51 protein-coding genes and 4 pseudogenes are annotated in these 52,744 nt (G+C 65.0%); 15 read left to right on the top strand and 40 right to left on the bottom strand.

The genetic code is table 11. The features are described 5' to 3' along the window. A partial coding sequence (locus NG697_RS21220; RefSeq protein WP_252614964.1) for a recombinase family protein occupies positions 1-295 on the bottom strand: 295 nt, incomplete at its 3' end. On the opposite strand from NG697_RS21220, the gene NG697_RS19215 reads away from it, so the two are divergent. Together NG697_RS19215 and NG697_RS19210 are read left to right on the top strand one after the other, a co-directional pair. Continuing rightward, positions 206-562 carry a heavy metal-responsive transcriptional regulator gene (locus tag NG697_RS19215; protein ID WP_252603934.1) on the top strand — a complete coding sequence of 119 codons (357 nt, stop codon included), beginning with the start codon at positions 206-208 and terminating at the stop codon, positions 560-562. The genes NG697_RS21220 and NG697_RS19215 overlap by 90 nt on opposite strands. Positions 563-823: 261 nt before the next feature. Then, positions 824-1,504, top strand: coding sequence for a haloacid dehalogenase type II (locus NG697_RS19210; RefSeq protein WP_252603931.1), 681 nt, complete (start codon positions 824-826; stop codon positions 1,502-1,504). A 132-nt stretch (positions 1,505-1,636) separates the two neighbouring features. Here the strand turns inward: NG697_RS19210 and NG697_RS19205 are convergent, their stop codons facing one another. Together NG697_RS19205 and NG697_RS21435 are read right to left on the bottom strand one after the other, a co-directional pair. After that, positions 1,637-2,185 (bottom strand): carboxymuconolactone decarboxylase family protein, encoded by a 549-nt coding sequence (locus tag NG697_RS19205; RefSeq protein ID WP_252603929.1) that lies wholly within the window; start codon positions 2,183-2,185, stop codon positions 1,637-1,639. A 75-nt stretch (positions 2,186-2,260) separates the two neighbouring features. Continuing rightward, positions 2,261-2,335, bottom strand: a pseudogene (locus NG697_RS21435) (hypothetical protein); the annotation flags it as partial. Positions 2,336-2,371: 36 nt separating this feature from the next. Here NG697_RS21435 and NG697_RS19200 point away from each other — a divergent pair. Further along, positions 2,372-2,823, top strand: a pseudogene (locus NG697_RS19200) (AMP-binding enzyme); the annotation flags it as partial. 536 nt (positions 2,824-3,359) lie between these two features. Next, positions 3,360-3,851: a universal stress protein gene (locus NG697_RS19195; RefSeq protein ID WP_252614962.1), complete on the top strand. Its 492-nt coding sequence runs from the start codon at positions 3,360-3,362 to the stop codon at positions 3,849-3,851. 187 nt (positions 3,852-4,038) lie between these two features. On the opposite strand, the gene NG697_RS19190 is transcribed toward NG697_RS19195, so the two are convergent. Continuing rightward, positions 4,039-4,419 carry a DUF485 domain-containing protein gene (locus NG697_RS19190; RefSeq protein WP_252603933.1) on the bottom strand — a complete coding sequence of 127 codons (381 nt, stop codon included), beginning with the start codon at positions 4,417-4,419 and terminating at the stop codon, positions 4,039-4,041. Positions 4,420-4,906: 487 nt separating this feature from the next. On the opposite strand from NG697_RS19190, the gene NG697_RS19185 reads away from it, so the two are divergent. Beyond that, positions 4,907-5,197, top strand: coding sequence for a hypothetical protein (locus tag NG697_RS19185; RefSeq protein WP_252603927.1), 291 nt, complete (start codon positions 4,907-4,909; stop codon positions 5,195-5,197). A gap of 575 nt (positions 5,198-5,772) precedes the next feature. On the opposite strand, the pseudogene NG697_RS19180 reads toward NG697_RS19185, so the two are convergent. The 9 genes and pseudogenes from NG697_RS19180 to NG697_RS19140 form a co-directional block, all read right to left on the bottom strand. Further along, positions 5,773-6,030, bottom strand: a pseudogene (locus NG697_RS19180) (recombinase family protein); the annotation flags it as partial. Between the two features lie 61 nt (positions 6,031-6,091). Further along, positions 6,092-6,673 carry a recombinase family protein gene (locus tag NG697_RS19175; protein ID WP_252614961.1) on the bottom strand — a complete coding sequence of 194 codons (582 nt, stop codon included), beginning with the start codon at positions 6,671-6,673 and terminating at the stop codon, positions 6,092-6,094. Positions 6,674-6,949: 276 nt separating this feature from the next. Then, complete coding sequence (locus tag NG697_RS19170; RefSeq protein ID WP_252603903.1) at positions 6,950-7,858, bottom strand: alpha/beta hydrolase family protein; 909 nt, start codon at positions 7,856-7,858, stop codon at positions 6,950-6,952. Positions 7,859-8,233: 375 nt separating this feature from the next. Next, positions 8,234-8,893: an acetate uptake transporter gene (locus NG697_RS19165; RefSeq protein ID WP_252603901.1), complete on the bottom strand. Its 660-nt coding sequence runs from the start codon at positions 8,891-8,893 to the stop codon at positions 8,234-8,236. Beyond that, the gene (gene acs, locus NG697_RS19160) at positions 8,890-10,914 is read right to left on the bottom strand and encodes an acetate--CoA ligase (RefSeq protein WP_252603899.1); all 2,025 of its coding nucleotides are present in this window, start codon (positions 10,912-10,914) and stop codon (positions 8,890-8,892) included. The genes NG697_RS19165 and acs overlap by 4 nt, the downstream gene beginning before the upstream one ends. Before the next feature lie 212 nt (positions 10,915-11,126). Next, the gene (locus tag NG697_RS19155) at positions 11,127-11,699 is read right to left on the bottom strand and encodes an adenylate kinase (RefSeq protein ID WP_252603907.1); all 573 of its coding nucleotides are present in this window, start codon (positions 11,697-11,699) and stop codon (positions 11,127-11,129) included. Between the two features lie 303 nt (positions 11,700-12,002). Next, complete coding sequence (gene aceB, locus NG697_RS19150) at positions 12,003-13,652, bottom strand: malate synthase A (protein ID WP_252614960.1); 1,650 nt, start codon at positions 13,650-13,652, stop codon at positions 12,003-12,005. Positions 13,653-13,795: 143 nt separating this feature from the next. Next, complete coding sequence (gene aceA, locus NG697_RS19145) at positions 13,796-15,112, bottom strand: isocitrate lyase (RefSeq protein WP_252614959.1); 1,317 nt, start codon at positions 15,110-15,112, stop codon at positions 13,796-13,798. Positions 15,113-15,836: 724 nt separating this feature from the next. Then, positions 15,837-18,773 carry a Tn3 family transposase gene (locus NG697_RS19140; protein WP_252614958.1) on the bottom strand — a complete coding sequence of 979 codons (2,937 nt, stop codon included), beginning with the start codon at positions 18,771-18,773 and terminating at the stop codon, positions 15,837-15,839. A 201-nt stretch (positions 18,774-18,974) separates the two neighbouring features. On the opposite strand from NG697_RS19140, the gene NG697_RS19135 reads away from it, so the two are divergent. Next, the gene (locus tag NG697_RS19135) at positions 18,975-20,075 is read left to right on the top strand and encodes a D-TA family PLP-dependent enzyme (protein ID WP_252614957.1); all 1,101 of its coding nucleotides are present in this window, start codon (positions 18,975-18,977) and stop codon (positions 20,073-20,075) included. A 67-nt stretch (positions 20,076-20,142) separates the two neighbouring features. On the opposite strand, the gene NG697_RS19130 is transcribed toward NG697_RS19135, so the two are convergent. The 14 genes and pseudogenes from NG697_RS19130 to NG697_RS19065 form a co-directional block, all read right to left on the bottom strand. Further along, entirely contained in the window at positions 20,143-21,201 is a 1,059-nt protein-coding gene (locus NG697_RS19130; protein WP_252614956.1) for a DMT family transporter, read from the bottom strand. 179 nt (positions 21,202-21,380) lie between these two features. Then, on the bottom strand, positions 21,381-21,848 hold the full coding sequence (bcp, locus tag NG697_RS19125; RefSeq protein WP_252603553.1) for a thioredoxin-dependent thiol peroxidase: 468 nt from the start codon (positions 21,846-21,848) through the stop codon (positions 21,381-21,383). 68 nt (positions 21,849-21,916) lie between these two features. Further along, positions 21,917-22,642: a winged helix-turn-helix domain-containing protein gene (locus NG697_RS19120; protein ID WP_252603550.1), complete on the bottom strand. Its 726-nt coding sequence runs from the start codon at positions 22,640-22,642 to the stop codon at positions 21,917-21,919. A gap of 11 nt (positions 22,643-22,653) precedes the next feature. Beyond that, positions 22,654-24,015 carry an allantoinase AllB gene (gene allB / locus NG697_RS19115; RefSeq protein WP_252603548.1) on the bottom strand — a complete coding sequence of 454 codons (1,362 nt, stop codon included), beginning with the start codon at positions 24,013-24,015 and terminating at the stop codon, positions 22,654-22,656. Further along, a complete protein-coding gene (locus NG697_RS19110) occupies positions 24,008-25,195 on the bottom strand; it encodes a glycerate kinase (RefSeq protein WP_252614955.1) in 1,188 nt (395 codons plus the stop codon). The genes allB and NG697_RS19110 overlap by 8 nt, the downstream gene beginning before the upstream one ends. 25 nt (positions 25,196-25,220) lie before the next feature. Further along, complete coding sequence (gcl, locus tag NG697_RS19105) at positions 25,221-26,999, bottom strand: glyoxylate carboligase (protein WP_252614954.1); 1,779 nt, start codon at positions 26,997-26,999, stop codon at positions 25,221-25,223. Between the two features lie 163 nt (positions 27,000-27,162). Continuing rightward, on the bottom strand, positions 27,163-28,215 hold the full coding sequence (locus tag NG697_RS19100) for a 2-hydroxy-3-oxopropionate reductase (protein WP_256473090.1): 1,053 nt from the start codon (positions 28,213-28,215) through the stop codon (positions 27,163-27,165). Further along, positions 28,104-28,904 (bottom strand): hydroxypyruvate isomerase family protein, encoded by an 801-nt coding sequence (locus NG697_RS19095; RefSeq protein WP_252614953.1) that lies wholly within the window; start codon positions 28,902-28,904, stop codon positions 28,104-28,106. The genes NG697_RS19100 and NG697_RS19095 overlap by 112 nt, the downstream gene beginning before the upstream one ends. 224 nt (positions 28,905-29,128) lie before the next feature. Further along, positions 29,129-29,305 (bottom strand): CsbD family protein, encoded by a 177-nt coding sequence (locus NG697_RS19090; protein WP_056340807.1) that lies wholly within the window; start codon positions 29,303-29,305, stop codon positions 29,129-29,131. Positions 29,306-29,471: 166 nt separating this feature from the next. Continuing rightward, positions 29,472-30,101: a hypothetical protein gene (locus NG697_RS19085; RefSeq protein WP_252612050.1), complete on the bottom strand. Its 630-nt coding sequence runs from the start codon at positions 30,099-30,101 to the stop codon at positions 29,472-29,474. Positions 30,102-30,277: 176 nt separating this feature from the next. Beyond that, entirely contained in the window at positions 30,278-30,919 is a 642-nt protein-coding gene (locus NG697_RS19080; protein WP_252603538.1) for an NADPH-dependent F420 reductase, read from the bottom strand. 105 nt (positions 30,920-31,024) lie between these two features. After that, positions 31,025-31,165: pseudogene (locus NG697_RS19075) on the bottom strand (recombinase family protein); the annotation flags it as partial. Between the two features lie 499 nt (positions 31,166-31,664). Then, positions 31,665-33,368 (bottom strand): dihydroxy-acid dehydratase, encoded by a 1,704-nt coding sequence (gene ilvD, locus NG697_RS19070; protein WP_252614952.1) that lies wholly within the window; start codon positions 33,366-33,368, stop codon positions 31,665-31,667. Between the two features lie 82 nt (positions 33,369-33,450). Then, positions 33,451-34,326 carry a DUF6671 family protein gene (locus tag NG697_RS19065; protein ID WP_252614951.1) on the bottom strand — a complete coding sequence of 292 codons (876 nt, stop codon included), beginning with the start codon at positions 34,324-34,326 and terminating at the stop codon, positions 33,451-33,453. 277 nt (positions 34,327-34,603) lie between these two features. Here NG697_RS19065 and NG697_RS19060 point away from each other — a divergent pair, with 277 nt between their 5' ends. Both NG697_RS19060 and NG697_RS19055 read left to right on the top strand, forming a co-directional pair. After that, entirely contained in the window at positions 34,604-35,548 is a 945-nt protein-coding gene (locus NG697_RS19060) for a sodium-dependent bicarbonate transport family permease (protein WP_252603449.1), read from the top strand. A gap of 5 nt (positions 35,549-35,553) precedes the next feature. Continuing rightward, entirely contained in the window at positions 35,554-35,856 is a 303-nt protein-coding gene (locus NG697_RS19055; protein ID WP_252603452.1) for a P-II family nitrogen regulator, read from the top strand. A 59-nt stretch (positions 35,857-35,915) separates the two neighbouring features. Here the strand turns inward: NG697_RS19055 and NG697_RS19050 are convergent, their stop codons facing one another. The 3 genes from NG697_RS19050 to NG697_RS19040 all read right to left on the bottom strand — a co-directional run bounded on the left by NG697_RS19050 (position 35,916) and on the right by NG697_RS19040 (position 37,325). Next, positions 35,916-36,392 carry a universal stress protein gene (locus tag NG697_RS19050; protein ID WP_252603455.1) on the bottom strand — a complete coding sequence of 159 codons (477 nt, stop codon included), beginning with the start codon at positions 36,390-36,392 and terminating at the stop codon, positions 35,916-35,918. Continuing rightward, entirely contained in the window at positions 36,389-36,856 is a 468-nt protein-coding gene (locus NG697_RS19045; RefSeq protein WP_252612163.1) for a hypothetical protein, read from the bottom strand. Before NG697_RS19045 ends, NG697_RS19050 begins: the two co-directional genes overlap by 4 nt. A gap of 121 nt (positions 36,857-36,977) precedes the next feature. Further along, positions 36,978-37,325: a helix-turn-helix transcriptional regulator gene (locus tag NG697_RS19040; RefSeq protein ID WP_252603460.1), complete on the bottom strand. Its 348-nt coding sequence runs from the start codon at positions 37,323-37,325 to the stop codon at positions 36,978-36,980. Between the two features lie 102 nt (positions 37,326-37,427). On the opposite strand from NG697_RS19040, the gene NG697_RS19035 reads away from it, so the two are divergent. Beyond that, complete coding sequence (locus NG697_RS19035; protein WP_252603462.1) at positions 37,428-38,432, top strand: TerC/Alx family metal homeostasis membrane protein; 1,005 nt, start codon at positions 37,428-37,430, stop codon at positions 38,430-38,432. Positions 38,433-38,607: 175 nt separating this feature from the next. On the opposite strand, the gene NG697_RS19030 is transcribed toward NG697_RS19035, so the two are convergent. Continuing rightward, a complete protein-coding gene (locus NG697_RS19030; RefSeq protein WP_445260453.1) occupies positions 38,608-39,084 on the bottom strand; it encodes a recombinase family protein in 477 nt (158 codons plus the stop codon). Positions 39,085-39,129: 45 nt separating this feature from the next. Continuing rightward, complete coding sequence (locus NG697_RS21500; protein WP_445260445.1) at positions 39,130-39,288, bottom strand: recombinase family protein; 159 nt, start codon at positions 39,286-39,288, stop codon at positions 39,130-39,132. A gap of 45 nt (positions 39,289-39,333) precedes the next feature. On the opposite strand from NG697_RS21500, the gene NG697_RS19025 reads away from it, so the two are divergent. Then, positions 39,334-39,660: a hypothetical protein gene (locus tag NG697_RS19025; protein WP_252603464.1), complete on the top strand. Its 327-nt coding sequence runs from the start codon at positions 39,334-39,336 to the stop codon at positions 39,658-39,660. A 407-nt stretch (positions 39,661-40,067) separates the two neighbouring features. After that, positions 40,068-41,000 (top strand): threonine/serine dehydratase, encoded by a 933-nt coding sequence (locus tag NG697_RS19020; protein ID WP_252603467.1) that lies wholly within the window; start codon positions 40,068-40,070, stop codon positions 40,998-41,000. Between the two features lie 4 nt (positions 41,001-41,004). Here the strand turns inward: NG697_RS19020 and NG697_RS19015 are convergent, their stop codons facing one another. Together NG697_RS19015 and NG697_RS19010 are read right to left on the bottom strand one after the other, a co-directional pair. Then, positions 41,005-41,814: a carbonic anhydrase gene (locus NG697_RS19015; protein WP_252603469.1), complete on the bottom strand. Its 810-nt coding sequence runs from the start codon at positions 41,812-41,814 to the stop codon at positions 41,005-41,007. 132 nt (positions 41,815-41,946) lie between these two features. Further along, positions 41,947-42,852 (bottom strand): helix-turn-helix transcriptional regulator, encoded by a 906-nt coding sequence (locus NG697_RS19010; protein ID WP_252614949.1) that lies wholly within the window; start codon positions 42,850-42,852, stop codon positions 41,947-41,949. A gap of 182 nt (positions 42,853-43,034) precedes the next feature. Between NG697_RS19010 and NG697_RS19005 the strand changes: the two genes are divergently transcribed. Continuing rightward, positions 43,035-43,880 (top strand): aldo/keto reductase, encoded by an 846-nt coding sequence (locus tag NG697_RS19005; RefSeq protein ID WP_252603492.1) that lies wholly within the window; start codon positions 43,035-43,037, stop codon positions 43,878-43,880. A gap of 57 nt (positions 43,881-43,937) precedes the next feature. After that, positions 43,938-44,147, top strand: a complete 210-nt coding sequence (locus NG697_RS19000; RefSeq protein WP_252603474.1) for a hypothetical protein — start codon at positions 43,938-43,940, stop codon at positions 44,145-44,147. A gap of 34 nt (positions 44,148-44,181) precedes the next feature. Here the strand turns inward: NG697_RS19000 and hutG are convergent, their stop codons facing one another. The 6 genes from hutG to NG697_RS18970 form a co-directional block, all read right to left on the bottom strand. After that, positions 44,182-45,132, bottom strand: coding sequence for a formimidoylglutamase (hutG, locus tag NG697_RS18995; protein ID WP_252603477.1), 951 nt, complete (start codon positions 45,130-45,132; stop codon positions 44,182-44,184). Beyond that, the gene (locus tag NG697_RS18990; RefSeq protein ID WP_252603479.1) at positions 45,129-45,884 is read right to left on the bottom strand and encodes an IclR family transcriptional regulator; all 756 of its coding nucleotides are present in this window, start codon (positions 45,882-45,884) and stop codon (positions 45,129-45,131) included. The genes hutG and NG697_RS18990 overlap by 4 nt, the downstream gene beginning before the upstream one ends. A 200-nt stretch (positions 45,885-46,084) precedes the next feature. Then, positions 46,085-46,897 (bottom strand): bifunctional allantoicase/(S)-ureidoglycine aminohydrolase, encoded by an 813-nt coding sequence (locus NG697_RS18985; RefSeq protein WP_252603495.1) that lies wholly within the window; start codon positions 46,895-46,897, stop codon positions 46,085-46,087. Between the two features lie 10 nt (positions 46,898-46,907). Next, positions 46,908-48,185 carry a DUF6986 family protein gene (locus tag NG697_RS18980; protein ID WP_252603484.1) on the bottom strand — a complete coding sequence of 426 codons (1,278 nt, stop codon included), beginning with the start codon at positions 48,183-48,185 and terminating at the stop codon, positions 46,908-46,910. Positions 48,186-48,188: 3 nt separating this feature from the next. Then, complete coding sequence (gene aceB / locus NG697_RS18975; RefSeq protein ID WP_252614948.1) at positions 48,189-49,787, bottom strand: malate synthase A; 1,599 nt, start codon at positions 49,785-49,787, stop codon at positions 48,189-48,191. 16 nt (positions 49,788-49,803) lie between these two features. Beyond that, complete coding sequence (locus NG697_RS18970; RefSeq protein WP_252603489.1) at positions 49,804-51,198, bottom strand: NAD-dependent malic enzyme; 1,395 nt, start codon at positions 51,196-51,198, stop codon at positions 49,804-49,806. Positions 51,199-51,418: 220 nt separating this feature from the next. Between NG697_RS18970 and NG697_RS18965 the strand changes: the two genes are divergently transcribed. Both NG697_RS18965 and NG697_RS18960 read left to right on the top strand, forming a co-directional pair. Then, complete coding sequence (locus tag NG697_RS18965; RefSeq protein ID WP_056340756.1) at positions 51,419-52,174, top strand: IclR family transcriptional regulator; 756 nt, start codon at positions 51,419-51,421, stop codon at positions 52,172-52,174. Between the two features lie 327 nt (positions 52,175-52,501). Then, positions 52,502-52,744, top strand: a 243-nt coding sequence (locus NG697_RS18960; protein WP_252614947.1) for a helix-turn-helix domain-containing protein, incomplete at its 3' end; no start/stop codon positions are given.

The raw sequence follows: 52,744 nt of genomic DNA, 5'->3' as shown, positions 1-52,744 counted from the left end.
CTCCGCGGGCGTCGAGGGTGGTCACGATGTCGATGAGGTCGCGCAGGTTTCGCCCGAGCCTGTCGATTTTCCAGATCACCAGGGTGTCTCCCGGGCGCAGATTGTCAAGGCACAGGATCCACTGGGGGCGGTCGGCCCTGGTCCCGGTCGCGGTGTCCTTGTAGATTCTCAGGCAGCCTTCGGCGTTCAGTGCGTCGCCGCCGGCATGACGGCCAAGACGCTGCGGTTCTACGAGGGTCGGGGCCTGCTGCCGGCCGCCGACAGGACACCGAACGGATACCGCGACTACCCCCACGCGACGGTCAGCCGGCTGGACTTCATCCGCCGCGGCCGCACCGCCGGACTGACCCTGGCCCAGATCGGAGACATCCTCTCCGTCCGGGACATCGGCCAGGCCCCCTGCGTACATGTGAAGGATCTGCTGGCCAAACAACTCCGCGACCTCGACGCCCAGATCGCAGACCTCACCGCGCTGCGTGCAACCGTCGCCGAATTCCATGACGCCGCGGCCGCAGGGGATCCCGCATCCTGCGACCCCGAACGCATCTGCAGCTACCTCTAACGAGAGCCAAGGCCAATGCCAGTTCGCCGCTACTGAATTCCCCAGTGCCCTCTACCTCTTCGACGACGGCGAAAACAGAGCGCCCGGGATCGGTGAGCGGTAAGAGCACTTTTCCAGACGGAATTTGCATAATACCTGCGCTTACACCTTCCGGGAACACCGGGCCCCGATACGCCCGGTTGGCGCCGCCAGTGGTTCACTCTTATCCGGTAAGGCGGCAGACTTGCACTGGAGACGTACACGCGACCACGAGGAGAATCCATGACCACCGCCATCTCAGTCGTTGTCTTTGATGTCAACGAAACCCTGTCAGATATGTCGCCCATGGGGGAACGCTTCAGGGAGGTCGGGGCGCCGGCTGAACTGGCTAATCTCTGGTTCGCCACGCTGCTTCGTGACGGCTTCGCGCTGACGGCCAGCGGAGAGAACGGATCGTTCGCCGCCATCGGGGCCGACGCACTCCGGGGACTTCTGACCGGAGCGGAGCTTAACCGGCCTCTCGACGCGGCGGTCGACCATGTCATGGGCGGCATGAACGGCCTCAGGGTACATCCGGATGTCCCCGAGGGGATCAGGGCCCTCGCCGCTGCAGGGTTCCGGCTGATTACGCTCAGCAATGGCTCGGCCCAGATCGCTGGGAAGCTGTTCAGCGAGGCCGGGATCCGGGAGGCATTTGAGTCGCTGCTTTCGGTCGAAGACGCGCCCGCCTGGAAGCCGGCCCGGGCCTCCTATGAATATGCCGCCGCCGCTTCCGGGGCCGACCCGGCCGGCATGTTGCTGGTGGCCGTGCATCCCTGGGACATCCACGGCGCCGCCCGTGCCGGGCTGCGTACAGCGTGGCTGAACAGGACCGGGCGTAGCTACCCGGGCCACTTTGAGGCTCCTGAATTCATCATCACAGCCCTGACCGAACTTCCCGCGGCCCTGGCAACAGCGCACTGACGAGGACAGTACCCCCCGCCCGGCGGGGCCCGGCTGCGGGTGACCGCCGCGCCCTGCCGGCCTGCTGGTTTGGAGGTGAAACCGCAGACCGGGTGGAAGGGGGCCGATGCTCCCTTCCACCTGCTCGGGGTCTCAGGCGGTCAGTTCCGGGACGGCGGGAAGGTCCAGTTCTGTTCCGGCGTAGTGGTTGAAGTAGTTGGTGAACAGGTTTGCCGCGATGTGGGCGAACGCCTCGGAGAGCTCCTCGGCGCTCCAGCCGGCGTCAAGGGCAGCCTGCCAGGTCGCGTCGGAGACGTTCCCGGTCCGGGCCGCGGCTTCACGGGCGACGCCGGTGATCGTTGCGAGTTTGTCGTCGAAGTCCACTTCGCCGGCGCGGATCGCGAGGATCTGCTCGTCGTCCAGCCCTGCCCGGCGTGCCGAGAGGGTGTGTGCGGCCTGGCAGTAGTCACAGCCGTTCTGGTTTCCGACGGCCAGGGCGACCGCTTCGCGGGTGCGGGCTTCGAAGCTGCCGTGCGCGGCGATGGCGGCGGAGATCCCCTCGTAGGAGGCGATCACGGCCGGGGAGTGTGCCATGCCGGCGTGGATGTTGAGTAGCTTGCCCATTTTCTGCTCCAGTTTCCGGGCGATCCCTTGGGAGGCTTCGGGTGCTGCGGCAACGGTGTGGGCGGGAATGCGTGGCATGCGGGTACTCTCTTATCTTTGGATTGACAGGACAAAACTGTGGGGGCAGAAGGCAGCCGGCGCGTATGTGGACGGTCAGGGACGGTCGTCGGTGACGATGACGCCCCCGCCGGGTGCGAAGGCAACGTGGCCTTTGATCATCCGGGCTTGGGGCGTCGGCCGCGGGTAGGACCAGGCGGCGTTCGGTTCGCCGGCGACGGCGCCAAGAAAGACGAGGACGGGGACATCTGGCTCCTGGGCCGCGTGGACGACGTCATGAACACCCTCGGCACCGGCTCTCCACCACCGAGATCAAATCAGCCCTGGTCTCCCACCCCGCCGTCGCCGAAGCCGCCGTCGTCGGCGCCGCGGACGAGACCACCGGCCAGGCCGTCGTCGCGTTCGTGATCCTCCGCGGCGACGTCGTGGACACCGGCGACGCGATCGTTCAGGAACTCCGCAACCACGTGGCCAAGGAAATCGGCCCGATCGCCAAACCCAAAACCATCCTCGTGGTCCCGGAACTGCCCAAGACCCGCTCCGGCAAAATCATGCGCCGCCTCCTCAAAGACGTCGCCGAAGGCCGCGAAGTAGGAGACGCCACCACCCTGGCCGACAACACCGTCATGACACAGATCGCACAGTCACTGAAAAAATAGCCCCACCCAACCCGACCGGCCCCGCCGTCCCGCAGCCATCCGGCCCGGGCACGGACGGACTGCTCACCCATGCACAACGCCAGCAGGAATTGAACCCGGCACTACTTACGACGTACAGAATGACTAACAGACACGTGGCAGTCCCAGGGATGCGCCGCACGGACGAGTGGGAATCCCCAGCCGGAATGGTGGTGGACGTTCATCTCGACAATGACCTTCACCGACGGGGCATGGTCGAAGATGGCATGCCAGACTCATCCGGTCTCTGGATCGCAGCTCAAGGCTCTTGGTCCCGCGAATTTGTCGATAAGGCGAGCGGATACACGGTGTGGACGGACCCGTGGACACTGCAGGAGCCCATACGGCTACATCGGTGGTGGGATCTAGATAGCATCAGATTCCGGGACAGTCCCGAGAAACATCCGTAGGCGGTTCCGTTAGCCCTGCGGGTGCACATATGCTCGGCACACAGCTAACTCTAATGGGAGCTGCAAACGAGGAACAACCACGGGATTCACCTTCGAAGGAGAATGATCATGGAAGCGGAAGAGAAGGTTCTTGTCGGCGTGGACGGTTCGGAAGCGTCCATCCAGGCGCTCCGTCTGGGGGCGCAACTGGCGCCGGCCCTGGACGCCACTATTGTCGCTATTGCCTGCTGGGATTTTCCAGAGATTTACGCCGGATACGTTCCACCGGATTTCGCCCGGTTTGAAGAGGCTGCATCGAAGACTCTTGCAGTCGCCTTGGAAAAGGCGTTCGGTGACGAGACTCCGGAAAGGCTGACCTCGCAACTGATCCGCGGGCCGGCTGCGGCGAAGCTCGTGGAAGCGGCGGCCGGCGCTTCATTGCTGGTAGTTGGACGCCGGGGCCATGGGGGATTCCTGGGCATGCACCTCGGCTCCGTGAGCTCTGCGTGTGTTGCCCATGCGGATTGCCCCGTCCTGGTGCTGCATGCCCCAGGCAGCCACCAATCCCGTCGGCTATGGAAGGGCTCCAAGGCCAAGGGCCAGAACCCGGAAAAGCCCTAGTCCCGCTTTCGGATCCCGTGAGGCAAACGCATCTGATACGCGCTGCCGAGGTGCTTCGCGCACCTCCACAAGCGGCCTGCGGCCCACTCCGAAATCCGAGGGGACCTCCATCGATGCCGAACTCAGGCGATGTTCAGCAGGGCGGTGCCCTTGGGCGCGGCAACATCCACGGCAGTAACAGTCCCGATCATTTGGCTGCTCCGTCCGCGGCTTTGCCGGATTTGTCGAACTCGTGGCCTTCGATTTCGTGGCGGATTTCGGCGGCGATCGGATCTAGTTTCCGGTTGGAGTAGCTCACATACCAACCGGTAATGGCGAACGTGGAAACAAATTGCAGCAGGCCCAGGATGAGGCCGATGTTGATGTTTCCCCAGAGCTTGGTGGACATGAATTCGACGGCGTAGTCAGCCAGCAGGACGTATGCGAAATACCAGAGCAGGAATGCAATGGCCATGGGAAAGACAAAGCTGCGGTGACGTTTGCGAAGTTCCTGGAACCGCTCGGTCGACTGGACTTGCTTGAAGTCCACGGACGCAGCTGCGTCCGGAGTTTGGGCTTCGTTACCCATCATTCCTCCTCATTGAGACTTGCTGCCAACACCGGCCGAACGGCCGTCCGGCCAATGTGGCTGCACTCATTGTGGCGCGTGACAGCGCCCTTCTCATTTTCTCCCACACCAGTGAGCTTTGTCTCGTCTTCTTCCGTCGAACTTTTTGAGTTGACTGCGACAATGAACGTCGTATTCCCGTGCTGAGTCATTGGAAGGCCGTGGCTGTCCTCATGGCGTGCTGAGGATCCTGGTTCGACCGCAGTGGGAAGTGTCGGTTTAACGGTGGATTCGATGCATGCATCAACGCGCACGTGGGCGGGCGCGCGTCAGGATCGTTGTGGAGCGAAGCGGGCCGGACGGGCTGCGCCGGACGAAGTGGCCGAGATTGCCGTGCCACCAGCAGCTGCCTTGATGACCTCGCCTCATGCAACTCGCCTGACGCCAGCCGCAGTGTCGGCCGTTTGCGAGGCGTGGCCAAGCCGTCTACTTCTATCTGGGCGCGTTCATGAAGGCGCTCGACCAGGCGGAGCAGGACCCCAAGGCGATGGCGCTGCGTCACATGCGCGCCGACCGCGGTGAACGTCCGATGCTCAACGGCATTGCCGCGGTCTACCTGTACAAAGGAGATTACTCCGATCCGACACCGGTGTTCGGTAAGATCCGAATCGTCTTCTCCGGCGGGCACGATCCGTCGATGGATTTCCTGCACCTCGACGGCCGCCAAGAGTTCCTGCGGTTCGACCGGGTCGTGGCCATCCTGGAAACCGACCAGTCCGGCGAATACGACGAAACGTGATGGAACTGCCGGTTCGCCATGAACTGGAGTGCTCTAATAGCTCCCATGGCGAATTACTTCGTGGGTCCTAGTACCCCGCAGATGCGGCTAGCGATGTTCCTGATCGGGGCTGCGGCCCTGGCTACTGGGATCTATAGCGCCGTTCACCGTATAGAAGCCAGTGCCGCAACCAATACGGAGTCGTCGACGCATACTGCGGGACCGCCTTCGACCCTGTCCCCGCCCGTAACTTCTTCCCGGAACTCGGTCAGGCATGCAGCCAGGCCGTCGGCGGCTGGCCCCAGTTCGCGATACTTATGTTCGCTGTGGCCGGGATGTTCCTCATTCGTTTTCTCTACATGATGGTCGGCCCCAAAACGTCCACAACCTAGTTTCTCTGTGGCTGTCGGGATGCGGCCGCACACAGACTGAGCATGACCGACAACACCGCACGCCAGCCAAAGGGCATTCCCATTAGCGGCCAGTTCGCCCCCGCCACCCACGCCGAACCGGGGTCTGAGGAGGATCGGTACGGAAATTCACGTTTAGGGGCGTCGGCGCGAATTCCGGCTTCGGATGGCGGAAATCTCTCGGTTCTAGACGGTGGCGTCGCCAGCGCGTTTGATGGCGCGGTAGACGGTTGAGCGCGCTACCGCGAAGAGTTCGGCAATCTCCACCGTTGTGTGTGTCCCCGCCCGGTGAACGGAGACCAGGTGCGCTTCCTGTGTCTTGGAAAGCTTGGGCTGCTTCCTACGGAGGCGGCCCTTCGCCTTGGCGACCGCCATGCCCTCCCGGGTTCGTGCGCGGATCAGGTCGGCTTCGAATTCCGCGACCATGGCAAGGATGCCCAGTACTCCTGAGCGTGTCCCCAGGGGCAATCTACGGGTGGAGTAGGATCCCGTGCAGCCGTTGGCGCTAGGGAAGTTCCGGACTGGTTTTGGTGGTTTGGATGTTGCGGTAGATGGTCATGGGAGTGACACCGCAGGATTGGGCGATTTCGGCCATGGTGAATTGCCGTGCGTCGTACATGCGCTGGGCCTTGCCGATGAGATCGGGGGTCATCTTCGGTTTGCGTCCGCCCTTGCGGCCCCGGGAGCGTGCGGCGGCCAGTCCGGCCCGGGTGCGTTCGCGGATCAACGCGGCTTCGTATTCGGCCATGAGCGCGAACATGCCAAAGACAAGCTTGCCGTGCGCAGTGGTGGTGTCCACGATTCCGTTGGTCAACGACTGCACCCCAACTCCGCGGGCGTCGAGGGTGGTCACGATGTCGATGAGGTCGCGCAGGTTTCGCCCGAGCCTGTCGATTTTCCAGATCACCAGGGTGTCTCCCGGGCGCAGATTTTCAAGGCACAGGATCCACTGGGGGCGGTCGGCCCTGGTCCCGGTCGCGGTGTCCTTGTAGATTCTCAGGCAGCCTTCGGCGTTCAGTGCGTCGAGCTGTAACTGCGGATCCTGGTCGGCGGTGCTTACCCGGACGTACCCGATTTTGTGTCCCATGCAGCGCAGTCTAACAAAACCCATAGCGGGCGAGATGTTTCGTTGGCTTGATTTCGGGGTGGCTTTTGTGATGGAAGGTGGCGGGTCTGGCAGTCACGCAGGGAGACGGCGCCGACTCTACCCCAGACGACCGTTTGCGGTAGACCAGCGCAAGCAGCCATGGCTTGATCCATCAAGGGAGTAGTGGTGTTTGTCGCGTGTGCGGTTCTTTTGCCGTCCTCGCGTGTTCCGTTGATGTCGGTCACTGGTTGGCGTCAGTGCCTTTGTGTTTGCCGTTTACGGCTTGGAATCGGTCGGCCTGGCGGGGTTGGCCCATGGGTTTGCTCCGTGGCGCAGCCATTGGATGGTACCGGGCCAGAAGGTGTGGCGGAAGCTGCTGTGGAAAAGGGCGAAGTGTCCGATTTCTGTTCGGTCGAAGTCTTGGGGTTTCAGCTGCACCGTGAGGGCGGGGCTGTTGGGGTAATAGGCCAGGGTGCGGGCGACGGCGGCCTCTGTGGCGAAAGGATCATCCGTGGCCGCCACTGCAAGGGTGCGAGCAGTCAGTGAGGCCTGATGTGCCCGCAGCTCCTGCCGGATCCGGCCGGTCCGCCCGGTGGTGAAGTCTTTGGGACCCCGTGCCCAGTCCATGGCCACGCCTTTGGGTAGATCCTCGAGCCAGCCCAGTTTCCTGCCGGGGAAGTAGCCGTTCCACCAGGTCAGAACCGGCATCAGGGTGTGCCAGCGCCAGCAGAGCCGGAGGCGGTGTCCCCGCCGGTAGTCCCGCCAGTAGGCGTGCTGGGCGCCCACCGTCAGCAGCCGGTTAATCCATCGTGCGTTGCTCGCCAGTCCGACACCAAAACCTCCGAAGCTGTGGCCCACGACGTTCAGCTCCATTCCGGTGCAGTTGCGCAGAGCCCATCCGAGGACCGCATCCAGGTCTTTCAGTGCCCAGTCATACCAGCTGGCCTGCAGGTTCTTTAGGGTGGAATCCCTGGACTGGCCGATACCGCGGTAGTCAAAGGTGATTACGGTGAAACCGTTCTCTGCCAGAAAGGCGGCGTAGCGGTGATAGTAGGTGGCTTTGACCCCGGTGGCACCGGCGATGAGAACAACCGCACCTGCTCTCTCCTGTTCCGGGGGCTCCCAGAGGTGCCCCCGCAGGACATAGCCGTCATCACAATCAATCGTCAGAGCGATGCCCGCCATCCCAAAACGTCCCTCTCGTTTCCCCGCTACCCGAACTTTCTTTGCGGCACTGGCCACACCGTTTACCGGGAGGGCCGCTGCCCGCTACCGTGTCAGGTTTCAGCGGGATCTCGGCCGCTTCAGGAAATCTATCGAAGAAAGCCCGGGCTGATCCCGGGTTTGGCACGGAGACACCGGTTCATCCCGGCAGCAACCACCTGACTCATGCCCCACTTGTCCCTTGGCGGCCTGCCACCGCTCAGGACGACCGAATACGTGCCACACCAGCGGCTACGCCACCGCAACGCCCGGCGGCCGTCCCCGGAAAATTAGTTCCCGTCTGTCCGGCGGCGCTCACCGTGACTGGCCCGCCGGGGATATGCGTGGGGGTACGGGTCAGCGCGGGTTGATGGGCAGGACGGTGCGTTGGTGGGTGGAGTTGGTTACGACGGCGAAGGACGCGTACCAGGCCAGGAGGGCTGTCAGGAGTCCCAGCCAGCCGCCTATTCTGGTGATGGTGACGGCGCCGGTGTAGGCGCCGATGGCGAGGGCGAAGAACGTGGGAGTCAGGGCGATGAAGACCAGGAAGACGGCCCGGTTTGTCCGGCGTGCGGCGACAGTCATGTAGAGGGTGAAGATCCCCCAGGCCAGGAGGAACACGCCGACTCCTTTGCCGGCGTCCTTTCCTGCAGCGGAGAGGTCGGTGAAGCGGACGAGAAACCAGAACGCCATCCAGAACGCGCCGTAGGAGCAGAAGGCCGTCGCGCCGAAGGTGTTGCCTTTGGCGAATTCCCAGATGCCCGCACTGAATTGGGCGATGCCGCCGTAAAACAGGGCCAGGCCGAGAACGACGGGCTCCACCGTGGCCGGCAACAGACCGGCATTGATCGTGCTGAGGACAAAAGTTGTCAGCGCGAATGCGCCCAGGCCCAGGGCGGCCGGGTCAGCGAAGACCGCGGCCCCGGTAGCGGCCGGTACCGGGTGTGCGGTGGGGTCTGCGGGGGCCAAAGTCCGGTGGGCTGCGGGGCCGGGTTCTGCGGTTGCTGTGTTGTTCATCGTTGAACTCCTTTTTTGAGTGACTCGGTGATGGTCCCCATGATGCCGGCGTCGGCCAGCGTGGATGAGTCGCCGGCTTCGCGGCCTTCGGCAAGGTCCTGCAGTAAGCGGCGCATGATCTTTCCCGAGCGGGTCTTGGGGAGCTCGGGCACCACCAGGATGGTTTTGGGTTTGGCGATGGGGCCGATTTCTTTGCCGACATGCTCGCGCAGGGTCCGCACGATATCGTGATCCTCCGCGGCGGCGCCGCGGAGGATCACGAAAGCGACTATGGACTGTCCGGTGGTTTCGTCCGCGGCGCCGACCACGGCGGCTTCGGCTACGGACGGGTGGGACACCAGGGCTGACTCGATCTCGGTGGTGGAGAGCCGGTGTCCGGAAACGTTCATGACGTCATCGACCCGGCCGAGGAGCCAGATGTCCCCGTCCTCATCTTTTTTGGCCCCGTCGCCGGCGAAATACATGTCCTTAAACCGGGACCAGTAGGTGTCTTTATACCGGTCCGGATCGCCCCAGATACCGCGCAGCATCGAGGGCCACGGTTCGCGGATGACCAGGTAGCCGCCGTGGCCGTTGGGCACGGATTCCCCCGCTTCATCGACCACGTCCGCGACGATGCCCGGCAGCGGGGTCTGCGCGGAACCGGGTTTGGTGGCGGTGACCCCGGGGAGCGGGGCGATCATGATGGCCCCGGTCTCGGTCTGCCACCAGGTATCGACGATGGGTGCCGGGTGCGTCTTTTTGCCGCCGTTGCCGCCGGTGACCTCCCGGTACCACATCCAGGCTTCGGGGTTGATCGGTTCGCCCACCGAGCCCAGGACCCGCAGCGAGGAAAGGTCATACCTGGCCGGGATGTCCCGGCCCCATTTCATGAAGGTCCGGATCGCCGTCGGTGCGGTGTACAGGATGGAGACCTTGTATTTTTCCACCAGTTCCCACCAGCGGCCCTGGTGCGGGCTGTCCGGCGTTCCTTCATACATGAGCATGCTCGCGCCGTTGACCAGCGGGCCGTAGGTGACGTAGCTGTGCCCGGTCACCCAGCCGATGTCCGCGGTACACCAGTAGACGTCTGTCTCCGGTTTCAGGTCGAACACGGTCCGGTGCGTGTACGCACACTGGGTCAGGTATCCGCCGGTGGTGTGCAGGATGCCCTTGGGCTTGCCCGTGGTCCCGGAGGTATACAGGATGAACAGCGGGTGCTCGGAATCATGGCCGACGGGGGCGTGCTCCGGTGACGCCGTACCGACGGTGTCCTCCCACCAGAGGTCCCGGCCCTCCGTCCAGGCCACCGGTTCCCCGTTGCGCCGGACGACGATGACGTGACCGACCGTGTGCCCTTCGGTCCTCAGTGCCTCATCGACGGCCGGCTTCAGGGCGCTGGGCTTGCCGCGGCGATAGGTGCCGTCAGAGGTGACAACCAGCTTGGCTTGCGCGTCGTCAACCCGGTTGCGCAGGGCATCGGCGGAAAACCCGCCGAATACCACGGAGTGGACCGCCCCGATACGGGCGCAGGCCAGCATCGTGATGACCGCCTCGGGAATCATGGGCAGGTAGACGGCCACCCGGTCGCCCTTGGTCACCCCGAGCGTTTCGAAGGCGTTGGCGGCCTTCTTGACCTCCTCCGTCAGCCGGGCATACGTGTAGGTGCGGGTATCGCCGGGTTCGCCCTCAAAGTAGATGGCCACCCGGTCCCCGAGACCGTTTTTGACGTGCCGGTCCAGTGCGTTGTAGGCGGCGTTGATCTCCCCGCCCACAAACCACTGGGCAAACGGCGGGTTGGTCCAGTCCAGGGTCTGTGTGAAGTCCCGGTCCCAGCTCAGCAGGTCCCGGGCCTGGCGGGCCCAGAAACCGAGCCGGTCCTTCTCCGCTTCCCCATAGAGGCCGGCCCCGGCGACGGCGCCGGAGACGAACTCCTCACTGGGGACGAACCGGCGGTTTTCGTGCAGCAAGTTCTCCAACGCGTCCCCGCGCCCGGATGAATCCGCAAGGACTGCTGGGCCTTCGCCATGGTTATCGGACATGTGTAAACCCCTTCGTTTACGTTCAAGAATTTATGTGCATCCCTGGCACCGGGCCAGGCTTCACGTGCCCTGTCACAGTGATCGGACAACAACGATACGGCAACCACATCCCGGATCTGCGCTGTCGATTCTTCTCAGGCCTCCGGAGAAGACGGGTATGGTCCTGGCCCGCTCCCGGCAGGGGAACGTGCGCCAGTGGGTCTCGTGTGCGGCTAACGCCGCCCGCTGGTGACAGTGATGGCACGCATTACCCGGTCGGTCACCACACCCAGAGCACCGAAGCCGTCAACGCTGACCAGGAGGCCGCGTTCGGCGTAGCGGGCCAGAACGGCCTCGGTCTGCCCGTGATAGAGCGCCAGCCGGTGGCGGATGACTTTTTCGGTGTCATCGCTGCGTCCGGCTTCTTTTGCCCGGCCCAGCAGGCGGCCCACGAGCTCCTCGTCCCCGGCGCTGAGTTGGAGAACCAGGTCCAGTTCCTGCCCTTGGCCGGCAAGAATGTCATCCAGTTCTTCAACCTGGGCGCCGGTACGGGGGTAGCCGTCCAACAGGAAGCCCTCCCGTGCATCTTCTTGCCCCAGACGCGCGCGCACCATGGCGTTGGTGATCTCATCAGGGACAAAATCACCGTTATCCAGATAGGCGGCCGCGTCGATACCCAGCGGCGTCCGGTCCCGGACGTTGGCACGAAAAATATCCCCGGTGGAAATCGGTACCACCCCCAGGCGCGCGGAAATTTTCTCCGCCTGGGTTCCCTTGCCGGAGCCTGGAGGGCCGATAATCAGCATTCTCTTCATTCGTGGAGCCTTTCCTGGTGGAGGGTTCAGGCCGTGTTAATCCTGTGGCTGGTGGTTGTGGCGCCCGGTCCCGTCCGGGGCCGGATGGCGCCCTCTCCGGGACGATCGGCCCGGCGGCCGGCGGCTTGGTCGGCGCCTTGGCCTGCGATGCTGTCCGGCGTGCAGCAGGGTGTCCCGGGCGACCCCGGGACACCCTGCCGGTACCACGTGCGGTCAGGTTCCCCCGCGCCCGGCGGTCGGGCTTCCTGTTGCGGCGGAATGCGGGAGTTCTGACCGCATCGCTGTCCGAGGCCGTCAGCCGGCCACGGGTTCGGTGACGCCCGGGTCGATGGCCTCGTGCAGGAACCGGTCGTAGGCAGGGAGGGTCAGGAAGTCCGGGAACTCCCGGCTCATTGTGACTTCTTCGAAGATGTCGCGGGAGTCGGCGAAGCGGTCCCCGTCGAAGCGTTCCAGTTTCGCGAACTCCTCGTCGAGCATGTCCTCCACCCACTCGCGGGTGACGACGTCACCCTGGTCCGTGATGGCGTGGGAGAAGATCCACTGCCACAGTTGCGAGCGGGAGATCTCCGCGGTGGCGGCGTCCTCCATCAGGTTGTGGATGGCCACGGCGCCGTTCCCGCGCAGCCAGGACTCGATGTAGCGGATGCCCACTTCGATGTTGTTCCGGATGCCCTGTTCGGTGATGGTTCCGGTGGTGGGAGCGATGTCGAGCAAGGCGCGGTCGTCCGGGGTCACATCCTCGCGGAGCCGGTCCAGCTGGTTCGGGCGGCCGCCGAGGACGGAATCGAACACCTCGCGGCATACCGGAACCAGGTCCGGGTGGGCCACCCAGGAGCCGTCAAAACCGTCGCCGGCTTCGCGGGTCTTATCCGCCCGGACCTTTTCAATGGCGATCGCGTTGGCTTCGGCGTCCTTGCGGTTGGGGACGGCGGCGGCCATGCCGCCGATGGCCATCGCGCCGCGTTTGTGGCAGGCGCGGACCAGCTGTTCGGTGTAGGCGCGCATGAAGGGTTGGGTCATGGTCACCTGGGCACGGTCCGGCAGGACGAACCGGGGGCCGCGGGTACGGAAGTTCTTGATCAGGGAGAAGATGTAGTCCCAGCGGCCGGCGTTCAGGCCCGCGGCGTGGTCGCGCAGTTCGTAGAGGATTTCCTCCATTTCGAACGCCGCGGTGATGGTCTCGATCAAGACGGTGGCGCGGATGGTGCCCTGCGGGATGCCCAGCAGGTCCTGGGCGAGCACGAAGATGTCGTTCCAGAGGCGTGCCTCGAGGTGGTTCTCGATCTTGGGCAGGTAGAAGTACGGGCCCTTGCCCTGGGCGATCAGGCGGCGGGCGTTGTGGAAGAAGAACAGGCCGAAGTCCACGATCCCGCCGGCGATCGGCGTGCCGTCAATCAGCATGTGCTTCTCGGGCAGGTGCCAGCCTCGGGGGCGCACCACGATGGTGGGCAGCTCGCCGGCGGCGCGGAGCTTGTACTCCTTGCCCTCCGGGGAGGTGAAATCGATCCGGCGTTCCAGCGCGTCGGTCAGGTTCAGCTGGCCCTTGATGACGTTCCGCCACGACGGCGTGGAGGAGTCCTCCATGTCCGCAAGCCAGACCTTCGCACCGGAGTTCAGCGCGTTGATGGTCATCTTCTTGTCCACCGGTCCGGTGATCTCCACCCGGCGGTCCTCCAGACCCGGGGCCGGCGGAGCGACGCGCCACGACGGGTCGTTGCGGATGTCCTCGGTCTCCGGCAGGAACCGGGGATCCTGGCCGCCGGCGATCTCAGCCCGCCGGGCCCTGCGGGCCTGCAGCAGTTCCTGCCGACGCTCAGCAGTTGCCCGGTGCAGCTTGGCGACAAACTCCAGCGCGTCCGGAGTAAGAACCTCGTCCTGCCGGTGCACCGGCCGGGCCGTCAGCATGACCCCGTTGATCGTGAAGTTGTCAGTGAAGCTGTTCATGGGAGCTGTTCCTTGAAAAAAGTTGGGTATGCCCTCCGGCCAGAGGCCTCGTTCGGGAGGTTACCTTGGCTGGCGGCACAGAGCGGAGGCAGTGGTGCCTTGCGCGGCGATAAAGTTGGCACCGGCATCCTGCCCGTACGGGCTTAGTGGAACTGGCCTTCTTCGGTGGATCCCACCAGTGCCAGGGTTGATGCGTTCGGGTTGAGCGCGGTTGCAATGTCGTCGAAGTAGCCGGTGCCGACTTCGCGCTGGTGCTTGGTCGCGGTGTAGCCGCGGGACTCGGAGGCGAATTCCTTCTCCTGCAGCTCGACGTAGGCGCTCATGCCTTCACGGGCGTAACCGTGGGCGAGATCGAACATCGAGTAGTTCAGGGCGTGGAAGCCGGCCAGGGTGATGAACTGGAACGTGAAGCCCATGGCGCCGAGTTCACGCTGGAACTTCGCGATGGTGGTGTCGTCCAGGTGCTTGCGCCAGTTGAACGACGGCGAGCAGTTGTAGGAGAGCATCTGGTCCGGGAAGTCAGCCTTGACGGCCTCGGCGAACTTGCGTGCCAGCTCCAGGTCCGGGGTGCCCGTCTCCATCCAGATGAGGTCAGAGTACGGGGCGTAGGCCTTGGCGCGGGCGATGCAGGGCTCGATGCCGTTGCGGACCTTGTAGAAGCCTTCCGGGGTGCGTTCGCCGGTGACGAATTCCTTGTCGCGGGGATCGACGTCGGAGGTGATCAGGGTGGCTGCCTCGGCGTCGGTGCGGGCGATGACCACCGACGGGGTACCGGCGACGTCGGCCGCCAGGCGGGCGGCGTTCAAGGTGCGGACGTGTTGCTGGGTGGGGATCAGCACCTTGCCGCCGAGGTGACCGCACTTCTTTTCGGAGGCGAGCTGGTCTTCCCAGTGCACACCTGACGCGCCGGCCTGGATCATGGATTTCATGAGCTCGTAGGCGTTCAGCGGGCCGCCGAAGCCGGCCTCGGCGTCGGCAATGATCGGCACCATCCAGTCCTCAACCGTCTGGACGCCCTCGGAGAATTCGATCTGGTCGGCGCGGAGGAGTGCGTTGTTGATGCGGCGCACCACGGTGGGGACCGAGTTGGCCGGGTACAGCGACTGGTCCGGGTAGGTGTGGCCGGAGTTGTTGGCGTCGGCGGCAACCTGCCAGCCGGAGAGGTAGATGGCGCGCAGGCCGGCCTTGACCTGCTGCACGGCCTGGTTGCCGGTCAGGGCACCCAGGGCGTTGGTGTACCCGCCGGTCTTGTGCTCTTCGGTGAGCTGCTTCCAGAGCTTCTCGGAACCGCGGCGGGCCAGCGTGTGCTCTTCGGAGACGCGGCCGCGGAGCTTGACCACGTCCGAGGCCTTGTAGTCACGGGTCACACCTTCCCAGCGCGGGCTGGAAGCCCACTCGAGCTCCAGGGCGGCGGCCTGCTCTTCGGGCGTCTGCCCGGTGGGCTCAAATGCTGCAGTCATCGTTGTCTCCTTGTTTGCGCTCCGTGTTGTCCTGGCCGGCCGTTCCCTGCGCCTTTGCAGGAAGCGACCGGCTGGACCGGTGCGGTGTAACTTTTCCGTAAGAACAACTCTTCTTCAGATTCAGGCGGCTTTCTAGAGGTAAACCGAGGAAAGAAATGCACTTCTTCACATATTGATAAGAAACGTGTTTGGGCGCTGACGCCTGCCGAACACCATCAGCCGGACGAACCTAAGTCACCCTGCCCAAAGCGGCAGGGTTAACGTCCGGTGGTTTGGGCGCCGTCGTAGGGACGTCCCCGGCCGGGCCGGTAGCACGTCATCGAAATCGGCAAAATCCCAGCCCACAATGCTCCAGCAACTTGCCGCAGCACTGACCGGCAGTATTGATGGCCGCCGGCCGCGGGCCCCCGCCGGGGATAGTGCACCGCTGACCGTGCACCGAAGGCCTTGCCCCCGGCCTTGGTCCGTCACAGTCCCGCCAAGGACGTAAAGTTGACGCGGAAGTTTCCAACGAAGGAGCCTTATGCAGGAACGTATCCGTCACGCCGACATGCACGACCGCAACGATCGTTCGTAAGGCACCGTTTGAAGTCCCCGCCGACCCACGGAATACAAGGGACCGGTGTGAACGGTTGCCGTGTAGGAAACCACTGAACCCGCGGTGCCCCTCAAACCGCCCTTTCGGCTTTGTGCAGGCCCTGCAAAGCACGTTCAGAGCTGAGCGCTACGGAGAGCTGGCCCGTCGTGGCTCCGACGCGTAGGAGCCAAGGTCAAGGCTGGTGTTCATGTCGAGTTTGAAGGTTCCGTAGGGGTTGATGTGGGTCCAGAAGAGTGGGGTGAGGCCGCGGCGGTCTTCGGGTCCAAGCAGCTCGCTGAATTCCTTCTCTTCCAGGATGGTTTGCAACAGCAGGGTGTTGACCAACACCAGAGATGATTGCAGCAGGTGCAGCGCAAGCATGGAGACTTCGGTGGTTTCCCGGTCGGCGCCGGTCAGATCACGGTTCTTGCCGTAGAACACGACGTCATTGCCGCTGTTCCAGTTCTCCACAACCTGCAGGCCCGAGTTGATTTCCCGGCGCAGACTCTCGCTGACAAGGTAATCGGCGGCAAAGATGGTCCGGACAGCGCGGCCGAGTTCCTCGAGGGCCTGGTAGGTGGGGTGCTTTGGCCCGCCGCGGGTAAAGCGGCGCAGGATTGTCTCTGATTCGGCAGTGCCCAGGCGCAATGCCGTGGCGTACTTGACCATCTGGTCGTACTGCTGGGCAATGATGTCCCAGTTGATGGCCCGGCTCAGGACCGGGGTAATCTCCGAATAGATGCTCTCGCTCTCTGCCCGGTAGAGACGGATGGAGCCGATGTTCTTCAACCGGGGCAAGAGCTTGAACCCCAGGAGCTCGGTGAACGCGAATCCCACGATCGAAGCGCCATGGGTATCGACGTAGTTCGCCTCGATCTCGGCCTCGGTATCGTGGCGAAGGACGCCTTCGATCATGGCAGCGACTTCAGAGGAGGAACAGTTCTTCAGCTGCGAGTAGATACACGTCGATTTCTTCTCCACGTGCCAGTAGATCATCACACCGGGCCCGCCGTAGCGGTTATGCCATTCAGTCATGAGATTAGATTCCCAGGAGCCGAACTTCTTCGAGTCCGAGGCGCAGGCGTTTCCCTCGCCCCACCACTGAGGATTTCTGGCCTCAAAGGTCGCGTTGACGACATTCACGATGGCCTGGCGCAGGTTGTCCTTCGTGATGTAGGTTCTGCGCACGTGCCGCAATTCGCGCTCGGTCTCGGAGTGACCACCGGCATCAGCGATTGCCTTGATGCCCATGTTCGTGCCCAGCCCGAACAGGCACAGCAGCAGACGACGGCGCAGCGCGTCCTTGCCAAGGACTTCCCTGGACGCGATCGAGGTGAACCCCGGCGTGAAACCGGCCAGGAAGTCAGCTTCCTTGAGCACTTCGAGAAGGTCCAGGGTTCCCCACCGGGCCAGTACCTCGTCTTTGAGCCGGCCCAGGTTGGCGGGCTCAACGAGTTTTTCCAGCTTGGGTACCTTTATCCAGGCAGCACCCTTTCGCTGGGTAATGCTGACCCCTCCGGCGGCATCCGTCAGGAGAGCACGGTCCAGGGTTTGCAACGACTGGGCCATTCTGGTTTGCAGGTCTGCGATGAAGTGGCCCGGGTCCAAAGGCTTGCGCAGGGATTCATAGTGGAGCTCACGGGAAGCATCGAAGTCCGGGGGCAGATCGTCCTCAGGGTCCCGCCATTTACCGGCACCATCGACGAATACCTCACGCCGGCGCAGCGCGTCCCGTAGAGCAACGAGTACGCACAGCTCGTACGGAATCCGTTCCACCCTGCCCTTCTCGTCCTGGACTGCCGTGACCCAGTTCCTCGGAACTACCCCAGCAATGGGAACACCGTCCTCCGGGCTGAAGTACTGTGCCTTGCTTCCTGCGATCGCGTACTTATTCAAGAGATCGATCGCGTCCATCACCGGCCTAAACGCCGTGTTGTTGCACCGGAACCGCAGTACCGACAGCAACCCCGGCAGCATCCGTCGGTAGTAGTTTGAATACGAACCTCGCAGGACCACCCGGACCTTGCCTTGGAATGCCGTTTCGTTCGCTTTGGCTTCTCTCACAAGCTGCTGGAGTGTCTTCTCGCTCACCACCGGGAAAACCGCGTTCCTGACCGTTTCATCCGGATTCCCCACAGCAGTCTCGGCCAGACGGAAGAGCAGCGCCGTCTTACCGCGGACCATCTGCAAGTCCGCAGTGAGTTCCTTTTCAACCTTCCTCACGGCGCTGGTGTTGATCTTCAGCACCAAGACGAGCAACAGATCAACCAGGCTGTCAGCGATCTCCGCTGTGCGCTGATGACACAACGCAGCCAACAACGTCAGACGCACCGGTCGCGGCGCTTCCCATAAATCTGATGGATACATCCGGGAAGCCCGTGCCCTCCACGCGCTCACGACCTTCTCCGAGATACCGTCAAACAGCGCATCTGGCAGGTCCAAAGCCTGGGTTGCAGCAAGTTTCTCCACTTCAGAAAGGAGCGACTCAAGCCCGGCCGGCCCCGGATCGGACTTCAACGCACCCAGCAGCGAGCCCGGCGAAGCATCGGAAATGAGGGCTTCTAGCCGGGCCGCCCCGCCCGGCCCCAACACTTCAACCACCGTGGAACATAGACGCTGCTCAAACAGTGCCCGAGCAGCGCCAACAATTCGGCCCGTACGACCAGGAGGTTCGATCTTCTCTTGACGGCACCTCGCCAGTAGCGCCTCGGCAATGGCCGGATCCCGTACTTCAGATGGGCACACTCGAAGGGCGAGCCACTGAGAAAAAACAGGCTCATCCGCCCGAGTAAACTCACGGAATCCAAAAAGCGACCGGATCTCGGCGCGGTGATACTTTACCGAGCGGCCGCCCCAGTACGAGGCAAGATCATCAACCGGCACCGAAACCTGCAAGGCAACATAGTCCAAAGCACCTGCAGGAAGCTCAGACGGCCCGGATGGAAACCTCGCATGCTGCTGGAAAAACTTCAGGAGTACAGCGAACCCGGCTCGGGTCACCCCAGACTTTCTCGAGAAAAGGAATGCATCTTCTTCAACCAGCGTCCACGCATCAAGGAGCTCGCTGCTCAGCTCGAAACCCATAAGCCAAACTCAATCACACCTAGATTGCCCCTGGGGACACGCTCAGGAGTACTGGGCCCTAGTCGGGTCCGCAGCGAGTATCTGTTCCCAAATTCCGCGCTCGGCGTCGCCGTTCGTCTTCTGCCAGCCAACGAGCGGTTCGTGGAACTACGTGTTGTATACATAGAGTATGCGATGACTCATTCCACGTAGAGTGTAAAGATGACCATCCCAGCGGAAATCGACACACCCGAGATCATCATCGACCGGCACGTGCTCCAGCGAAATATCGACCGCATGGCAACGGCCGTCCGGGCCAAGGGCCTGCACCTCCGGCCACACGTCAAGACGCACAAAGTGCCCGAAATCGCTGAAATGCAGCTGGCAGCCGGAGCCGTAGGACTGACTGTGGCCACCCTCGGAGAGGCCGAAGTCTTTGCAGAGCACGGGGCCAAAGACATCTTCATCGCGTATCCGCTCTGGATAGGTCCCCGACAGGCTGAACGGCTCCAGCGCCTTGCAGCAAAAGCCAGGATCGCGGTAGGCGTGGACTCACGGGAAGCAGCCGAAACCATGGCCGCGTCGCTCGGCGATGCCGTCGGGGAGATTGAAGTGGTGCTGGAGATCGACAGCGGCCATCACCGCAGCGGGATCGCACCCGACGCCGTCGTCGGCGTCGCCCAGGCCGCAGCGCGGGGTGGGCTGCGCGTCACGGGCATTTTCACGTTCCCAGGGCACAGCTATGCCCCCGGCATGCCGCTGAAGGCTGCGGACGAGGAACGGTTGGCCCTCGGCAAAGCCGCCGATTTGCTCACCGCGGGAGGTTTCCCCATCACCCACCGCAGCGGCGGCTCCACACCCACCGCCACCCTCACCGCCGGCAACTCCGGAGCCACGGAAGTCCGGCCCGGCGTGTACGTTTTCGGGGACGCCCAACAGCTGGAACTGGAACGCTGTGCGGTCGAAGACATCGCACTGACCGTCGCGGCAACAGTCGTCAGCCGCCATGAAGGCACCGACCTCATACCGCGAAGGGTCATCCTGGACTCAGGCAGTAAAATCCTCGGCGGGGACCGGCCTGGCTGGACCACCGGCTTCGGGCGGCTCCTTGACCACCCGGAAGCCCGAATCACCGCACTGTCAGAACACCACGCCACCGTTGTATGGCCAGCGGAGGCAACGCTGCCCGCTCTCGGAGACCGGCTGCGTGTGGTCCCCAATCACGTCTGCATTGCCATGAACCTCGTCGACGACGTCACCGTGATCAGCGGCGGCGAAATCGTGGACCGCTGGCACGTGGCCGCACGCGGACGAAACAAATAAACCCCTGGAAGGCCTCACGGTGGACAGGCCTTGGGCGAGGGCGCAGCAGGGATCTGCCCAAGGATCGCTAGGGCAGGCGGCGCTGACGGGATCGGCGCAGACGGGATCGGCGCAGCCCGGATCCGGGCTGCCAGAACTTCCGCAGTGCTGATCCGGGCAGTGCGGCCACGACGATCGCGGCGAGTGTGAGCAGGGTGCCGAACACGGTTTGCGGATAGATGGCGCTGCCGGCCACTGGCAGCAGCCAGTCCATGAGCAGTGCGCCGATCAGCTGACCGGCGATCATGCTCAGCCCGGTCAGCAGCACGCCGATATGCCGGATCAGCTGGGCGCTCAGGACCAGGTTAATGCAGCCCAGCGCTCCGCCGGTGTAGAGCCAGGGCTCGGCCGGCAGCGTGGGTATCCCCTCGGTAAGGGCGAGTTTCAGCACCCAGATCAGCGCCAGCCCGAGACTGCCGACCACATAGTTAATCAGGGTCCCCGGAATCGGCGACCGAACCTGTGCGGCGATCTTGCCATTTACCGCGTGCTGGAACGTCATCAGGATCCCGGCCAGGACAACCAGTGCGAGCGGGACCAGCATTGCCGCGGGATCCGGCACGCCGGAGAGCCGGGGCGACACCGCCCAGAACACCGCGCCCACCGTGAGCAGCACACCGAGCACCCGCAGCGCCGTAATGGCCCGTTTGCCGCCGGGACCCAGCCCGATGCGGTCCACGGCCAGCCCGCTGACCGTCTGGCCGGTCACCACAGCCACCGTATAAATGGCGATCCCGACGCCTGCGACAAAGCTGGTCTGGGCAAAGATAAAGTACGCGCCGATGACGCCGGCGGCATGGAAGTACCAGGGGATGGTGCCCTCACGGGTGCCGGAGAGGAGTTTCACGAAGGCGGCGCGGCCGCTGGGGAGGACCAGTGTGGCGGCAGCCATGATCAGGGCGGCACCGCCGAAGCTGAACAACCCTGCCAGCAGCGGATCCTGCAGTCGTTGCCCCAGCTCGCCGTTGATCCGGGCCTGCAGTGGCAGGGTCAAGCCTGCGGTGACGGCCAGCGGGATGCCCGCGGCCAGTACGCGTGCTGCCGATCTGAGCTGCGGAACCGCACCGGCACTAACAGCCGAGCGCATCCTAGAAGGCTGCCGGGAAGGCGGTGGCCGGAAGTATCTCGTGTCCGACGCGGTGGCGGGTGTGCAGCATGGTGAAGGTGTTCCCCCGAAGGCAGATGTGATGGATCGTCCGCTACGTCAGGGGGACGCTGAATTTTATCACCGCGGAATCCCGCATGACCTGACTGTCCGGTGAGTCCTTAGAGGCCGAGCTCTGCCTTGAGCGCTGCGACGTGGCCCTGGGCCTTGATCTGGTACTGGGTGAGCGTGACTTTGCCTTCGGCGTCGAGCACCACGGTGGAACGGACCAGGCCGTCAACCACTTCGCCGTTCACGAGTTTTTCGCCCCAGGCGCCGTAGGCCAGCGCCACGGCGTGGTCTTCGTCGGAGAGCAGCGGGAACGTCAGGGCGAAGTCGCCGGTGAAGGCAGCCAGCTTCTCAGGCGCGTCCGGGGAGATACCCAGGACCTCGTAGCCCGAGGACTGCAAGCTGGCGAGGTTGTCGCGGAAGTCGCAGGCCTCGGTGGTGCAGCCGGGGGTGGCGGCTTCCGGGTAGAAGTACACAATGACGTTGCGTCCGCGGTAATCCGAGAGTGAGACCTTATGTCCTTCGGCGTTGAGCAGGGCGAAATCGGGGGCTTGGGTTCCGGCGAGGAGTTTCTGGGTCATGTTTCGATCCTTGACTTGTGGGGCAACCGCCGTGGCCGGCGATCAAATCTATGGGTGCAACGTACTGTCTAGATGCAGTATTCCGCGGGTCCGCGGACCGTGCTGCCCGGTCCGGGCACAAACTGGTAGCCGCCCCCGCGCACCGTGGCGATGGCGTGGCGGGCCGAGCCCAGCTTGCGCCGGACGCGTCCAACATACACGTCGATGGAGCGGAATGCCGCGCCGGGGCAGTCCAGGGATTCCAGGACGCGTTGCAGTTCTTCACGTTGAATCGTCCGCGACTGGTTTTCCACGAGGTACCTCAGGAGGCTGAATTCCATGTGGGTGAAGCTGACCGGTGCGCCGTCCAGAAGGACGGTGTCCGCGGCCAGATCAACTGCCAGGATGCTCCGCCGCCCGGCCAGGGAGACTGGCGGGTCGACGGCGGCGGGGCCGGGTCCGGCGTCGCGCGCCGTTTCTGAAACGGCGGTTCCTGAAACACCAGTGCCGCCGCCGGAAACGTCGGAAACGTCTGAAACCTCGGAAGCGTCCGAATCCTCGACGCCGGACGTTCCGGCCGCGGTCCACAGGTGGACTTCGGCCTCGGGAGCAAGCCGGCGGGCACGTGCCAGGACCGCCTTCGCCGCCTGGGCCCAGACCGCCGGGTCGATGTCCTGGCCTTCACAAGGCTGAAGCCACACCGCCAGGCCGCGCGGCTGAAGCCCTGGCTGGAGGCCCGGCCAGGCGCCGGGATGGGCGCCCGGCCGGGAGCCGGTACGCGGCCGCGGGTACGGGGCGTGGACGTTGACGGCCATCGTGCTGCGCCTCAGACGCCGCCGCGGCGGATCAGCTTGCCGCTGGGCGTGCGGCCGTCGATCTCGTTGCCGCGAAGGAACGTTTTGCGGACGACGCCGGAGAGCGCCTTGCCGTCGTAGGGCGTGATGGGGTTCTTGTGCTTGAGCTTCGTGACGTCCACAACGAACGCGTCGTCCGGCGCGAAGATGGAGAAGTCAGCGTCGTAGCCGAGGGCCAGCTGCCCCTTGTTGTGCAGGCGGGCGAGCTCGGCGGGCTTCTCAGCCATCCAGGAAACCACCTGCTCCAGGGGGATGCCGCGGTGCCGGGCCTCGGTCCAGATCAGCGACAGCCCCAGCTGCAGCGAGGAGACGCCGCCCCAGGCCACGGCGAAGTCGCCGTTCTCCAGGTCCTTCAGATCCAGGGTGGAGGGGGAGTGGTCCGAGACGATGCAGTCGATGGTGCCGTCCTGCAGGCCCTTCCAGAGCAGCTCGCGGTTGGAGGCCTCGCGAATCGGCGGGCAGCACTTGTAGGCGGTGGCGCCGTCGGGGATTTCCTCGGCCATCAGGGTGAGGTAGTGGGGGCACGTCTCCACGGTGAGGTGGACGCCGTCGCGCTTTGCACTCGCGATCATAGGCAACGCGTCCGACGACGAGAGGTGCAGGATGTGGGCGCGGGCGCCGGTCCAGCGGGCGCGCTCGATGACCTCGGCGATTGCCTTGTTCTCGGCGCCGCGCGGGCGGGAGGCCAGGAACGTTTCGTAGTGGTCGCCGCCGGGGTGCGGGGCGCGGTCGATCGCGTGGGAGTCCTCGGCGTGGACGATCATGAGGGAGTCGAAGGACTTGAGCTCGGCCATGTCCTCCTCCATCTCGTCCGCTTCGAGGTGCGGGAACTCGTCCACGCCGGAGTGCAGCAGGAAGCACTTGAATCCGAACACGCCCTCGTCATGCAGGCCGCGGAGGTCCTTCTTGTTGCCCGGTACGGCGCCGCCCCAGAATCCAACGTCCACAAACGCCTGGTCCTCGGCCACCTCGCGCTTGAGCTTGAGGCCTTCCACCGTGGTGGTGGGCGGGATGGAGTTCAGCGGCATGTCGATGATGGTGGTGACACCGCCGGCGGCGGCTGCACGAGTGGCGGAGGCGAAGCCCTCCCACTCGGTACGGCCAGGCTCGTTGACGTGGACGTGCGTGTCCACGAGGCCGGGGATGAGGGTTTCGTCGTCCGCCAGGTCAATGACCTGCGTGCCGGTGAGGCCGTTGCCGAACGGCTCGATGGCGACGATCACGCCGCCGCGGATGCCTACTTCACGGGCGGTGATGCCTGCGGTGGTGAGGATGCGCTGGCCGCGGATGACCAGGTCAAACGCGCCGGCCGCCGGGGTGGTTTCTTCAGACATGGATGTTCTCCTTGGTGTCGGTACGCGCTGCACTCTTAGGCAGGTGCACTCCGATGTGCTTACCTAATTCTTCAAGCAGGGGGCCTGCTTCGGCCATACATTTCTCTACATTGGACTCAAAATCGGTCAGGGCGTGAACCGCCGTGAACCCGGCTTCCGCAAGCTGTTCCGGGCTCAGCGTACTGCGGCCGCAGACGGCAATCACAGGGATTCCGGCACGAGCCGCGGCGCGGGCCACACCCATGGGCGTCTTGCCGAGTAGGCTCTGCTCGTCCAGGCTGCCTTCGCCGGTGATCACCAGGTCCGCGCCGGCCAGCCGCTGCTCCAGTTCAGTGAATTCGAGCACGACGTCGATGCCTGGCCTGCGTGCCGCGGCCAGCGCCGCGATGGCAATATAGCCGACGCCCCCGGCCGCGCCCGCGCCGGGTGCGACGGCGGCCCGCTCGGCTCGGATGCCGATCTCGCCGGCGAGGACCGAGACGAAGTTCGCCAAGGCGGCGTCGAGGGCGACGACGTCACTCGGGGTCGCGCCCTTCTGCGGTCCGAAGATCGCGGCGGCGCCGCTGGGCCCCAGCAGGGGATTGTCGACGTCGGATGCCAGGGTGAAGCGGGCATCCTCCAGCCGGACGTCCAGGCCGGAGAAATCGATCCGGTCCAGGCGTGCCAGGGCGGCCCCGCCGCCCGGGAGCTCGTTGCCCTCTTTGTCGAGGAAGACCGCGCCGAGGCCCTGCAGGACGCCGGCGCCGCCGTCGGTGTTGGCGCTGCCGCCAACGCCCAGGATGATCTGCCGGCAGCCCAGGTCCAGGGCGGCACGGATGAGTTCTCCGGTGCCCAGGCTGGTGGCAGTGGTGGCCGTTCCGGAGTCCGGGCCGCCGCCGTGGATGACAGAGGGCAGCAGTGCGAGACCGGAAGCCGCGGCCATTTCGATCACGGCTTCCCGGCCGCGGACTGCGAAGTCGGCCCGGACCGGCTGTCCCGTCGGGCCGATGACGGTGGCGGTCCGGCGGGTGAAGCCGGAGCCGACGGCGGCGTCGAGAGTGCCCTCGCCGCCGTCGGCCACCGGAATGAGTGTGGCCTCAAGGTCCGTCGCAGCTGACTGCAGTCCCGCGCTCAGGCGGCTGGCGACGTCGGGGGCGGACAGCGAGCCCTTGAACTTGTCCGGGGCGATGACCACGCGCATTCCGGTACCTCCTCTCAGTTCTGTTCTAGTCCAGCAGGGCGATGATCGAAGTGGGGGCGTCCGCGCCGCGGGCGGCCAGGTCCTCGAACTCGTTCACGGCGTTGATTTCCACGCCCATGGAGATGTTGGTGACCTTTTCCAGGATCACTTCAACCACCACGGGAACCTTGAATTCGCCCATCAGCGCCTTGGCCTTGTCGAACGCGGCCGGCAGATCGGACGGGTTTTCAACCCGGATGGCCTTGCAGCCCAGGCCCTCGGCCACCTTGACATGGTCCACACCGTAGCCGTTGGTCTCCGGGGAGTTGATGTTCTCGAACGCCAGGGACACGTTCTGTTCCATCTCGAAGCCGCGCTGCGACTGGCGGATCAGTCCCAGGTACGAGTTGTTCACCACCACGTGGATGTACGGCAGGTTGAACTGCGCACCTACGGCCAGCTCTTCGATCATGAACTGGAAGTCGTAGTCACCGGACAGGGCAACAACGGTCTCGTCCGGCTTGCCGCGGACTACGCCCAGGGCGGCCGGGGCGGTCCAGCCCAGGGGGCCTGCCTGGCCGGCGTTGATCCACTGGCGCGGGCCGAAAACGTGTAGCAGCTGTGCGCCGGCGATCTGCGACAGGCCGATGGTGGACACATAGGTGGTGTCCTTGCCGAAGGCTTTGTTCATTTCCTCGTACACACGCTGCGGCTTGATCGGCACGTTCTCGAAGTGCGTCTTGCGCTGCAGGGAGCCCTTGCGTGCGGTGCATTCGAACACCCAGCCGGAGTAGTCCGGCAGGGACTTCGCTGCCTGGCGCTCGCGTGCCAGCTCAATCAGCCCGTCCAGCGCCGCACCGGCGTCGGACGCTATGCCCAGGTCCGGCGAGAACACGCGGCCGATCTGGGTGGGCTCGATGTCGATGTGCACGAACTTGCGGCCGGCCGTGTAGGTGTCCAGGCCGCCGGTGTGGCGGTTGGCCCAGCGGTTGCCGATGCCGATGACGAAGTCGGAGGCCAGCATGGTCTCGTTGCCGTAGCGGTGGCTGGTCTGCAGGCCCACCATGCCGGCCATCAGCACGTGGTCGTCCGGGATGGTGCCCCAGCCCATCAGGGTGGGGATGACCGGAACATTCAGCAGTTCGGCCAGTTCCACCAGCTGCGCGGAGGCGCCGGCGTTGATGATGCCGCCACCGGCCACGATCAGCGGGCGCTCGGCTGCGGTCAGCATGTCCAGGGCCTTTTCCAGCTGGTTGCGGCTGGCCGTGGGCTTCTGGACAACGATGGGCTCGTAGGCGTCGATGTCGAATTCGATCTCGGCCATCTGCACGTCGAACGGCAGGTCCAGCAGGACCGGGCCCGGACGGCCGGAGCGCATCAGCTGGAAAGCCTTCTGGAAGGCGCCCGGAACCTGGCCGGGTTCCATCACGGTCATGGCCATCTTGGTGACGGGGGCGGCGATGGTCTGGATGTCCACGGCCTGGAAGTCTTCCTTGTGCAGCTTGGCCACGGGTGCCTGGCCGGTGATGCAGAGCATGGGGATGGAATCCGCCCAGGCCGCGTACAGGCCGGTGATCATGTCGGTGCCGGCAGGGCCCGAGGTGCCGATGCAGATGCCGATGTTGCCATCCTTGGCCCGGGAGTAGCCGTCTGCCATGTGGCTGGCGCCTTCAACGTGGCGGGCCAGCGTGTGGCGGACGCCGCCATTCTTCCGCATTGCCGAGTAGAACGGGTTGATTGCCGCTCCTGGCAGGCCGAACGCCTCGATGGCGCCTTCCTTCACCAGGATCGCGACGGCAGCGTCAACGGTGCGCATCTTAGTCATTGTGTACTCCTTGAAAAGTCTGTTTTTGGGTGTGCTGAAGGGAGGCCCGGCGAAACCATCGCGGGGCACTGTGGGCGAGCCGGCGTCGTAAATTACGACGGCGGCCGGCGTGTCCGTGTCGAAGTGCCCCGTCACCGGATCCGGTGGTTGAGCCTGTCGAAACCTACTTGCGGCCGGAAAGCTGCAGGACCTGCTTGAAGAGACCGGAGTGGTCGAGACCGCCGTCGCCCTGGTTGACGGTTGCGGCGACGAGCTGTGCGACGACGGCGCCGAGGGGGACGGCGACGTTGGCTTCGCGGGCTGCCGACGTGACGATGCCGAGGTCCTTGTGGTGGAGGGCCAGGCGGAAACCGGGGTCGAAGTTGCGGTCGAGCATCTTCTGGCCCTTCTGGTCGAGGACCTTGGAGCCGGCCAGGCCGCCGCCGAGGACCTTGAGGGCCGCGTCGGTGTCCACGCCGTAGGCCTCAAGGAAGGCAATGGCTTCGCCGAGGACCTGGATGTTGACGGCCACGATCAGCTGGTTGGCTGCCTTGACGGTCTGGCCGGAGCCGGAGGGGCCCACATGGACGATGGTCTTGCCGACGGCGGTGAGGACGGGCTGTGCTGCCTCGAAGTCGGCTGCCTCGCCGCCCACCATGATGGAGAGAACGGCGTTGATGGCGCCCTGTTCGCCGCCGGAGACCGGGGCGTCGAGGGGGCGGATGCCGGCTTCCTTTGCATCGTCAGCGAGGCGCTTGGCGACATCCGGGCGGATGCTGCTGGCGTCGATCCACAAGGTGCCCTTCTTCGCGTTGGCGAAGACGCCGTCTTTGCCGCTGACGACGCCCTCGACATCGGGGGAGTCTGGCACCATGGTGATGACGACATCGGCGTCCTTGACGGCGTCCGCGATGCTCGTGGCCCCCTGGCCGCCTTCGGAGACGAGTTTGTCGATCTTGTCCTGGCTGCGGTTGAAGCCGGTGACGGTGTGGCCGGCCTTGACGAGGTTAATGGCCATGGGGAGGCCCATGATTCCGAGTCCGATGACTGCAACGTTGCTCATTGTGGTTCCTTTACTGAAAGTCTGTTGGTGTTGCTGATTCCGGTGGTTGAGCTTGTCGAAACCTAGCGGCTGGCGCGCTGGCGGATGGCCCAGCTGAAGGCGGTTTCCGCCGGTTCCTTGTATTCGAGGCCGATGTAGCCGTCGTAGCCGAGTGCGCGGCTGCGGGCGATCCATTCGCCGAGGGGAAGCTCGCCGGTTCCGGGAGCCCCGCGGCCGGGGTTGTCGGCAATCTGGATGTGGCCGAAGTCCTTGGCATGGTTTTCGATGACGGCTGCGACGTCGTCGCCGTTGACTGCCAGGTGGTAGAAGTCCGCGAGGAGCTTGATGTTCTCTGCGCCGGATTCAGCCTTGACGCGGGAGATCACCTTGAGGGCGTCCGCTGCCGTGAGGAGCGGGTACTTGGCGGCGCCGCTGACGGGTTCGAGGAGGACGGTGCCGCCGATGCCTGCGACGCCGGCAGCTGCGGCGGCGAGGTTTTCGGCGCCGATGGCGTCCTGCTTCTCGGCCGATTCGCCGTCCACGCGGTTGCCGTAGAGGGCGTTGAAGGCCTTGCAGCCGAGGTGCTCGCCGATGCCTGCGACGACATCGATGTTGTCCAGGAATTCGGTGGAGCGGGCGGGCCAGGAAACGAGGCCGCGGTCGCCGCCGGGCATATTGCCGGCGTTGAAGTTCAGGCCCGTGAGCTGGACGCCGGCGTCCTTGATGGCGTTCTCAAACCCGGTGACCTGGGCGTCCGTAGGGACGGAGGTGTCGAAGGGCCACCAGAACTCGACGGCGTCAAAACCGGCAGCCTTCGCGGCTGCGGGACGCTCGAGCAGGGGAAGCTCCGTCAAGAGGATGGAGCAGTTCACTGTGTACGTCATCGTAGGTCCTTCCGAGGAGGGGCTTTGATCTATCTTCTCCGCTGCTTCACCCTTATCGAGTTTCCGCTTTGTGGAATTTAGATTCTGCTTTATGAAAAGTTTAGGGAAGGTGAGGGCGGGAGTCAAGGGGGCGGGTTGGGAGGGGGTTGGGACAGCAAACTCTTCCCGTCCGGGCATAAGAAACGGGCGACTCTTGGCAGAGCCGCCCGTTCGATTGATCGTACTTAGTGCCGCTTGAAGGCGTGCCTGATCTTTTCGCCCGCCTGCTTGAGGTCGGCCCGAACTGCGCGGGCCTTGCCTTCGGCCCTCATGCGGTCGTTGCCGCTGACCTCACCGGCGGCCTTCTTTCCCTTGCCGTGGAGCCTCTCCGCGGCGTTGTGGATCCTGTCACCCAAACCCATTGCGGTCCTCCTTGTGGTGCGGCCGGTTCGGCTGATTGCCGCCTATGCCGCCACTTAAATTGTAGAAAGGAATGGCCCCCACGGACCGGTGGGCAGCCTAAAAGATCTGCGGGAATGCGGGGGATCGAGGTAGTTCTGGTACCGGCCTCGCGGCTGAGTCCGGCCTTCAGCGACGCCGACGCCGGCGGGCTAATTCCCCGACGGCCGCGCCTGCCAGCCCGATGGCCAATGCCAGGAGGACGGTCGGGCCGGCCCCGCCGTCGGGTCCGAGCGTGGCCGTCAGGATCTGCCGGATCATCAGGGCCATCTCCTGCGGGTCCCGCTCCGGCAATCGTGTGCCCAGGACGTAATTGACGGAGATGAACAACGCCGGAACCACCCACAGAGCCGCCAGGTTCCCCGCCCACTCGCCGACCCACGAGCCAAAGGGCACGGCGACGAGACCAACACCCAGGGCTGTCAAAGCCCTGGACTTCGCCGCGATGAGCAGGAGCGCCACCAGGCCCGCGACGATAGCGGCTAGCACCCCTGCGAGCAGCCCGGCGAAATAGACGCCTGACATCGCTCCGTCCGCCAAGCCGGCGTCGAGCACTGAAAACGCCTGAACCGTCACCGTGGCCTGCACCGCGAGAACGCCGCCGGCTACACACCAGGCAACCAGCCGCCGTCGAGCGGGTGACCAGAGCCGCACTGCCAGGCCGGCGGCTGCCCCTCCCACGGTCATCAGCGCAACGAGCGTGGTGAGTTCGTATTGGCTCAATGGCAGGAGCGACACGGTCATCTGCTGCGGCAACACTCCCGCGCCCCAAAGGTTCTGCAGAGGAAGCTGCGCGCCGGTGACCAGCCACGGGGCCAGCCCAAGCAACCCGCCAGGAGCCCGAGCAACAGGGCGAGGGCTACGTCCTTGCCGATGGCGTGGGGTGGCATTTCGGCGCCAGAGGCAGGCCGGCACCAGGCACCGCCCGCCAAACGTCAGACGGTCCGCGGCGCCTTGGCCAGGGTCTCGCTGAGTTCAGCAGCGTTCTGCCGCACCACATTCGCCGGACGGCCCGGCTCCGCGCGCCAGCTCTCGGAGAGCGGGCCGAGGTCCACCGTGTCGAAGCCGAACTCGTCATATAGCTTCGTCACGAGCTCGCTGGCCTCGGCATTGTCGCTCGCGGTGGCCAGAGCGCGGCGGTTCGGGGTGCCGGGAGGCGTGCCGTCCGTGGTGATCTCGCTGTACCGGATGTGGTTGAAGCCCTTCGCCACCTTGGACGTGGGCAGGTGTTCCTGCACCAGCGCGGAGGACGTGGTTTCGCCGGCGTCGAGGGCCGGAACATGGCCGTCGCGCTTCCAGTAGTAGTTGCCGGTATCGATCACGATCTTCCCCGTGAGCGGCTCCACGGGGATGCTGCCGAGGCTCCTGAAAGGAATGGTCACGACGGCGCAATCGCCCGCCGCTGCTGCTTCGGCCGGCGTCGCGGCCCGGGCACGGGGTCCCAGTTCCGCCACGAGTGCGGCCAGCGTTTCGGGGCCGCGGGAATTGCTGATCACCACGTCGTAGCCGAGTTCCACCGCTTTGCGGGCAACCTGGCTGCCAATGTGTCCTGCGCCGATGATTCCGATGGTTGTCATATCCGGGGCAACACCGGCGCCCGCAGGGATATTTCGTTCGTTACGCCCTGCGACGGCATGCCAAGGCTAAGTCTCTACGGAAGGGGGAAGCAACGTTTCTCTCTGGCGGGAGAGCCGGTTCCCGGACACACCGTGATCAACGTAGAGGTCATCGCGTCGGACGCCGGCGGCCAGAAGATCCGCCTACTGCCGGTCGGTGGACTGCTGCCGCGTCGAAACGCGTGCATAACCGATCAGTTTCGTCATGGACTGCTCCGACGTGTCTCGTAGCTAGCGGTGGATACAGCGATTCAACCAGAGGGTTGTGAGACATAGTTACGAGAATCGCTGGCCGCGGACGAACTCGTACGATTGTGTCATTTTCAGAAGTCGTCTGCACGGAATTTCTGAAGTCCCCTGCACTCGTCCCCAGTTGGGGTTCCCGTGCGCGCAATCCGGAGGCTGAGCGAGAACTTTTCCGAGTGGGGCAAATGTCGAGGATCCACGTGCGCCGCCGACAGAGGCAGTGCCCGCCCCGCGCGGCCGCAGGTTTCGCTGTCCGTTGGAAGGCCCGACCTACTGGAAGGGTGTCCAGAGGATCACGGGACCTGGGGATGCACGGTGCTGGTGGGTCGTAGTGCGATGAGTGGAACGGAAAGTTCCGAGCTGCTCTCGGTCGTCTTGAATGATTCTGTAGTAGCCGACGAGTCCTCGGCTGATTCTCAGTGAAGTCACCGTCCGTGCACTGGAAATGGGTGCCTGTTATTTACCCGCAGTATGCGCCGGTGGAGGCGCTGTGGACCAGCTTGGCGTACTTGGCGAGCACACCCTTGGTGAACTTGGCCGGCAGGGGCTCCCAGCCGATCTTGCGGGATTCGAGCTCGGCCTGGTCAACCAGCAGGTCGAAGCTGCGGGCCGCGATGTCCACGCGGATCCGGTCCCCGTCCTTGACGAAGGCGATGGGGCCGCCGTCCACAGCTTCAGGGGCCACGTGGCCTATGCAGAGGCCGGTGGTTCCGCCGGAGAAGCGGCCGTCGGTGAGGAGCAGGACGTCCTTGCCGAGGCCGGCGCCCTTGATGGCGCCCGTGATGGCGAGCATTTCCCGCATGCCGGGGCCGCCCTTGGGACCTTCGTAGCGGATGACCACAACGTCGCCGGCCTTGATCAGACCCTCATCCAGGGCGGCCAGGGCACCCTGCTCGCGCTCGAAGACGCGGGCGGTGCCCTCGAAGACGTCGGCGTCGAAGCCTGCACTCTTCACCACAGCACCCTCGGGGGCCATCGTGCCGTGCAGGATGGTGATGCCGCCGGTCTTGTGGATCGGGTTGTCCAGCGCACGGAGGATCTTGCCATCCAGGTCCGGCGGGTTGATCGCAGCGAGGTTCTCGGCCACGGTCTTGCCGGTGACGGTGAGGCAGTCACCGTGCAGCAGGCCGGCGTCGAGCAGTGCACGCATGATGACCGGCACGCCGCCGATCTTGTCGACGTCGGTCATGACGTAGCGGCCGAACGGCTTCAGGTCGCCCAGGTGCGGGATCTTGTCGCCGATGCGGTTGAAGTCCTCCAGGTTCAGCTCGACTTCAGCTTCGCGGGCGATGGCCAGGAGGTGCAGGACGGCGTTGGTGGAGCCACCGAATGCCATGGTGACGGCAATGGCATTCTCGAACGCCTTTTTGGTCATGATGTCCCGGGCGGTGATGCCAAGGCGGAGCAGGTTGACCACTGCCTCGCCGGACTTGCGCGCAAATTCATCACGACGGCGGTCTGCCGAGGGCGGGGCGGCCGAGCCGGGCAGCGACATGCCCAGTGCCTCGCCGACGCAGGCCATGGTGTTGGCGGTGTACATGCCGCCGCAGGCGCCTTCGCCGGGGCAGATGGCGCGCTCGATGCGGTCAAGGTCGCCGAGGCTCATCTTGCCGGCGGCGCAGGCGCCGACGGCCTCGAAGGCGTCGATGAGGGTGACTTCCTTTTCGGAGCCGTCCTCCAGCTTGACCCAGCCCGGCATGATGGAGCCGGCGTACACGAAGACGCTGGCCAGGTCCAGGCGGGCGGCTGCCATGAGCATGCCGGGGAGGGACTTGTCGCAGCCGGCGAGGAGGACCGAGCCGTCGATGCGCTCGGCCTGCATGACGGTTTCGACGGAATCGGCGATGACTTCGCGGGAGACCAGGGAGAAGTGCATGCCTTCGTGGCCCATGGAGATGCCGTCGGAGACGGAGATGGTGCCGAACTGCATCGGGAAACCGCCGCCTGCGTGGACACCTTCCTTGGCGCTCTGGGCGAGACGGTTCAGGGACAGGTTGCAGGGAGTGATTTCGTTCCAGGAGCTTGCCACGCCGATCTGGGGTTTGGCGAAGTCATCGTCGCCCATACCCACAGCGCGGAGCATGCCACGCGCGGGGGCCGCATGAATGCCGTCGGTAACCACCCGGCTGCGGGGCTTGAGGTCCACTAATTGTGATGGTTGCATATCTTTCCTCCGGTGTTGATTTGAAGCTACGTATCGCACTGAACGCGTTGGGCAATGGGACGCGTCGAGGTTTGGGCAAGGGTCAAGGGTTGCAATATTCGCAAAAACGCGGGTCAGCGCGTGGTGGGTCGGTTACGTCGCGGGTGGAGCGGTGCCCGCAGGTGAGGCATCCATGAATCTCGGCGCGGGTCTCGCTCGTTGGCTCGCCGCAGCCCGTGCACGGGAGTCCTGCCACTCGCTCCACTTTCCAGAATCCCGGGGTGCCGCAGGCCGGACATCTGGAGCGAAGCTTCTGTGCAAGGTCTTCGGCCGCGAGACGGATGGTTTCCATGCGCGTCGGATTGGCGTTGGCACGCATGTCTGTCTCGAGAAAAACCTTGCCCTTGGCCGATCGGGCCAGCGCCCTCGAAAAGGCGAGCTCCAGCTCGGGCCAGGCGGCGATTCCCTTACGGATGCGGGGGTCGTGTCCGCCGTCCGGGCGAACGACCAGATGGTGTTCGGGGAATTTCGATTCACGGGCGAACGTTTGGGCCTCCGCCCAGTCCGCCGTCTGCAGGTGGGAGAAGTTCGTCTTGCCTTCGGCTATTCCAACGACCTCCAGCTCGCGCTCACCGTCGATCCAGATCATGAGTTCGATGTTCCAGGGGAACATCCCCATGTATGGATCCGGGCCAAACGAGCCCTCGTTGGCGATACCCAGCGGCAATCCCAACAATTCCATGCCCACCTGCGCCTTCTTACGCGCAGCCTCGAGCTGTGTGCCGGCGCGGGGAATGTCACGGGTGAAAGTACCGAGCAGATCCGTGTCGTAGCCCGTGACGTGTTCGAGCCGGCAGCCGAGCGCACGCTCGAGCACCGGGACGATCACCCGTTCCTTGCCATGCTGGGTAAGCAGAGAAATCCGTTCACCGGAATAGGCGGAAAGAAGGGTTGAATTGCCGGAATCAATACTGGTCATAACTGACCTTTCACTCTGAGCGCGAACTGCTGGAACTGTCGCAGCACACCCGAAAGGTAGGCATGATTAGTTAGAAAAGAACCGACGGCCGCCTCTCAGTCGCAGATGCTACGTCATACAATACATGAAGTTTTGATCGTGAATCAAATAGCGTGTATTAATGGGATCCTGGGATGCTGGTGCCCTCGGATGGACTGCAGTCCCGGAACTTGGGGGTGCGGGCCATTGCCCGTACCCCGACTTCGTAAAAGCTGGAAACGAACAAGAGAGCAACCACGTGATCGATCCCATTATCCTTTTCTTTCTGCTCGGTGCCACCGCCGGTCTGCTGCGTTCGGAGTTGCGTCTACCGGCTGCGATCTACGAGTTCGTCAGCATCGTGCTGTTGCTGGCCATCGGCCTCAAGGGCGGTATTGAACTGGCCAGGCAACCTTTCGGCAGCCTGCTGCCGCAAATGCTGGCCGTGGTGGCGTTGGGCTTTTTCCTTTCACTGGCTGCCTTCCCCGTGCTGCGTTACCTGGGCCGTTTCAAGCGAGCGGATGCGGCTTCCATCGCCGCCCACTACGGCTCCGTAAGCGTAGGCACCTATGCCGTGGTTGTCGCCTATCTTGGCAGCCGCCAGATCGCGTTCGAAGAGCACATGCCCCTGCTTCTGGTGTTGCTGGAAGTGCCGGCCATTATTGTGGGAATTGTCCTGGCCCGGGGTCTGTCCCGGGAGACCCGGTGGAGGTCGGTCGCCCATGAGGTTTTCCTCGGGAAAAGCATTGTGCTGCTCCTGGGCGGGCTGCTCATCGGCTGGGCGGCGGGGCCGGACGGGCTGTCGTCGATCGAGCCGTTGTTCTTCGATCTGTTCAAGGGAATCCTGGCTCTTTTTCTACTGGAGATGGGGCTGATTACGGCGACACAGGTAGGAAGCCTGCGCCGGTACGGACCCTTCCTGATGGCCTTTGGAATTGGCATGCCGCTCTTTTCGGCCCTGGTGGGGACCGGACTGGGCTGGGTGCTGGGCCTCTCCATCGGCGGTACCGCCGTTCTTGCGACGCTGGCGGCGAGTGCTTCATACATCGCAGTGCCGGCGGCCATGCGCATTTCCGTACCCGAGGCCAACCCCACCCTGTCACTGGCCGCCGCGCTGGGGGTCACGTTCCCGTTCAATGTCCTGTTTGGTATCCCGATATACCACGCCCTCGCGGTGTGGGCACATACTTTCGCGAAAGGATGAGACTGATGCAAAGCCATACACGCAAGCTGTTGACCGTCGTCACCGAAGCCGTACTTGAGGGCACTCTCGTTCGGGACATCGACCGGCTCAATGCCCGCGGATACACCATCACCGACGCGCGCGGCAAAGGCCACCGCGGCGTCCGCAGTGCCGGCTGGGAAGCGAACAGCAACATCCGCATCGAGGTGGTGTGCGACGAAGCGACGGCAGACGCTATTGCCGCCTACCTCCAGGAGCACTACTACGAGGACTACGCCATGATCCTGTTCGTGAGTGACGTAGACGTTTTGCGGCCGGAGAAATTCTAGGCCCAAATCGGGCCGCCAGCACCGGGCAAAGGGTCAATGGTGGCCGGAGTGCCGCGGCTTCAGCTCCGAGGGCGCACGATCAGGACCGGGCAGTCCGCATGCCGGAGGCACTGGTCACTCACGGAGCCGAGCAGCATCCCGACGAGCCCGCCATGACCGCGCGATCCGACAACCAGCATGCGGGCGTCCCGTGAGATGTCAATGAGGCTCTTGGCGGCGCCGGCGTGAACGGCCCTGTAGCTGACGGAGAGCGTGGAGTATCTGTCGACCCTCGTGTGCACATCCCGCACGAGCTCGCCATGCACCGCCGTTGCGTACTCGTCAAAGGACGACACATATCCGAACTCCCAGCCGGGCGGGCGAGGGGCAGCAGCGAGAGACCAGGCCCGCACGATGACGACGGGGACCTCCAGCTGGTCCGCGAGTCCAAGTGCCGTGTCCAGGGCGTAGTCTGCGCAGGCGGATCCATCATGCCCGACCACGATGCTGTTGCCCGGTGCCGGGTTCAGACCGTCACCCAGGCTTTCCTGACTCACTGATGGTTCTCCCTGCTGCTGGAGGCCAAAACTGCACCGGTTGCCGGCCGGCGGATGGCACCGCGGCCGCGGGCCAGGCGCTCCAATGCTGAGGCAATACGGCGGGTCCGCCCGTACTCAGAGCCACCGCCCCGGTAGGTCATCAAGACAGTTTCAAATGTGACCCCGGCGGGATCCAGCACCTGATGCCCGAGACGCTGCAACCAGAGCATCTCCAGGTTCCTGCGCGCGGTGACGAACCGGACCAGGGCGGCGTCCGTCGTGAAGCCCAAACGGGGCCGGGCGAGAGCGATCAGCAGGCGGGCACCGGCACCGCGCGCCTGCGTGGCCGCCGCGGCCAAGACGTCCGCAGCGCCTGACTCAGCGACGATGACGATGAGATACACCGGCCCCGCGGAATCCGCGATGGTGGCGGGAACACCGCCGGGAAGCTGCGGTCTGAAACGTGCCTCTCGATTGTTCAAGAGCGAGCTCCTTCCAAACCGCCGCCGCAAAGCCTCGCCGAGGACACTGCAGCCGGCCACCCCACCACCCCGTGCGGTAGCGTATGATTCAATCAATGAACTTAGATTAGCGAATTATAGTTCAGGTGTCTAGGGTGCGGGAGGTGGGTTCAGGGACGAGGACCGCGAGGAGTTCGTCCAGTTCGTGGCCGGCATCGACGGGATGGCGGAAGGGGCGGCCGGTGGCGACGGTGTAGCTGTTGCGGCGTCCGTTACGGGTTCTGGTGATATATCCGGCCTCCACAAGGTCGGCAGTTATCTTTTGCGCAGCGCGCTCCGTGACTCCCACCCGGGTGGCGACGTCGCGCATGCGGATCTGCGGATCTCGGGCGATGGTGAGCAGGACGTGGGCGTGGTTGGTGAGGAACGTCCACTGCGTCTCGGCGGCGGCCCCGGCGGGTGTCCCTGAGTCAAAATCCTTGGTTGCCATTTCAAGGACAATAGTCGATCGGACCCGCAGGCGCCCGGTCGGCGGCCGGGAGTGCAGGGAAAGCAATCAGTCAGTTTCAGTTGATGACAAGAAAGGCCACCAATGCTCGAAGTCAGTGTACTTCGCTGGACGCTCACCATCGGACTTATTCTCGGGCTGCTCGCCCTGGATCTTGGACTGGCTGCCGCACGGCCGCACGTCGTGAAGTTCCGCGAGGCCGCAATTTCATCGATTCTTTATATTGCCGTGGCCATTGCCTTCGGACTGGTCTTCGCAATGCAGGTGGGCTGGGACTATGGCGCGGAATTCTTTGCCGGCTACATCGTCGAAAAAAGCCTGTCCATCGATAACCTCTTCGTCTTCGTGATCATCATGTCGACCTTCGCCGTGCCAGAGAAGTACCAGCAGAAGGTCCTGATCTTCGGCATAGCAATGGCTCTGGTCCTGCGGGCGATCTTCATCGCCCTGGGCGCAGCACTGCTCCAGCTGTTTTCCTTCATGTTCCTGATCTTCGGCCTGATCCTGATTGTGACGGCTGTGCAGCTTTACCGGCACCGCAACGCCGACCCGGATGTCCATGACAACGTGCTGGTCCGGGTGGCCCGCCGCGCGCTGACCGTCACGAAGGACTACGAGGGCGGCCGGATGTTCACACGCAGCGCCGGACGCCGGGCAGTGACGCCCCTGTTCATTGTGCTGCTCGCAATTGGCAGCACCGACCTGCTGTTCGCGCTCGACTCAATCCCGGCCATTTTCGGCATCACCGCCGAACCCTATATTGTCTTCACCGCCAACGCCTTCGCCCTGCTAGGGCTGCGGGCCCTGTTTTTCCTCGTCAAGGGGCTTCTGGACCGCCTGGTCTACCTCTCCACCGGCCTGGCGATTATCCTGGCTTTCATCGGCGTGAAACTGGTCCTGCACTGGGGGCATGGCCTCGATGGCCGGGTGCCGGAGATCAGCACCAACCTCAGCCTCGTCGTCATCGCAGTCGTCCTGACAGTGACCACGATCGCAAGCCTGATCAAGGTCCGCCTGGATCCCACCGCACGCGCCCACGCAGGATCTCTCACAACAGAGGATAAGTCCGACTCAGACCGGTCCGGCTGACCAGGCACATGAACTCGTTGGCCGTCGGCGGAAGAGTTTAGCGACGGCTGGCACTACGTGCCTGTTCGAAGCAGCAGGTTGACGGGCCGACGGGCTGTGTGGATCCAAACGGCTGGTCCACCGGCTGCCTTAGCCGCCTCTGGCCCCGGTCAGCTCAGTGCCGGTCGTGGCACTATCACTCGCCACCGGGCAGCGTACTGTGCCCGCACGTGACGGGCCCGGCCATCCCGCCGGCGGACCCGCTCGAAAACCTCCATTCCAAAATTGGTTCCGCATGTCTAGCCTCTTGAGAGGACCTTTGCCCCGTCCGGGCGCAGTTCGCCGCTGGGCGACACGTGCCGGTACAGGGTCTGCCGCGTGATGCCGAGTTCGGTGCGGAGATCGCTGACCTGGTGCCAGGTTGCCCCATGGAAGCCATAGCCAGGCGGAGCTTCGCCGGGGTCATCTTGTAGGGACGTCCCCCGTTCCGGCCCCTGGCGCGGGCGGAGGCCAGTCCGGCGAGGGTGCGTTCGGAGATGGGTTCCCGTTCGAATTCGGCTAAGGCGGCGAAGATCCCGAAGACGAGTTTCCCGGAGGCGGTGGTGGTGTCAATGGCCGCGCCCTGGCCGGTGAGGACCTTCAGTCCGATGCCGCGCTCGGTCAGGTCGTGCACGATATTGACCAGATGCCGCAGGTCACGCCCCAGCCGGTCGAGTTTCTATACGACCAGGGTGTCACCGTGACGCAGGGCTTTGAGGCACGCGGCCAGGTGAGGCAGGTCATCCTTCTTCCCTGAGGCCTTGTCTTCGTAGAGGGAGTCCGTATCGATGCCGGCGGCGACGAGCATGCCGAGGGGATGTTCCTCTTCGTTCATCACGGCGACGGCCTCGCATACGGAGGGGGTCCGATCCGCTCAACCGATGTGTGGACAAACACCCTGAACGAGCAGACCTATACGATCACGGAGTCAGGCCAGGCACGGGACCACAAAATCACCGACAACGGCGATGGCACCCTGACCGTCGAGATCGCTGTCTCCGGCGTCCAGAAGGTCTATGGCCCGGACGGTAAGCGTCTGTTCATGGACACGGGTACCTTCAGGTTCGCGATTCTCATTGATCACGGCGGCACGCCTGCTGACCCCTCCGACGACGAGTTCATTAGGGACCTCGGCGAGACGGCCAGTCACGGGCAAGCGGACACGGCAGGACGCGACTTCTGCGAAGACCTCGTCACCTTCATCGGTTAATAAATTCAAGCGGCCCTGGGAAAACGCCCGGACGGACCTTTTCAACCACATCTTCCCGCGGCCGGCAAAGACCTGACTGGCCGCCCGGGACCGAAACAACCAAGGACCCACTGTGGAACACGACCGGCAGCAGGGCCGGGTAATCCGGTATGCCGCGAACTAGGCCCGCCCGGCCAACCAAATCCCGGAGTCCTCAACGAGACCGTCGGCGGATCAAGGTTAAGGCCCCTCCGGTGAGTATCCGATGAAGGGGCCTTCTCTGGCATACTCATTCGGCCCGCGAAAGCGGCCCAATTCTCTCTTTGGGACGCTTTTGCGCCGAGCCGCTGGGACGGAACGACGGCGACACCACGCGGGCGATAGCCTGAACGTTGAACCCAGCCCCACCCCGGAACGAGGATTTCCCCATGATCACACGCACCGACGTCGACGAAGCCGCTGCCCGGATTGCCGGAAGGATCCGCGTCACGCCCGTACTGGCGGCTGACCGCGGCCAGTTCCCCGGCGAAGTGTGGCTTAAGTGCGAGTTCATGCAGCACACCGGCACGTTCAAGGCCCGGGGCGCGTTCAACCGGGTTCTGGCCTGCCGGGAGCGCGGCGAACTGAAGGACGATGTGGGCATTGTGGTGGCCTCCGGCGGCAACGCCGGCCTCGCCAACGCCTACGCGGCCACGGAAGTGGGGGTCCCTGCCACGGTGTTCGTGCCCGAGACCGCCCCGGCCGTGAAGGTCAAGAAGCTCGTGGCCATCGGCGCCGACGTGGTCCAGCACGGTGCCGAATACTCCGAGGCCTACGACGCCGCGATGGCCTACGCCGCCGAGACGGGCGCGGTCTACTGCCATGCCTACGACCAGCCCGAGATCGCCGCCGGCGCCGGCACCATCGGAACCGAGTTGCTGGAGCAGTTGGGCGACGTGGACACCGTGGTGGTGGCCGTGGGTGGCGGCGGGCTCATGGCGGGGGTCGCGGCCGCCGTGGAGGGCCGGGCCAAAGTGGTGGGCGTCGAGTCCGAATCCACGCCCACCCTGCACGCCGCACTCGCGGCCGGGATCCCCGTGGACGTGGCCGTCTCCGGGATCGCCGCCGACTCCCTGGGGGCCCGGCAGATCGGCCGGATCGGCTTCGACGTGGCCGTCCGTACCGGCGTCCGCGCCGTGCTGGTCTCCGACGAGGACATCGTGGCCGCCCGGTCCCTGCTGTGGGAGCAGTACCGCATCATCGTGGAGCACGGCGCGGCCGCGGCCTTCGCCGCCCTGCACTCCGGCGCCTACGTCCCGGCCGACGGCGAACGCGTGGCCGTGATCCTCTGCGGCGCCAACACGGACCCCGCCACCGTCTGAGGTTCTACCGGTCCACCGCGACGAGGTCCCTCCCGTTGAGCGGCTGGACCGGCCGGCTGTTGCCCGCGTGCGCCGCGCGCAGTGTGGCGAGCTGTCCGGCTCCCAGCTCAATGGGGGTCTCGAGGAGCAGCCAGCGCACGCCTTCCGAGCAGGGCGGAGTGGTCAGGCTGCCGTCGTACGCGAAGTGGTCCAGCGACGCCGGGAACAGCGCCGGGAAGTCCACGACGCCGGCCGCCACTTTCGGCCCATCGGCTGCGGCCGGCACGCCGTCCGTGAACGGCGCCCACGGCGCATTGGTAGCCCCCACCGTGGCGAGGATCCCGACGACGGCCAGCCCGCCGTCGTCGGCCTGGTGGACGAAATGGAACTCGGCCTCGTGCCGGACGCCGTCCAGCGTATGCTCGGATGGGGCGTGGAAGTGCAGCTGCTTGAAGGCGTACTTCTTGCCGCCAACCGTGATGCCTTGGGCCGAGAGGGCGTGCAGCTCGGTGGTGTGGCCGTTGTCGGTGATCTCGCCTTCCGAGGCGGAATAGGCCAGGGCGAGCGGCGCAGGGGAAAGGCCCGGCCCACCCCCGACGTCGATGGGGGACTGGGCGGTGCCCGAAGAGCAGGAGCCGAAGTCGGAGCTCAGGGTGCCCCAGTGTTCGGGACCCTCGGCGCCGTCGTAGGACCAGGCGCGGGGCGCTGCGGAGCCGGACGGCGAGGGTGCCGCGGCCCCGGCGGCGGACCTGCTGCAGCCGGTGACAAGAGCCAGCAGCCCCAGGCCGGATCCAACTAGCAAAGACTTCCTGGTCATTATTGTGGCGCTGCGCATTTCCATCCTTCGGGTCGTGTAGGTCCGCACCGGAGAGCCCGGCGCGGACCTACGACGACTACCACGGGGGCCGGTGGCAGGTCTTGTCACAGACGCCCACCGCAGGATGTGACCCGCTGTCCTTCCCGGAAGTCAGGGCGCCTTGCCGGCGCCGGACGCGTCCGTGTCTTCTGTGGCCCGAGGGGCTGCCGCGGCGGCCAGCACTTCGGCGCCGAAGCTGCCGAGTAGGGTCAGGGAATCGGCCGATGGCGAGTCCGGCTTCGCTGAATACACCCGCAGCACCTGGTCTGAATCGTCGGGAAGCGTCAGGTCTTCGAAGTTCAGTTCCAGGTCCCCGACGACGGGATGGTGCAGCCGAACACTGCCTGCGGACCCCGTTGCCAGCCGGTGTCCGGCCCACCATTGGCGGAAGCGTTCGCTGTGTACTGCGAGTTCGCCGACGAGTTGATTGGCCTGGGGGTCGTTGGGGTGCCGGCCGATATCCGCGCGCAGGGTCCCGACGGCTTCGGCCGCCACGGTCTCCCAGTCCCGGAAGAGATCGTGGGAGCGCGGATCGAGGAAAACCCATCGGGTGAGGTTCCGCTCTGCTGCCGGCATGGCCGGGAATTCAGCAAGGAGAAGGAACGCCAGGCGGTTGCCGGCCAGAACATCTGTGCGGCGGCCCAGGATCAGGGCGGGAACGTTGCCCACGGCGTCCAGGAGTTGGCGGAGAGCCGGCCGAACAACCTGTTCCGGAATGGGTGAATGCTGGGACTTCGCGCAGTTCTCCAGAAGGTCGACCATGTGCGCCTGCTCGCCAGGATCCAGGCGCAGGGCCCTCGCCACTGAATCCATCACCGCCCGGGACGGGTGGATGTTCCGGCCTTGTTCGAGCCGGGTGTAGTAGTCGGTGCTCACGTCCGCAAGGCGCGCGATTTCCTCGCGTCGCAGCCCGGGGACGCGCCTGCCACCGGTGGTCGCGGCTATCCCGGCCTGCTCCGGCGTCAGCCGCGACCGCATTGCCTTCAGGAACTTTCCAAACTCCGCGCTCTGACCCATGCCTTCCATTGTCCAAGCCGGCGTCCCCGCTTTCCAGTGACGAAGGTAGGACTGCCAGTCCTAGGAAAAGGAGGGAATGGCATACCTGCTGACACGGCCTGCCGGCGTGCCTAGCGTTGAATGCATAACCCGCCCGTGCAGGGCTGTTCGAGCAAACAACACAACCACGGGAAGAACTGATGATGTCCCAGCCACAGGAAATTACCATCCCCACAGTGACCCTCAACAACGGCGTCCAGATCCCGCAACTTGGCTTCGGCGTATTCCAGGTCCCGCCGGAAGAAACGCAGCGCATCGTCGAGGACGCCCTCGAAGCCGGCTACCGCCACATCGACACTGCCGCGGCGTACCGGAACGAGGCCGGCGTCGGGGCAGCCATTGCCGCTTCGGGCATACCCCGCGGGGAACTCTTCATCACCACCAAGCTGCGCAACGGTGAACAAGGAATGGCCCACCAAGCCTTCCAGAACAGCCGCCAAGCCCTGGGCCTGGACTACCTGGACCTCTACCTGATCCATTGGCCCGTGCCCGCACAGGGACTCTTCACGGAGGCTTGGAAGGCCATGGAACAGCTGTACGCAAACAACCAGATCCGCGCCATCGGGGTTTCGAACTTCCTGGCTGACCACCTGGACACGCTCCTAGCGGCGGCGGACGTTGTCCCGGCCGTCAACCAAATCGAAATCCACCCCGCGTTCCAGCAGCAGGAGCTGGCGGCCAAGAACCGCTCCCTGGGCATTGCGGTGGAGGCGTACAGCCCGTTGGGGCAGGGCGCCGATCTGGCAGCGGCCACCGTGAAGTCACTGGCCGCGAAGTACCGTGCCACACCTGCCCAGGTTATACTCGCGTGGCATCTCAGCCAGGGCACCATCGTCATCCCGAAGTCGGTCCAGGCCGCACGCATGCGGGAAAACCTGGGCGCTGCCGCCGTGTCGCTGACGCCCGCGGAGGTAGCCGAAATCACGGAACTGGAGTCCGGCGCCCGCACCGGCGGGGATCCCACCGTCGCCGCGCACAGCCAAATGTAGCCAATCCGCACCGGGGAAGTGCAAACCAAGAGAGCCTCACCGAACAAGAAGAGAACCATGGATAATTCGCTGATGATGGCTTGGGCCGTCGTCCACCTCATAAACAACGACAGCCGCAGCGCCTTGCCGGATTCACCCTTCGTGGCACCACGACAAGCCGGACGCGCACGCAGGAGACTGGCCCGCTTCCAGCGGCGGCTGGCCAGTCTCCTGCACGAAGCCGCGTGGGCAATTGAACCTGAACCGCGGACGGCTACTGAGCCCTGACCGTGAGTTTCTGGGGAGGGGCGCCGGCTTGCGGCTACGCATGCCGGCGCCCGGATCGCTCTGCGGCGATTGTGTGGATGAGGCGTGCGGCCGTGCGGGCCGTGCGGGAGTCGACGTCGAACCTGGGGTTCAGTTCGACGACGTCGACGACGGCGAGCTTGGGGGAGCGGGCCAGCTGGCGGCACACTTCCAGCACCACGGAGAGCGGAACGCCGTACGACGCCGGTGCGCTGACACCGGGGGCGACGTATGCGGGGAGGACGTCGAGGTCGATGGTCAGGTAGACCACGTCCACGGAGTCGATGAAGTCCTGCGTGAACTGCCGGACCTGCTCAGTCCTGGACTCGGTGCATTCCTCGTCCAGGAGGTACTTGACGCCGAGCTCCCGGGCTGTTTGGAAAAGGGCCTCGGTGTTGCCGGGCTGGCTGATGCCCACCACCGTGTAGCTGAACCCGTGGCCCAAGGCTTGCTCCGCCTCGGCCACCTGCCGGAACGGTGTTCCCGAGGACGGGATTTCCTCGGCGCGGAGGTCGAAGTGCGCGTCCAGGTTGATGATGCCGATGCGGCGTCCATCGGTGACCTGGCTGGCGCGGAGGCCCGTGTAGGTGCCGAAGGCGGTTTCGTGGCCGCCGCCCAGGATGATGGGCAGGTGGCCCGCGTCCAGGGCCTCGAGGACGGCCGCGCCGAGGCGCTCCTGGCCGTCCTCGAGGTTTCCGTCCACAACGGTGGTGTCGCCAAGGTCGTGGACCAGGAGTTCCGCGGGCGCCGCCATGGGTGCCAGGGCGGAGCGGATGCTTGCGGGACCGTCGACGGCGCCGACCCGGCCTTTGTTCCGGCGGACGCCTTCATCGCTGCGGAACCCAAGGATGGCGATTCCCGTGGTGCCGGCCTGGGCCGTGTTCACTGCGTGGTGCCAGCGACGGTGCTCTGGGCCGGGGCCGTCGTCGCGGCCCGTCCACGTGTGCTGGGTGGTGGGGTTGGTCATCGGGATCCTTCTCCGTGTCCTAGCGCCAGTGCGGCGTCACGGGTGCTTGCTATGAGTTGCTTTTCGCGCCGGACCGCCCGGTCCGCCGGAGCCATGGTGCTGACGGCACCCAAAAGCCGGCCGCCGTCGTCGAACACGGGGAAACTGACGCCCCAGACGCCCGCATCCACCGCCCCGTAGCTGAGGCCGAAGCCGCGGCCCTGAACGAGCTGGAGCTCGTGGTTCAGGTTGTCTGCCTCCTCCTCGCTCAGTCCGAGGCCGGCCACGATCCTGCTCTGCTCCTGGGGGTCCAGGTGCGCCAGCAGGGCCATCGCGCTGGCGCCCTTCAGTAGGGGGAGCGAGCGGCCCGGCGAGTAGCTGCAGCGCAGCATCTGAGGGCCTTCGATGGCATCTACGCACAGTGCCTCCGCACCGCGGACCACTAGATAGGCGGCCAGCTCCTGGGTTTCATCCGAGAGCAGCTGTAGCTGCTCCGAGATGCGGCCCTTGACCATGGCCTCCTGGTGGAAGTTGGCGGCGAGGCGCAGGGTTTCCGGGCCGGCGCTGTACTGCCCGCGGCGCCTGGTCTGCGCCACCAGCCCGGACGGCACCAGCATTGCCAGGTGCCGGTACACGGCGCTGGCGGGGATGCCCGTTGTTTTGCTGATTTGGGCTGCGGTCAGGGTCCGGTGCCGCGCGAATTCGAGCAGGATGTCGACGAATCGCGAGGCGTTGCCTTCCGCTATCACGGAATGGTTCGGAACTGTAGGCATAACACCGACGTTAGTGGCTGGAATCACGGATGGCATCAACTAGTTCCCATAGAGTGGGAATTTACTTTCCGCCGGGTGGGAATCAACCGTTAACGCGAAATCGCCGGAACCATGCCGGGTCGCCGCAAATTTGCAGTGACCCGGCATGGCTCCGGCGATTGCGGCGGCCAGCCGGTAAGAGGCGGCCGGTGTAAGGCGGCCTAGGTCAGCTTGATCTGGCGGTTCATGTCCTTGTAGAGCAGGTAGCGGAATTCGCCGGGGCCACCGGCGTAGCAGGCCTGCGGGCAGAAGGCGCGCAGCCACATGAAGTCGCCGGCCTCCACCTCAACCCAGTCGTTGTTGAGCAGGTACATGGCCTTGCCCTCCAGGACGTACAGGCCGTGCTCCATGACGTGGGTCTCCGGGAACGGGATAACCCCGCCCGGCTGGAACGTCACAATGTTCACCTGCATGTCGTGGGCCAGATCGCTGGAATCCGTGAAGCGGGTGGTCTTCCAGGCGCCGTCGGTATCCGGCATCGCGGTGGGTTCCACCTCGGCATCACTGGTGACGAAGGACTTTGCCTCGTAACCCTCAAGCCGCTCATAGGCCTTACGGATCCATTGGAAGGAGACAATGTCATCCGAGACGTTCTCCAGGCCCCAGGTGGCACCGGCGGCCAGGTAGGCGTAGCCGCCTTCCTCAAGCTGGTGCAGTTCGCCGTCGAGCGTCAGGTTGACCTTGCCCTTGGTGACAAAGACAACGCCCTCAACGCCGGGCTCAAACTCGGCCTTGGGGGCACCGCCGCCGGGGCCGATCTCCACGATCAGCTGCGAGAACGTGGTGGCAAACCCGGAGATCGGGCGGGCCAGGATCCAGGAGCGGGTGTTGGAGAAACCCGGCAGGGTGCTGGTCACGATGTCGGTCATAACGCCCTTGGGGATGACCGTATAGGCCTCCGTGACGATGGCCCGCTCCGTGGTGAGGTGCGTCTGCGGCGGCAGGCCGCCCTGGGGGTAGTAGTACTTGCCCATCATGGGATCCTTACTTTGAAGTGGAGTGTGCCAGCCGCGGGTGCGCCAGTGCGGTCAGCTGGGAAAGTTCGACGCCGGCGAGCGCCTGGACCTCTTCGGTCCCCACTGCGCCGCACTGGACGCCGCGCAGGGCGAAGGCGGCCAGGGCCCGGGCGGTGGCGGGTTCGTCCATGACCCCGCCTTCCGTGTGGTCGACATAGTTGCGCAGGCGTGCCGCTGCGGCCGGAAGCCCCTCGCGGTAGAACGCATACGTGGCGGCGAAACGGCTGGGCAGCTGGGCTGCGTGCAGGTCCCAGCCCTGGTAGTAGCCGCGCTCCAGCGAGCGGCGGACGAGGCGTCCGTGCAGCTTCCAGGCATCCTCGACGGCGTCGCCCACCGGGATGATGTTGGTGGATCCGTCGGAGAGGCGGATGCCCGTGCCGGCGACGGCCAGCTGCATGACTTCCTTGGCGTAGTCCGCGACCGGGTGCTCCATGGACTGGTACTCGGCCGAGATTTGCAGCGAGGCGGAGTAGTCGTAGGTGCCGTAGTGCAGGGCGCTGATGCGTCCCGGAACCACGTGCGGCAACTGCGCCACAGGGGAGGTGCCTTCCGGCCCGAGGATCAGCTGCGGTGTTTCCACCTGGACCTCGAAGCGGAGCCGGCCGGCGCGAAGTCCGTGGACTTCCTCCAGCCGGGACACTGCGAAGTCCATCGCCTGGACCTGGGCCACGGTGGTGACCTTGGGCAGGGTCAGGATGAGTCCGGCAGGAAGTTCGCCGGCCTGCGCGAGCGTGGAGACGAACAGGTCCAGTGTTTTCAGTCCGCGGGCCCGGGTGGGCGCCTCGAAGCACTTGAAGCGGATGCCGATGAACGGCGGCGCGGTGCCGGCCGCGACGGCGGTGGCCACAGCGTTGGCGGCAGAAACCGCTGCCACATCCTCCGCCTCATCGCCGCGGTCGCCGAAGCCATCCTCGAAGTCGAGGCGCAGGTCCTCGATCGGTTCCGTGCGCAGCTTGGCACCGACCCGTGCGGCGACGGCGGCAGCCAGCTCCGGCTCCTGACCCAGCAGCGCGCCGAGCTTCTCGAGTCCGCCGTGAGCCTCCGCCGTCGTAAGCGCCTGGGCACCCCAGTCGGCCGCGAACGACGGCGTGAAACGGTCAGCCGGCACGTACACGGTGTGCACGGGCTGGCGGGTGCCGTCGTCGCCCGGGTAATTACGTTCCAGCAGCTGGTCAGTGGCGGCCAGCTGTGCGTCGATGGCGGCAAGGTCCGCCGCGGAGAGCGACGGCGTGGGGGAGACCGCCATGACTCAGCCCACCAGTTCGTAGGCCGGAGTGGTGAGGAAGTCCGTGTAGTCCTCGGACAGGCAGATCTCGGCGATCAGCTTGCTGGCCGGCTGGTAGTACAGGCGGAAGGCCTCGTCGCCGAATTCGGTCCGGAGCCGTTCCGTTTCCTCGCCCAGGATCTTTTCGACCAGTTCGCGGGTGACGGTGTTTCCGGTGTCGGCGAGGACGGACTTGTTGCGGATCTGCTGCCATACCTGCGAGCGGGAGATCTCGGCGGTGGCGGCGTCCTCCATGAGGTTGTGGATGGCCACGGCGCCGTTGCCGGAGAGCCAGACGGCGGTGTAGGCGACCGCGACATACAGGTTCAGGCGCAGCCCGCCCTCGGTGACCTGGCCGTCAGCCGAGGCGATGTCGATCAGCTGGTCCGCAGTAACCGAAACCTCGGGGCGCTGCTTGTCCAGCTGGTTCGGGCGCTCGCCGAGTACGCCGTCGAACACCTCGCGGCAGGTGGGGACCAGGTCCGGGTGGGCCACCCAGGAGCCGTCGAACCCGTCGTTGGCCTCACGGGTCTTGTCCGCACGGACCTTGGCGAAGGCTGCTTCGGTGACCTCGGGGTGCCTGCGGTTGGGGATGACGGCGGCCATGCCGCCCATGGCGAAGGCACCGCGCTTGTGGCAGGTCTTCACCAGCAGCTCGGTGTAGGCGCGCATAAACGGAGCCGTCATAACCACCGAGGCGCGGTCCGGGAGCACAAACTCCTCGCCGGCGTCGCGGAAGTACTTGATGATGCTGAACAGGTAATCCCAGCGGCCGGCGTTCAGGCCCGAGGCGTGGTCCCGGAGTTCGTAGAGGAACTCGTCCATTTCGAAGGCGGCCGGGATGGTTTCGATCAGCATGGTGGCGCGGACGCTGCCCTGCGGGATGCCGAGGAAGTCCTGGGCGAAGACGAACACTTCATTCCAGAGGCGGGCCTCGAGGTGCGATTCCATCTTGGGCAGGTAGTAGTACGGGCCGTGTCCGTTGAGCAGCAGCTGCTTGGCGGTGTGGAAGAAGTGCAGGCCGAAGTCCACCAGCGCACCCACGGCGGGTTCGCCGTCGATCAGCAGGTGCCTTTCCGGCATGTGCCAGCCGCGGGGGCGGGCCACCACAACAGCCAGCGGCGCGTCGGTGCGGAGCGTGTATTCCTTGCCTTCGGGCGAGGTGTAGGCCAAGGTGCCGGTTGCGGCGTCGAGCAGGTTCAGGATGGCGTCGATGACGTTGGGCCACGTGGGCGTGCTGGCGTCCTCGAGGTCCGCCAGCCATACCTTGGCGCCGGAGTTCAGGGCATTGATGGCCATCTTGGCCGGGGTGGCCGGGCCGGTCATCTCGACGCGGCGGTCCTGCAGCGCGGCGGGCGCCTCGGCGACCTTCCAGTCGCCGTCGCGGATTTCCTGCGTCTCCGGCAGGAAGTCCAGGCGGCTGGTGCGGGCGACGCCGTCGCGCTTGGCCTGGCGGGCCTCGAGCAGCTCGTTGCGCGTTCCGGCGAAGCGCCGGTGCAGCTCCTCGACGAAGGCCAGGGCCTTGGGCGTGAGGATCTCTTCGGCGCGGGAGACCGGCTGGCGGTCAGTAACAGTGATAGCCATATTCGTAAGTCCTTTTCTAGAGAGCGCGGGCGGCGTGAGCGGCGCCCGCCACTGCGGCAGCCACATCGGCGGCTACATGAGGATCGAAGACGCTGGGGATAATGTAGCTCGCGTTGAGCTCGTCGTCAGCTACCCGGTTGGCAATGGCGTCTGCGGCGGCCACCAGCATCTCCGGCGTGATGTCGCTCGCGCCGGCGTCGAGCAGCCCGCGGAAGAAGCCCGGGAAGGCCAGCACGTTGTTGATCTGGTTGGGGAAATCGCTGCGGCCCGTGGCCACCACGGCCGCGTACTTGGACGCAATGACAGGGTCGATCTCCGGCGTCGGGTTGGCCATGGCGAAGACGATCGCGTTCTCGGCCATGGCGGCGACCTGCTCTTCGCCGATCACGTGCGGGGCGCTGACACCGATGAAGACGTCGGCGCCGGCCATGGCTTCGTGCAGGGTTCCGGCGAAGCCTTCCTCGTTGGTGTTTGCGGCAATCCAGGCGCGGTGCTCGTCGTCGTACTGCTCGCCCGAGTGGATGGCTCCGGAGCGGCCGGCGGCAACGATGTGCTGGGCGCCCTGGGCCTTAAGGAGCTGGATGATGGCCGAGCCGGCGGCGCCGACGCCCGAGACAACAATGCGGACCTCGGGGAGCTTCTTGTCCACCACGCGCAGGGCGTTGTGGAGGGCTGCCAGGGTGACGATGGCAGTGCCGTGCTGGTCGTCGTGGAAGACGGGGATGTCGAGTTCATCGCGCAGGCGCTTCTCAATTTCAAAGCAGCGCGGTGCTGCGATGTCCTCAAGGTTGATGCCGCCGTAGACGGGGGCCATGGCCTTGGCGATCATGATGATTTCCTCGGTGTCCTGGGTGTCCAGGCAGACCGGCCAGGCGTCAACGTTGGCGAACTGCTTGAACAGGGCGGCCTTGCCTTCCATAACGGGCAGGGCCGCGGCCGGGCCAATGTTGCCCAGGCCCAGGACGGCCGAACCGTCGGTGAGGACGGCAATGGTGTTGCGCTTGACGGTCAGGTTGCGGGCTGCTGCCGGGTCCTCGGCGATGGCGAGGCAGACGCGGGCGACGCCGGGCGTGTAGGCACGGGAGAGGTCGTCGCGGTTGCGCAGGGCTACCTTGGGGACCACCTCGAGCTTCCCGCCGAGGTGCATCAGGAAGGTGCGGTCCGAGACGTGCTGGACCGTGACGCCGTCGAGGGCGTTCAGGGCGTCCTTGACGCGGGCGGCGTGGTCGTCGTCGGTGGTGTTGCAGGTGACGTCCACAACCAGGGTGTCGTGGTGGGATTCCGTGACGTCAAGCGCCGTGATGGCTGCGCCGGCCGCGCCGACGGCGGCAGCGAGCTCACTCGTGGCGGTGAAGCTCGACGGCGCCGCGACGCGCAGGGTGATCGAATTTCCGGGGCTCGGGTTCGCCATTGAATTTCCTCCTCGTTGGGTCCGTTCCCGGACCGCTCGTGCAACCGAATGTTTTCGTATTATGGATATTATTATCTGCAAAGTGGAAATGCAACCCCCTGGCGGTCATGTTTGGGGACATCGCCTGGGGCCTGGTTGTGCTGTATGTTGAGTGTTCTAAGCAACTCTTTTCACGATGTGGATAAGAGATGTCAGAATCTGAGCCATAGGAGACAACGGAATGGCTGAAAAAGCCTCCGGAGGCGTGCAGTCCGTCGAGCGCGTCTTCGAACTGCTGGAACTCATCACAGACGCGGGCGGTGACGTGACGCTCAGCGAGCTCTCGTCCTCCACGGATCTGCCCCTGCCCACCATCCACCGCCTGCTGCGCACTTTGGTCTCGCTTGGCTACATCCGCCAGCTGCCCAACCGCCGTTACGCACTGGGTCCCCGGCTGATCCGGCTTGGCGAAGCCGCCAGCAAGCAGCTTGGAGCCGTGGCCCGCCCGCAGCTGAAGAACCTCGTGGACCGCCTCGGCGAAACCTCCAACATGGCCGTGCTGGATTCGGACATGGTCATCTACGTGGCCCAGGTGCCCTCCATGCACTCCATGCGCATGTTCACCGAGGTGGGCCGCCGCGCCCACACGCACGACACCGGAGTCGGCAAGGCGATCCTGGCCCAGCTCGACGACGAGGTGGTGCGCGGCATCGTGGCCCGCACCGGCATGCCCACCCCCACGGCCAAGAGCATCGGCGACATTGATGCCCTCCTTGCCGATCTCAAGCTGATCCGTGAACGCGGCTACTCCATTGACGAGGAAGAGCAGGAGCTCGGCGTGCGCTGCTTCGCGATGGCCGTGCCCAACGCACCCACCCCTGCCGCCATCTCGGTGTCGGGGCCGATCAGCCGCGTGGACCAGAGTTTTGCAGACCGCGCCGTGCCGCTGCTGCGCCAGGCCGCAATGGCGATCTCGGCTGAGCTCAACCAGAACTGAGTTTCCCTCCCCGCGAGGTGGCAGATGACGGCAGTGTTTGTTCGGCAGAGTCATATGGTCGTTGCAACGCTCTGATTGATGGAGCGTTTAATGGTCAGGTCATTTCCTCTGAGTACCCGCACCGAGTTCATTGACCTTGTGTGTGGGGGGATGTCGATTTTCGCTGCCGCCCGGCGTGTCGGGGCTGTGCACCAGACCGGGCGAAACTGGTGGGCCCAGTCTGGCCACATGATGAGTTTGAGCAAGGGCAGCGTTGGGGGTCTTGCGGATCCTGCACCGGCGACGGACGGCCCAGGTGGCCGGACGCTGGGAAGGGTGGAGCGGGGGATGATCCAGATGGGCCGACGATGTGGGCTCAGCTACGCCGAGATCGGTAAGGCCATAGGTCGGGACGAGTCAGTGGTTTGGCGGGAGGTGAAACGGAACACCAGCGCGGATGGGGTTTATTACGCCTCGGCCGCCCATAAGAAGGCGCATCAGGCCAGGCGCCGGCCCAAGCCGCTCAAGCTTGTCGAGGACGAGGATCTGTGCCGGCTGATCGCGGTGTGGATGGATGACGGGTGGAGCCCG

Origin of the sequence: Pseudarthrobacter raffinosi, assembly GCF_023913835.1 — a bacterium.
Classification (GTDB): domain Bacteria; phylum Actinomycetota; class Actinomycetes; order Actinomycetales; family Micrococcaceae; genus Arthrobacter; species Arthrobacter raffinosi.
The sequence above is the reverse complement of the archived record's forward strand: the minus strand, read 5'-3'. Positions and strand labels throughout refer to the sequence as shown.

What these genes read in the sequence shown, in the direction of transcription:
- NG697_RS19215 (WP_252603934.1), top strand. Translation starts at nt 206, where the DNA reads ATGACGGCCAAGACGCTGCGGTTCTACGAGGGTCGGGGCCTGCTGCCG.
- NG697_RS19210 (WP_252603931.1), top strand. Translation starts at nt 824, where the DNA reads ATGACCACCGCCATCTCAGTCGTTGTCTTTGATGTCAACGAAACCCTG.
- NG697_RS19205 (WP_252603929.1), bottom strand. Translation starts at nt 2,185, where the DNA reads ATGCCACGCATTCCCGCCCACACCGTTGCCGCAGCACCCGAAGCCTCC.
- NG697_RS19195 (WP_252614962.1), top strand. Translation starts at nt 3,360, where the DNA reads ATGGAAGCGGAAGAGAAGGTTCTTGTCGGCGTGGACGGTTCGGAAGCG.
- NG697_RS19190 (WP_252603933.1), bottom strand. Translation starts at nt 4,419, where the DNA reads ATGGGTAACGAAGCCCAAACTCCGGACGCAGCTGCGTCCGTGGACTTC.
- NG697_RS19185 (WP_252603927.1), top strand. Translation starts at nt 4,907, where the DNA reads ATGAAGGCGCTCGACCAGGCGGAGCAGGACCCCAAGGCGATGGCGCTG.
- NG697_RS19175 (WP_252614961.1), bottom strand. Translation starts at nt 6,673, where the DNA reads ATGGGACACAAAATCGGGTACGTCCGGGTAAGCACCGCCGACCAGGAT.
- NG697_RS19170 (WP_252603903.1), bottom strand. Translation starts at nt 7,858, where the DNA reads ATGGCGGGCATCGCTCTGACGATTGATTGTGATGACGGCTATGTCCTG.
- NG697_RS19165 (WP_252603901.1), bottom strand. Translation starts at nt 8,893, where the DNA reads ATGAACAACACAGCAACCGCAGAACCCGGCCCCGCAGCCCACCGGACT.
- acs (WP_252603899.1), bottom strand. Translation starts at nt 10,914, where the DNA reads ATGTCCGATAACCATGGCGAAGGCCCAGCAGTCCTTGCGGATTCATCC.
- NG697_RS19155 (WP_252603907.1), bottom strand. Translation starts at nt 11,699, where the DNA reads ATGCTGATTATCGGCCCTCCAGGCTCCGGCAAGGGAACCCAGGCGGAG.
- aceB (WP_252614960.1), bottom strand. Translation starts at nt 13,652, where the DNA reads ATGAACAGCTTCACTGACAACTTCACGATCAACGGGGTCATGCTGACG.
- aceA (WP_252614959.1), bottom strand. Translation starts at nt 15,112, where the DNA reads ATGACTGCAGCATTTGAGCCCACCGGGCAGACGCCCGAAGAGCAGGCC.
- NG697_RS19140 (WP_252614958.1), bottom strand. Translation starts at nt 18,773, where the DNA reads ATGGGTTTCGAGCTGAGCAGCGAGCTCCTTGATGCGTGGACGCTGGTT.
- NG697_RS19135 (WP_252614957.1), top strand. Translation starts at nt 18,975, where the DNA reads ATGACCATCCCAGCGGAAATCGACACACCCGAGATCATCATCGACCGG.
- NG697_RS19130 (WP_252614956.1), bottom strand. Translation starts at nt 21,201, where the DNA reads ATGCGCTCGGCTGTTAGTGCCGGTGCGGTTCCGCAGCTCAGATCGGCA.
- bcp (WP_252603553.1), bottom strand. Translation starts at nt 21,848, where the DNA reads ATGACCCAGAAACTCCTCGCCGGAACCCAAGCCCCCGATTTCGCCCTG.
- NG697_RS19120 (WP_252603550.1), bottom strand. Translation starts at nt 22,642, where the DNA reads ATGGCCGTCAACGTCCACGCCCCGTACCCGCGGCCGCGTACCGGCTCC.
- allB (WP_252603548.1), bottom strand. Translation starts at nt 24,015, where the DNA reads ATGTCTGAAGAAACCACCCCGGCGGCCGGCGCGTTTGACCTGGTCATC.
- NG697_RS19110 (WP_252614955.1), bottom strand. Translation starts at nt 25,195, where the DNA reads ATGCGCGTGGTCATCGCCCCGGACAAGTTCAAGGGCTCGCTGTCCGCC.
- gcl (WP_252614954.1), bottom strand. Translation starts at nt 26,999, where the DNA reads ATGACTAAGATGCGCACCGTTGACGCTGCCGTCGCGATCCTGGTGAAG.
- NG697_RS19100 (WP_256473090.1), bottom strand. Translation starts at nt 28,215, where the DNA reads ATGGATCGCCCGCAGCCGCGCACTCGGCTACGACGGCTACATCGGCCT.
- NG697_RS19095 (WP_252614953.1), bottom strand. Translation starts at nt 28,904, where the DNA reads ATGACGTACACAGTGAACTGCTCCATCCTCTTGACGGAGCTTCCCCTG.
- NG697_RS19090 (WP_056340807.1), bottom strand. Translation starts at nt 29,305, where the DNA reads ATGGGTTTGGGTGACAGGATCCACAACGCCGCGGAGAGGCTCCACGGC.
- NG697_RS19080 (WP_252603538.1), bottom strand. Translation starts at nt 30,919, where the DNA reads ATGACAACCATCGGAATCATCGGCGCAGGACACATTGGCAGCCAGGTT.
- ilvD (WP_252614952.1), bottom strand. Translation starts at nt 33,368, where the DNA reads ATGCAACCATCACAATTAGTGGACCTCAAGCCCCGCAGCCGGGTGGTT.
- NG697_RS19065 (WP_252614951.1), bottom strand. Translation starts at nt 34,326, where the DNA reads ATGACCAGTATTGATTCCGGCAATTCAACCCTTCTTTCCGCCTATTCC.
- NG697_RS19055 (WP_252603452.1), top strand. Translation starts at nt 35,554, where the DNA reads ATGCAAAGCCATACACGCAAGCTGTTGACCGTCGTCACCGAAGCCGTA.
- NG697_RS19040 (WP_252603460.1), bottom strand. Translation starts at nt 37,325, where the DNA reads ATGGCAACCAAGGATTTTGACTCAGGGACACCCGCCGGGGCCGCCGCC.
- NG697_RS19035 (WP_252603462.1), top strand. Translation starts at nt 37,428, where the DNA reads ATGCTCGAAGTCAGTGTACTTCGCTGGACGCTCACCATCGGACTTATT.
- NG697_RS19020 (WP_252603467.1), top strand. Translation starts at nt 40,068, where the DNA reads ATGATCACACGCACCGACGTCGACGAAGCCGCTGCCCGGATTGCCGGA.
- NG697_RS19015 (WP_252603469.1), bottom strand. Translation starts at nt 41,814, where the DNA reads ATGCGCAGCGCCACAATAATGACCAGGAAGTCTTTGCTAGTTGGATCC.
- NG697_RS19010 (WP_252614949.1), bottom strand. Translation starts at nt 42,852, where the DNA reads ATGGGTCAGAGCGCGGAGTTTGGAAAGTTCCTGAAGGCAATGCGGTCG.
- NG697_RS19005 (WP_252603492.1), top strand. Translation starts at nt 43,035, where the DNA reads ATGTCCCAGCCACAGGAAATTACCATCCCCACAGTGACCCTCAACAAC.
- NG697_RS19000 (WP_252603474.1), top strand. Translation starts at nt 43,938, where the DNA reads ATGGATAATTCGCTGATGATGGCTTGGGCCGTCGTCCACCTCATAAAC.
- hutG (WP_252603477.1), bottom strand. Translation starts at nt 45,132, where the DNA reads ATGACCAACCCCACCACCCAGCACACGTGGACGGGCCGCGACGACGGC.
- NG697_RS18990 (WP_252603479.1), bottom strand. Translation starts at nt 45,884, where the DNA reads ATGCCTACAGTTCCGAACCATTCCGTGATAGCGGAAGGCAACGCCTCG.
- NG697_RS18985 (WP_252603495.1), bottom strand. Translation starts at nt 46,897, where the DNA reads ATGGGCAAGTACTACTACCCCCAGGGCGGCCTGCCGCCGCAGACGCAC.
- NG697_RS18980 (WP_252603484.1), bottom strand. Translation starts at nt 48,185, where the DNA reads ATGGCGGTCTCCCCCACGCCGTCGCTCTCCGCGGCGGACCTTGCCGCC.
- aceB (WP_252614948.1), bottom strand. Translation starts at nt 49,787, where the DNA reads ATGGCTATCACTGTTACTGACCGCCAGCCGGTCTCCCGCGCCGAAGAG.
- NG697_RS18970 (WP_252603489.1), bottom strand. Translation starts at nt 51,198, where the DNA reads ATGGCGAACCCGAGCCCCGGAAATTCGATCACCCTGCGCGTCGCGGCG.
- NG697_RS18965 (WP_056340756.1), top strand. Translation starts at nt 51,419, where the DNA reads ATGGCTGAAAAAGCCTCCGGAGGCGTGCAGTCCGTCGAGCGCGTCTTC.